This is a genomic window from Phaeodactylibacter luteus (assembly GCF_007993045.1).
Lineage (GTDB): Bacteria > Bacteroidota > Bacteroidia > Chitinophagales > Saprospiraceae > Phaeodactylibacter > Phaeodactylibacter luteus.
In genome coordinates, this window is record NZ_VOOR01000006.1 from 1 (window position 1) to 57,671 (window position 57,671).

At 54.5% G+C, this 57,671-nt stretch carries 42 protein-coding genes; 21 read left to right on the forward strand and 21 right to left on the reverse strand.

The features are described from left to right. Window positions 1-29: 29 nt before the first annotated feature. Window positions 30-10,445 carry a DUF7507 domain-containing protein gene (locus FRY97_RS03950; RefSeq protein WP_211356804.1) on the forward strand — a complete coding sequence of 3,472 codons (10,416 nt, stop codon included), beginning with the start codon at window positions 30-32 and terminating at the stop codon, window positions 10,443-10,445. A 733-nt stretch (window positions 10,446-11,178) separates the two neighbouring features. Beyond that, window positions 11,179-14,136, forward strand: a complete 2,958-nt coding sequence (locus FRY97_RS03955) for an aminotransferase class III-fold pyridoxal phosphate-dependent enzyme (protein WP_147166135.1) — start codon at window positions 11,179-11,181, stop codon at window positions 14,134-14,136. Between the two features lie 54 nt (window positions 14,137-14,190). On the opposite strand, the gene paaC is transcribed toward FRY97_RS03955, so the two are convergent. The 3 genes from paaC to paaA all read right to left on the reverse strand — a co-directional run bounded on the left by paaC (window position 14,191) and on the right by paaA (window position 16,659). Continuing rightward, complete coding sequence (gene paaC, locus FRY97_RS03960; RefSeq protein ID WP_147166136.1) at window positions 14,191-14,952, reverse strand: 1,2-phenylacetyl-CoA epoxidase subunit PaaC; 762 nt, start codon at window positions 14,950-14,952, stop codon at window positions 14,191-14,193. Between the two features lie 66 nt (window positions 14,953-15,018). Continuing rightward, on the reverse strand, window positions 15,019-15,309 hold the full coding sequence (gene paaB, locus FRY97_RS03965; protein WP_147166137.1) for a 1,2-phenylacetyl-CoA epoxidase subunit PaaB: 291 nt from the start codon (window positions 15,307-15,309) through the stop codon (window positions 15,019-15,021). A 378-nt stretch (window positions 15,310-15,687) separates the two neighbouring features. Further along, window positions 15,688-16,659, reverse strand: coding sequence for a 1,2-phenylacetyl-CoA epoxidase subunit PaaA (gene paaA / locus FRY97_RS03970; RefSeq protein WP_147166138.1), 972 nt, complete (start codon window positions 16,657-16,659; stop codon window positions 15,688-15,690). 242 nt (window positions 16,660-16,901) lie between these two features. Here paaA and FRY97_RS03975 point away from each other — a divergent pair, with 242 nt between their 5' ends. Beyond that, window positions 16,902-19,382: a TonB-dependent receptor domain-containing protein gene (locus FRY97_RS03975; RefSeq protein WP_147166139.1), complete on the forward strand. Its 2,481-nt coding sequence runs from the start codon at window positions 16,902-16,904 to the stop codon at window positions 19,380-19,382. A 115-nt stretch (window positions 19,383-19,497) separates the two neighbouring features. Here FRY97_RS03975 and FRY97_RS03980 read toward each other — a convergent pair whose 3' ends face one another. The 3 genes from FRY97_RS03980 to porN all read right to left on the reverse strand — a co-directional run bounded on the left by FRY97_RS03980 (window position 19,498) and on the right by porN (window position 21,889). Next, window positions 19,498-20,013 carry a gamma carbonic anhydrase family protein gene (locus FRY97_RS03980; protein ID WP_147166140.1) on the reverse strand — a complete coding sequence of 172 codons (516 nt, stop codon included), beginning with the start codon at window positions 20,011-20,013 and terminating at the stop codon, window positions 19,498-19,500. Window positions 20,014-20,049: 36 nt separating this feature from the next. After that, complete coding sequence (locus FRY97_RS03985) at window positions 20,050-20,979, reverse strand: calcium/sodium antiporter (protein ID WP_147166141.1); 930 nt, start codon at window positions 20,977-20,979, stop codon at window positions 20,050-20,052. A 97-nt stretch (window positions 20,980-21,076) separates the two neighbouring features. Continuing rightward, the gene (gene porN, locus FRY97_RS03990; protein WP_147166142.1) at window positions 21,077-21,889 is read right to left on the reverse strand and encodes a type IX secretion system ring subunit PorN/GldN; all 813 of its coding nucleotides are present in this window, start codon (window positions 21,887-21,889) and stop codon (window positions 21,077-21,079) included. Between the two features lie 275 nt (window positions 21,890-22,164). Here porN and FRY97_RS03995 point away from each other — a divergent pair, with 275 nt between their 5' ends. Next, window positions 22,165-22,584, forward strand: a complete 420-nt coding sequence (locus tag FRY97_RS03995) for a VOC family protein (protein WP_147166143.1) — start codon at window positions 22,165-22,167, stop codon at window positions 22,582-22,584. Between the two features lie 452 nt (window positions 22,585-23,036). Here the strand turns inward: FRY97_RS03995 and FRY97_RS04000 are convergent, their stop codons facing one another. From FRY97_RS04000 to FRY97_RS04025, 6 genes are all read right to left on the reverse strand, one after another. Further along, the gene (locus FRY97_RS04000; RefSeq protein WP_147166144.1) at window positions 23,037-23,381 is read right to left on the reverse strand and encodes a hypothetical protein; all 345 of its coding nucleotides are present in this window, start codon (window positions 23,379-23,381) and stop codon (window positions 23,037-23,039) included. 104 nt (window positions 23,382-23,485) lie between these two features. Beyond that, window positions 23,486-23,680, reverse strand: coding sequence for a hypothetical protein (locus FRY97_RS04005; RefSeq protein WP_147166145.1), 195 nt, complete (start codon window positions 23,678-23,680; stop codon window positions 23,486-23,488). An 85-nt stretch (window positions 23,681-23,765) separates the two neighbouring features. Further along, window positions 23,766-25,001 carry an MFS transporter gene (locus FRY97_RS04010; RefSeq protein ID WP_147166146.1) on the reverse strand — a complete coding sequence of 412 codons (1,236 nt, stop codon included), beginning with the start codon at window positions 24,999-25,001 and terminating at the stop codon, window positions 23,766-23,768. A gap of 406 nt (window positions 25,002-25,407) precedes the next feature. Next, a complete protein-coding gene (locus tag FRY97_RS04015) occupies window positions 25,408-25,617 on the reverse strand; it encodes a hypothetical protein (RefSeq protein WP_147166147.1) in 210 nt (69 codons plus the stop codon). 105 nt (window positions 25,618-25,722) lie between these two features. Beyond that, window positions 25,723-26,019, reverse strand: coding sequence for a rhodanese-like domain-containing protein (locus FRY97_RS04020; RefSeq protein WP_147166148.1), 297 nt, complete (start codon window positions 26,017-26,019; stop codon window positions 25,723-25,725). 297 nt (window positions 26,020-26,316) lie between these two features. Beyond that, window positions 26,317-27,228 (reverse strand): TraB/GumN family protein, encoded by a 912-nt coding sequence (locus FRY97_RS04025; RefSeq protein WP_246141545.1) that lies wholly within the window; start codon window positions 27,226-27,228, stop codon window positions 26,317-26,319. A gap of 281 nt (window positions 27,229-27,509) precedes the next feature. Here FRY97_RS04025 and tatC point away from each other — a divergent pair, with 281 nt between their 5' ends. The 3 genes from tatC to FRY97_RS04040 all read left to right on the forward strand — a co-directional run bounded on the left by tatC (window position 27,510) and on the right by FRY97_RS04040 (window position 30,029). Continuing rightward, entirely contained in the window at window positions 27,510-28,349 is an 840-nt protein-coding gene (gene tatC, locus FRY97_RS04030) for a twin-arginine translocase subunit TatC (protein WP_147166149.1), read from the forward strand. Then, a complete protein-coding gene (locus FRY97_RS04035; protein ID WP_147166150.1) occupies window positions 28,349-28,795 on the forward strand; it encodes a hypothetical protein in 447 nt (148 codons plus the stop codon). Before tatC ends, FRY97_RS04035 begins: the two co-directional genes overlap by 1 nt. A 292-nt stretch (window positions 28,796-29,087) precedes the next feature. After that, on the forward strand, window positions 29,088-30,029 hold the full coding sequence (locus tag FRY97_RS04040; protein WP_147166151.1) for an L-threonylcarbamoyladenylate synthase: 942 nt from the start codon (window positions 29,088-29,090) through the stop codon (window positions 30,027-30,029). Here the strand turns inward: FRY97_RS04040 and FRY97_RS04045 are convergent. Then, window positions 30,004-30,417, reverse strand: a complete 414-nt coding sequence (locus FRY97_RS04045) for an STAS/SEC14 domain-containing protein (protein WP_147166152.1) — start codon at window positions 30,415-30,417, stop codon at window positions 30,004-30,006. The two genes, FRY97_RS04040 and FRY97_RS04045, sit on opposite strands and share 26 nt — an antisense overlap. Window positions 30,418-30,507: 90 nt before the next feature. Further along, the gene (locus FRY97_RS04050) at window positions 30,508-31,239 is read right to left on the reverse strand and encodes a hypothetical protein (protein ID WP_147166153.1); all 732 of its coding nucleotides are present in this window, start codon (window positions 31,237-31,239) and stop codon (window positions 30,508-30,510) included. 556 nt (window positions 31,240-31,795) lie between these two features. Here FRY97_RS04050 and FRY97_RS04055 point away from each other — a divergent pair. The 4 genes from FRY97_RS04055 (at window position 31,796) to FRY97_RS04070 (ending at window position 36,487) form a co-directional block, all read left to right on the forward strand. Further along, window positions 31,796-32,134, forward strand: a complete 339-nt coding sequence (locus FRY97_RS04055) for a YegP family protein (protein ID WP_147166154.1) — start codon at window positions 31,796-31,798, stop codon at window positions 32,132-32,134. A gap of 68 nt (window positions 32,135-32,202) precedes the next feature. Beyond that, window positions 32,203-32,937 carry a sulfotransferase-like domain-containing protein gene (locus tag FRY97_RS04060; protein WP_147166155.1) on the forward strand — a complete coding sequence of 245 codons (735 nt, stop codon included), beginning with the start codon at window positions 32,203-32,205 and terminating at the stop codon, window positions 32,935-32,937. 702 nt (window positions 32,938-33,639) lie between these two features. Further along, entirely contained in the window at window positions 33,640-35,580 is a 1,941-nt protein-coding gene (locus FRY97_RS04065; RefSeq protein ID WP_147166156.1) for an ATP-binding protein, read from the forward strand. Window positions 35,581-35,587: 7 nt separating this feature from the next. Next, window positions 35,588-36,487 (forward strand): aminotransferase class IV, encoded by a 900-nt coding sequence (locus tag FRY97_RS04070; RefSeq protein ID WP_147166157.1) that lies wholly within the window; start codon window positions 35,588-35,590, stop codon window positions 36,485-36,487. 44 nt (window positions 36,488-36,531) lie between these two features. Here the strand turns inward: FRY97_RS04070 and FRY97_RS04075 are convergent, their stop codons facing one another. Further along, window positions 36,532-37,221: a hypothetical protein gene (locus tag FRY97_RS04075; protein WP_147166158.1), complete on the reverse strand. Its 690-nt coding sequence runs from the start codon at window positions 37,219-37,221 to the stop codon at window positions 36,532-36,534. Window positions 37,222-37,570: 349 nt separating this feature from the next. After that, window positions 37,571-38,260 (reverse strand): tetratricopeptide repeat protein, encoded by a 690-nt coding sequence (locus tag FRY97_RS04080; protein WP_147166159.1) that lies wholly within the window; start codon window positions 38,258-38,260, stop codon window positions 37,571-37,573. Window positions 38,261-38,396: 136 nt separating this feature from the next. Between FRY97_RS04080 and FRY97_RS04085 the strand changes: the two genes are divergently transcribed. Beyond that, entirely contained in the window at window positions 38,397-38,903 is a 507-nt protein-coding gene (locus FRY97_RS04085) for an FKBP-type peptidyl-prolyl cis-trans isomerase (RefSeq protein WP_147166160.1), read from the forward strand. A 101-nt stretch (window positions 38,904-39,004) separates the two neighbouring features. On the opposite strand, the gene FRY97_RS04090 is transcribed toward FRY97_RS04085, so the two are convergent. Beyond that, window positions 39,005-41,779 (reverse strand): 2-oxoglutarate dehydrogenase E1 component, encoded by a 2,775-nt coding sequence (locus FRY97_RS04090; protein WP_147166161.1) that lies wholly within the window; start codon window positions 41,777-41,779, stop codon window positions 39,005-39,007. A 204-nt stretch (window positions 41,780-41,983) separates the two neighbouring features. Continuing rightward, the gene (locus FRY97_RS04095; protein WP_147166162.1) at window positions 41,984-42,706 is read right to left on the reverse strand and encodes a hypothetical protein; all 723 of its coding nucleotides are present in this window, start codon (window positions 42,704-42,706) and stop codon (window positions 41,984-41,986) included. A 248-nt stretch (window positions 42,707-42,954) separates the two neighbouring features. Here FRY97_RS04095 and rpsT point away from each other — a divergent pair, with 248 nt between their 5' ends. From rpsT to FRY97_RS04130, 7 genes are all read left to right on the forward strand, one after another. Then, complete coding sequence (gene rpsT / locus FRY97_RS04100; RefSeq protein WP_147166163.1) at window positions 42,955-43,206, forward strand: 30S ribosomal protein S20; 252 nt, start codon at window positions 42,955-42,957, stop codon at window positions 43,204-43,206. Window positions 43,207-43,393: 187 nt separating this feature from the next. Further along, complete coding sequence (gene purH / locus FRY97_RS04105; protein WP_147166164.1) at window positions 43,394-44,923, forward strand: bifunctional phosphoribosylaminoimidazolecarboxamide formyltransferase/IMP cyclohydrolase; 1,530 nt, start codon at window positions 43,394-43,396, stop codon at window positions 44,921-44,923. A 7-nt stretch (window positions 44,924-44,930) separates the two neighbouring features. After that, window positions 44,931-45,671, forward strand: a complete 741-nt coding sequence (locus FRY97_RS04110) for a type III pantothenate kinase (RefSeq protein WP_147166165.1) — start codon at window positions 44,931-44,933, stop codon at window positions 45,669-45,671. Continuing rightward, a complete protein-coding gene (locus tag FRY97_RS04115) occupies window positions 45,652-47,013 on the forward strand; it encodes a hypothetical protein (protein ID WP_147166166.1) in 1,362 nt (453 codons plus the stop codon). The genes FRY97_RS04110 and FRY97_RS04115 overlap by 20 nt, the downstream gene beginning before the upstream one ends. A gap of 3 nt (window positions 47,014-47,016) precedes the next feature. Beyond that, window positions 47,017-48,429 carry a hypothetical protein gene (locus FRY97_RS04120; RefSeq protein WP_147166167.1) on the forward strand — a complete coding sequence of 471 codons (1,413 nt, stop codon included), beginning with the start codon at window positions 47,017-47,019 and terminating at the stop codon, window positions 48,427-48,429. A gap of 555 nt (window positions 48,430-48,984) precedes the next feature. Next, window positions 48,985-50,055, forward strand: coding sequence for a 1,2-phenylacetyl-CoA epoxidase subunit PaaE (paaE, locus tag FRY97_RS04125; RefSeq protein WP_147166168.1), 1,071 nt, complete (start codon window positions 48,985-48,987; stop codon window positions 50,053-50,055). Window positions 50,056-50,069: 14 nt separating this feature from the next. Continuing rightward, a complete protein-coding gene (locus FRY97_RS04130; protein ID WP_147166169.1) occupies window positions 50,070-50,651 on the forward strand; it encodes a TetR/AcrR family transcriptional regulator in 582 nt (193 codons plus the stop codon). Here FRY97_RS04130 and FRY97_RS04135 read toward each other — a convergent pair. The 3 genes from FRY97_RS04135 to FRY97_RS04145 all read right to left on the reverse strand — a co-directional run bounded on the left by FRY97_RS04135 (window position 50,648) and on the right by FRY97_RS04145 (window position 55,229). Then, window positions 50,648-52,078 carry a transglutaminase-like domain-containing protein gene (locus FRY97_RS04135; RefSeq protein ID WP_147166170.1) on the reverse strand — a complete coding sequence of 477 codons (1,431 nt, stop codon included), beginning with the start codon at window positions 52,076-52,078 and terminating at the stop codon, window positions 50,648-50,650. The genes FRY97_RS04130 and FRY97_RS04135 overlap by 4 nt on opposite strands. A gap of 13 nt (window positions 52,079-52,091) precedes the next feature. Further along, window positions 52,092-53,282 (reverse strand): C40 family peptidase, encoded by a 1,191-nt coding sequence (locus tag FRY97_RS04140; protein ID WP_147166171.1) that lies wholly within the window; start codon window positions 53,280-53,282, stop codon window positions 52,092-52,094. Between the two features lie 300 nt (window positions 53,283-53,582). Beyond that, entirely contained in the window at window positions 53,583-55,229 is a 1,647-nt protein-coding gene (locus FRY97_RS04145) for a caspase family protein (protein WP_147166172.1), read from the reverse strand. Between the two features lie 690 nt (window positions 55,230-55,919). Between FRY97_RS04145 and FRY97_RS04150 the strand changes: the two genes are divergently transcribed. Both FRY97_RS04150 and FRY97_RS04155 read left to right on the forward strand, forming a co-directional pair. After that, a complete protein-coding gene (locus FRY97_RS04150; protein WP_147166173.1) occupies window positions 55,920-56,450 on the forward strand; it encodes a DUF4920 domain-containing protein in 531 nt (176 codons plus the stop codon). A 281-nt stretch (window positions 56,451-56,731) separates the two neighbouring features. Continuing rightward, window positions 56,732-57,325 carry an HD domain-containing protein gene (locus tag FRY97_RS04155; RefSeq protein ID WP_147166174.1) on the forward strand — a complete coding sequence of 198 codons (594 nt, stop codon included), beginning with the start codon at window positions 56,732-56,734 and terminating at the stop codon, window positions 57,323-57,325. Window positions 57,326-57,671: the final 346 nt, after the last annotated feature.

The window sequence follows — 57,671 nt, forward strand, 5'->3', positions numbered from 1 at the left end:
AAGAAGCCGTAGACACAGACGATGAGACGGTGACTGCGGATCAGGAGCCCGCCCTCGCTTTATCGAAGACAGCTGCGCCACAGACATACACCGCGGTTGGGGATGAAATTGTCTATACCCTGGTCGTCACCAATATAGGCAATGTTACATTAGCCCCTGTAGTGGTGACAGACCCGCTCACAGGTTTGAGCGAGTCCTTTCCTACCTTACTTCCGGGCAGTTCAGAGACCATTTATACCTCATACTTTATCCAATCAGAGGACATCCAATCAGGCGAAGTGTTGAATACTGCTTCTGTAGCGGGGACTCCGCCCAATGATGGCCCTGAAGTAACCGATGAAGATGAAGAGGTAGTTACGTTGTTATATGCAGACCTGTCTTTGATAAAGGAGGTGTCTGATGTCAATCCGAACGTTGGCGACGTAGTGACCTTTACGATTACCCTTCAAAACAGTGGCCCTGATACGGCTACAGGAGTTGAAGTACGGGATGACGTGCCAGAAGGCTATAGCAACATCAGTGCTATTTCTGGAGGAGGTACGGTTGTTGGCAACACAATTACTTGGATTGTGCCCTCCATCGGGGCAGGAGCATTTCAATCCTTTACCTTCGATGCAGCCGTTGAGCCCAGTGAAGCAGCTGCTGACTATATCAACAACGCAGAAGTATCAGCCGCGGATCAGTACGATCCTGATTCCTCTCCAGGGAACGATGACGGAGACCAGAGCGAGGATGACGAAGATCGGGCCATCGTTGAGCCTATCTTTATTGATTTGTCGGTTGAAAAGTCAGTAAGCGACGCTACTCCAGATGTGATGACTACCGTTGTCTATACCGTTTCTCTTACAAACGCAGGGCCAGGTGTTGCAACGGAAGTTGCCCTTGAAGACATTATACCTTCAGGCATAGCCGATATTACTGGCATCTCTGGCGGAGGTGTGCTCAATGGCACCGTTGTCCGTTGGGAAAACTTAACCCTTGCAGCGGGTGAAACGCAAACCTTTAGCTACGAGGCAACAGTACTGCCCACGGGCAACTATACAAACACTGTACAGGTGGCCGAAGCTAAGGAGTACGACATAGACTCTACGCCCGGCAATGATGACGGAGACCAGAGTGAGGATGACGAAGACCGGGCAGTGCTCAGCCCAGAGGCCATTATCGATCTTGAGCTGGATAAAAACATCAACAACCAATTTCCGCTTGTCGGCGAAGTGGTGGCCTTCACTATTGACTTGTCCAACCAAGGCCCAAGTGTGGCAACCGGAGTGGCCGTCACGGATAAGCTCCCGAATGGCTACCTGTTCACAGAAGCCCAGCCCTCACAGGGCACTTACAATCCCAGCAACGGCAGGTGGAATGTAGGCACGCTGCCAGCAAATGGAACGGCTACGCTCACGTTGTATGCAGAGGTACGTATGACAGGGGATTATACCAACTTGGCTGAAGTAACTGCTGCCAATGAGCAAGATATTGATTCGGCCCCAGGCAATGGAGTGGATACGGATGGGGACGGACAGGTACAGAATGACCCTGGGGATGAGGACGATGGCGACGGTGTAATCGTTTCCCCCGAACGCCTGATCGACCTCGAACTGGTCAAAACGGTAAATGATGCGACCCCTGTTGCTGGCCAGACTGTAACCTTTGAAATCGCAGTTGCCAATGAAGGCCCGTTCATTGCGACCGGGGTGGAAGTGACCGATCTGCTCCCAAGCGGGTTCACCTTTGTACAGGCCTATCCTTTCAGCTACAACCCCACAACCGGGGTGTGGCCTGTAGGCAGCCTTGGGGCAGGCAGCAGCCGGAGCCTCTTTATTGACGCCATCGTTAATCCGGAGGGGGATTACCGCAATGTCGCCTTTGTATCTGCGGCTGATCAGCGTGATATGGATTCCGTGCCCGGCAATGGGGCAGACTCCAACGATAACGGCATGTTCCCATCTGAAGATGAGCATGACGAAGACGATGGGGACGATGTACAGATCATTATAGAACAGCTTATCGACCTAGAGCTTGAGAAGTCCGTAGCGCCAGCCAGCGCATTCACTGGGGATACGGTGTCCTTTACCATCACCCTTGTCAACCAAGGCCCAAGCCATGCCACAGGCGTGGAAGTAGCCGATCAGCTCCCCAGCGGTTTTGCTTTTCTCTCAGCGGCTCCCGGATATGATGCTGAGTCAGGTATTTGGATGGTTGGCAACCTACAGGCAGGTGAGAGCACAGAGCTGGTTATACAGGCCATAGTAAATGCTGCAGGCTCCTATCTCAACCTAGCGGAGGTGGCCGCTGCGAATGAGCCCGATATCGATTCTACGCCAGGCAATGGCGTCGATACCGATGGCGATGGCGATTTTACAGATGATAGCGGAGATGAGGATGATGGCGATGGTGCAGAACTGAACGTGCCCTGCGATATTTCAGCCTTGACCACCGATGTGCGCTGCGATGATAATGGAACCCCCGCTGATAGCTCGGATGATACCTACACATTCACCCTTACGGTAATGAACGAGGGGGGCGGCAGCGAGGGTTGGACTGCCGTATGGCAGGGGCAACAGCTTTCAGGTACTTATGGGGTGCCACAGGTGTTTGGCCCTTACAATATCGAGCAGACCGGCAACGTCACCTTCTTCGCCCGCGACAGCGATGACCCGAGCTGCCTTGCGCCAGCCGGAGCAATAGCACCTGCTACCTGCTCTCAGGATTGTGCAGTGACGCTTACTTCTGTAGAGACCTTCTGCGACGGCAACGGTACACCGGGCGACCCAACCGATGATGTCTTCTACTTCAACCTCGCGGCAGATGCTTTCAATGCAGGTGTCGGCTACCGGTTGTTTGTAGCGGGAGAACAGGTGCACAACTATGCAGTATTTGGCGGCCAGCCAGCACAGAACGTTGGCCCATTCCCGATCATTGGAGGAGCAATAGAGGTGACGATCTCTGCTGATGAAGTGACAGGGTGCGAGTTAGCCACGATGGTGGACCCTCCTGCAGCCTGCTCATTCGACTGTAGCATCACACCTCAGGTCGTCAATATCCGTTGCATGGACAATGGCACGCCCGCAGACGCTGCTGATGATCGGTTCTTTGCTGACCTGCTCATCACGGCAAACAACTCTGGCAGCAATGGCTGGGATGCCAGCAACGGCGAAACGGGATTCTATGGCGAGCTCATGACCACTCCGCTGTACCCCATCGCAGGAGGGCCGGTAAGCTTGTCGTTTACAGATAGTGAGAATGCAGCTTGTACAGCGGCTATTGCCCTCACTCCGCCGGCTACCTGCTCTGAACAGTGCCTGATTACTTCGGCTGAGGCCTCCAATGTCGTTTGTGATGATAATGGCACGCCAGCCAATCCAGCAGACGACACTTTTACCTTCCAGATCACGGTGGAGGGTGTAAACACTGCTGGCAGCTGGACCGCAGCAGGAGGGCAAAGCGGCTTTTATGGGCAGCCCGCTAGCTTTGGCCCATACGCAATTGCAGACTATCCGCAAGTGACTGTGCTCATTACCGATGGAGAGGACCTCTCCTGCACTCAAGCAGTGGAGGTGACGGCACCATCAGCCTGCTCGGATGCCTGTACAATTGATCTTATGGTCGCTCAGGAGCCATACTGCAGTGATAACGGCACCCCATCCGATCCTACTGACGATGTGTACTATATTGATGTGCTCATTTCTGGAAGCAACCTGGGCAACGGATGGTCCGCTATCGGCGATACGCAAGGCAATACGATTGGCTTGTACAATCAGGTAAGCACTTTTGGCCCTTACCTGCCAGGCCAGGAGATCAGCCTTGGTTTTACAGACAACAGCGCTCCGGCCTGCTCTGCTGTCTTGTCAAGGGCTATGCCGGCAGGGACTTGCTCGGACGTGTGCAACATCACCATCACCAATGTGAATACCCCTTGCCTGGACAACGGTACACCATTTGATGGTTCAGACGATCAGTACTTCGTTACCATGTATATTTCGGGCTCCAATACCAGCGGCAGTTGGAATGGGCCAGATGGACGGACAGGCCCTTACAACGACCCAGAATATTTTGGGCCATATCCCATTTCCGCAGGCATGCGTACCATCTCTATTGCCGATGCCGGCGATTCAGGCTGTAGCGCTACAGTTACGGTCATGCCGCCCCCACCTTGCGTGGACTGCAAGATTACTCCTGAGCTTATCGGCATGATTTGTGATGATAATGGCACCCCATCCGATCCTGCAGACGATCAGTATTATGCTGAGGTGACCGCAACGGGAGAAGGCAGTGCAGCAAGCACCTGGCGGTGGCGAATGGTGCCCGGCGGCACCTATCAGGCGCTTGCGCCTTATGGCGAAACAGCATGGGTAGGCCCATTCCCTATTGCTGGCGGCAACAAGACCGTCCGCATCAGCGATGGAGGGGACAACGGCTGTACTGCTGATCTGCTGTTAATAGCGCCAGCGCCTTGCGCCGTGCAGCCTTGTAGCCTTGCCGCTACGGTAGCCGGAGTAGTTTGTGAGGATAATGGTACGCCTACAGACCCTACAGACGACACCTTCAGTTTTGACTTCAATGTGGAGGCAGCCCATACAGATTTGACGGACTGGACGGCAATCATCAATGGGGAGCTAGTAAATGGCAGCCTAGGCACGACTGCACTGAGCGGCTTTGCTGTGGGAGAAGACCTCCTGATTACAGCGATCAACTTAGCCGGTGCGCCAGACTGCCAGGCTGAGCCTATTGTGGTAGAAGCTCCAGGCGCTTGCTCTGATGACTGCGCCATCGCTGCAACTGCTACAGCTCCGCAGTGCGATGACAACGGTACCCCATTTGACCCATCAGATGATACTTACCGATTTGTACTGACGGTGGCGGCAGTGAATAATGCAGCCACCGGATGGACAGCGGTGATCAATGGGCAAACCTATACGGAGCCTTACGGTAGCCTGTTGATTACGGGGGTCCCTGCTGCACAAAACTTGCTTATCCAGGGGCTGCACGCTATTGGAGACCCTAGCTGCCAAGCTGCTCCTATCGAGATAGCGGCGACCGGGGTATGCGCTGAGGACGCCCCATGCAATCTGCAGGCTACAGTTGTGGACGGCACTATCCTCTGCGACGACAACGGCACCCCCGGCAATCCTGCTGACGATAGCTTTACCTTCGGTCTTTTGGTAGAGAACAGCGGAGCAGGCACTTCCTGGATGGCTAATAATGGCACTACAGGGGCCTACGGGCAAGTAGCCACTTTTGGCCCCTTCCCCGCAGCAGATGCAGGCGGAACCCTGAGCTTTACAGTGGAAGATGCCGATCAGGAAAGCTGCGGGGTCTCCTTTGAGGTAGCGGTGCCCAATTGCACGAACGACTGCAACCTCGATGCCAATATACTGAACATGGCATGCGATGATCAGGGCACTGCAGATCCGCTAGATGATACTTATGCTTTCGACCTGGTCATCCATGGTTCGCATGTAGGTGAAACCTGGACAGCAGAAAATGGCACGGCAGGCACTTTTGGAGACACCATTAGTTTCGGGCCTTACCTCATTGCTGAGGGTAACGTTACCTTCAACGTAACGCCAGACGCTAATGACAACTGTGTCTTGACCGTTTTGGTAACGGCTCCTCATCCCTGCTCGGTGGCCCCTTGTGGCATATCGGCACAAGCCCTTGATGTAGCTTGCAACAACGCTGGGACACCAGAAAGCCCTGCTGACGATACCTTTACATTCTCAGTATTGATAGATGGGGACGATGTTGGTGCCAACTGGATCGCGTACAATGCAGCAGGACTGCCAGTGCAGTTTGGTTTGTTTGGGGTGCCAGCCCCGATCAATGCCAGTTACCTCATTGCAGAGGGGGATGCTTTAATTACCATACGCGACCTGTCCAATCCCGATTGCGAATTTTTACTCGAAGTGCCTGCGCCAGCTCCTTGTTCAGTAGCTCCATGCGAGATCTTGGCCCAGGCGGCTGCCAGTGCTTGCGATGACAACGGTACTCCTGCCGACCCTTCTGATGATACTTTTACCTTTACTTTGAGGGTGACAGGAGGCGGCGACTCATTTGTGTCTGAGCTGGAAGGGGTAGCCGGAGCATACGACACGACATATACCTTTGGGCCTTATCCCGTAGGGCAAGACCTTGCCTTCAGCATAGCAGATGCAGCACAGGATACCTGCACTGCCACGGTGGTGGTAGAGGCACCAAACGCTTGTTCTAATGTGGAGCAGCCCTGTGATATAGCTTCAGTCTCTGCCTTCAATATCAATTGTGATGACCAAGGCACAGCAGATGCTTCCGACGACCTGTTCACTTTCCAGCTGCTCGTGCTGTCCAACGGGGCTCCCGGGGGCACTGCAGGCTGGGCGCTCGACTTGGGCGGGCAGGCCATAACCGGGGCCTTTAACGAGCCATCAGTTGTCATTGAAGTGCCGGCCACTATTACAGGCGAAGGGGGCACGCTCTCTATACAAGTCTACGACGCCAATAGTACAGACTGTTTCCAAGCGCTCACCTTTTCCCTGCCTATTGCGCTACAGCTCGAATGCCCTGAAGATACCGATCAGGCCAGCCGGCTGCAAACGGTGCAGTACTTGGACGGTGTGCTGGAAGACAGCAGCCCTCAGCTGCATGCTTTATGCGAGCAGGTTGGAGGCGCAGCTGTAGGCAGCTTTATGGATACGGCTTCCTTTACCGTGGAGCAGGGTGGGGCATACACCTTTGTATTGTTCAGCGCCCTGCCTCAGGAAGATGGCTATGGTATGCTCTATGAAGGGCCTTATCAGCCACTCATGCCATGCAACAACTTAATAGACACTACCGCTGCATTGGAAGACGACTGGGCGCCTGTGCCACTTGGCGGCCTGGCTACCTGGCCAACTGCAGGTCTGGAGCCAGTACGCGCACTTACGGCACAGTTGAGCCCCAATGAGGTATACACCCTTCTGTCCACCACTATGCAGGCCGGTGCTCAGGGAGCTTATCGCTGGGTGGTATTCACCCAAGACGGAGGCTCGCTGCAATCAACTGTTCAGCCTGGTTGGCGTACAGACACTGCGACGGTAGCATACGGCCTTTTCTGTACTGATGTAGGCCACTTGCTGGGCAACTCCGTCAGCAGGGCTTATACCGGCGATGTTGAGCTTGAAGATTTCTGTGGCGTGGACAGCCTCTTCTTCAACGACCAGCTACTGGCAGATGGAGATTGCAGCGCTCAGGTCATCAACAGGACCTTTACGGTAATGGATATCCGGGGCAATACCTCTTCCTGTGCCCAAGAGATCACGGTGAAACAGCCGGAAGTGGGAGATGTACAGATGCCACGCCTATTCTCAAGGTACGATTGTGCAGACGAGTGGCTGGCTGATGCCAATGGCCACCCTCACCCACAGGCTAGCGGTTATCCTTATGTACAAGCTGCCTTTGGGGTACACACATTAGAGGAGCCCTATTGCAACCTGTCCGCAGTTTATACAGATGGCCCTGAGGTGGCTGAGTGTGCTGGCACTTACGCTTTCGAGCGTACCTGGTCCATCATGGACAGTTGCGAGCCAGATGGTGTGCGCACTTTCGTGCAAACCATTAAAGTAGGCGACTTCTCCGCGCCTGTAGTGAATTGTGCAACGGCTACGCACTACTGCCCAGTTTTGGAAGACGATATTATGCTCTTCCCCACAGACCCTTTCGACTGTTCTGCCACTATTGAGGTGCCGATGCCAGAAGTGGAAGATGCCTGCTCTGATACCTGGACGGTACTGACGGAAGTCTTGAGCGTACAGCCCGATGGGCAGGGCAATATGAACCTGGTGGCCTTGGATACACTGTTTTCCGGAGACTTGCGCCTGATCACTGGGCTGGAAATAGGGGAGTACAAGTTCCGTTATACCGTGACCGACGACTGTGGCAACACCACAGAGCAGCTTTGCCACTTCCGCGTAGCGGATCAGTCAGAACCGGTAGCCATCTGTACCAATGGGCTGAATGTATCTGTTGGTGGGTTTGGGCTGGCACGCCTTTATACTCAGCACATCGATGCAGGAAGCTACGACAATTGCGGGGTAGACAGCATCCGAGTGCGCAGGGTTTATGAACGTGACGAAGCAGATTGCTCAGGCCTGCCGGAGCCTGTCTATGGGCAGTGGGGCAGCTACGTTGAGTTCAGCTGCTGTGATGCTGGCACCTATGTGACGGTAGAGCTCAGGGTGGCCGATATACACGGCAACGTCAATATGTGCTGGACCGATATCTTGGTAGAAGACAAGACCCTTCCTACTTGTTACGGGCTGGAAGACGTAGCTGCTGATTGTAGCGATCTGCCAGCTGCGTTCGATCCTTACGACCTGCATCAGCTGGACAGCTTGTTCGGTACCGCCCATGTGATAGACAACTGTTCAGCGGAGACCGTTGAACTGGAGCCAATGGTTGCGCTCACATCATGTGGGGCAGGTACAATCACCCGCCGTTTCATTGCCATCGACCGAGTGGGCAATATCTCGGCAGATACCTTCCTGCAAGTGGTCACCTTAGGCGGGGCAGGCGGCTTTGATGTACGCTTCCCTGCTGATGTCAGGGTGGCCCCGGGGGGCTATCAGTCAGGCGATCTGCCGGTAGCAGGCCTTTGGGTCAATGGCTGCGATTCAGTCGGCATCACCTTCACAGATACCCTTGTGGCTGGGGGTGCGGCTGCTTGCGCCCGTATCCTGCGGACCTACGAGGTGACCAATTGGTGCACTTTTGACGGCACGGGAGCAGATACGCTGAGCCGTGACCCCGCTTGTCTTGGATTGCCAGGGCAAGCCCCAGTATGGCTGCTTAGCCGCCCAGGTGGCCTCTACGTGGACGCCGACAGCCTGGCGCTCAACAGCTTCCCTGAGGCCGGGGTGAGGGATACCCTGTGCAATGGGCAGACCAACCCGGAAGGTTATTGGCAGAAGGTGCCCAACACTGGGCGTTGGTACTACACCCAAGTCATCTATCTGGAAGACGGCAGCTTTGAGCCCTATGCCATCGTTTTCCCCAAAGACAGCCTGGTGTACAGTGCCGATCTTAGCGCTGACAGTGTACGGCTTTACGCCTCTTTATGTGATTCTGTGACGGTTAGCCACCGCGACAGCTTGGTGTACCACGGTGGGTATGCCTGCTATCAGGTATGGCGCACCTGGGAGGTGACCAACTGGGACGAATACGATGGCCTTTCAGGAGCAGTTGTCGTGGGCCGGAATGAAGGCTGTGATAGCCTGCCAGGCCTCGCGGAAGTCTGGGCCCACCGTCAGTTGGATACGGCCTACATCGATGCGGACAGCCTTTTTGCCAATGCTTTCCCGCTAGAAGGGGCAAAAGATACCCTTTGCGGCGGAGAGGGCAACCCGCAAGGCTATTGGAGAGGTGAGGCCTCAACCGGTCGCTGGCAATACACACAGGTGCTCTTTGTGCAGGATACAGCGGCCCCCGTCATCACCTTTACGGCTCCTGATGCATTCTGCAGCTTTGACGCCAACAGTTGCGCGGGGCAAGCCGAACTGGCCTTCACGGTGACAGACAGCAGTACGGTGGGGCAGTGGATGTCGCCAGAAGTGTCAGCCTTCTTGGATGAAGGCGCAGATGGCCTGCTCGATGGGGCAGTAACGCTGACCGGCGCTTACCCGAATTACAGGGTACAAGGCACTTTCCCAGCGGGCAGCCATGCCATTTATGTCGAGGCTGTCCGGGGGTGTGGAGAAATGGCTGCTGCCTGGATCCCATTCGAGATAGCAGACTGCTACGTTGCAGCGCCCCCATGCTACGATGCACTGGCCATTGAGCTGATACCGTTGGCCCCGGGTACTGATATAGATGGCGATGGGCAGGCAGATGCTGCCTACGCTGAGGTAACCATGGATTACCTCATGGAGGCCATGGATACCATTGCAGACTGTAATGGCCCGATCGCTCTTGGCATGAACCGTAGTGGAGAGGAGCCGGCGGCGGGCAACAGCTTGGAAAAGCTGATCCTTACTTGTCACGATGGCGAAAGTGTGGAAGTAGAGCTGTGGTCTTGGGATCAGGCGCAGAACCCTTATGCTCTACAGCCCGACGGCACCGTTGGCGGGCGCAACTACGACCGCTGCGTGACTACCATCCACATTCAGTCTGTGGCCGGGCTCTGTAGCCCTGCTCCGGTGCGCCCGGGTAATGAAGCAGGGCCTGTGCTTCCGGAAGGGCTTATGCTGGGGCAGAACACCCCTAACCCTTTCATGCAAGCTACGGCCATCCCATTCTACCTGCCAAAAGCAGGGGAAGCCCGGTTGACCGTGCGCGATATGCAAGGCAGGGTGGTCTTTAGCAAGGCTGGTTATTTCGAAGCCGGGGCACAGCAATGGGAATTGAGCCGGGAGGCGTTGCCGTCGACAGGGGTATTGGCTTACACCTTGCAGTTTGGCAGCGAGCGCCTTACGCGCCAGCTGATTATTTTGGAGTAAGTGTGAAACAGCCCGGGGGAGTCAACATTCATAAATCCTCCGGGTTCTATAGGCAACATGAAATCAGCAGAAGGCCCTGTGCCATCTGTCCAAGAATTGTGCATATTTGTTTTGTTGTGGGGGAGCCTGCCGCGTTTGGCAAGGCTCTCCTTTTTGTATACAGCTGTACTGCTGCTCCCCTTGTTTAAACCGTTATTTTGTAGTTATATGGCTTTCGCCAAAAAAGGATAGAGGGGCAAGGCTCCCCCTAGGTCAGGCATGAGCCAACATGTGGCGGGCTGGAGCTTCAGTAGGCTTGATGTGCAGGGGGGGGCTTTAATTATAAAATTCGGCCTAGCGCTGCGCAGGGGTTTAAGCCCGATAGGGCCGAGCGAGCAGCGAGCCCCGGAGCATAGCGGCACCTGCTGTTGGGCCATCCTTGCGGCAGGGGCAGGCCCCATCCCGTGAAGCAGGCTGGGCAAGCCAAAGAAAAGCCCATCTGGGTTGGCATTTGGGCAAAGGTGGGGCGTAGCCGTACTTTAAGCGCGTGTTGGGACTTTTGTAATCGGAAAAGAACTAAACTTGGGGTGTCAAGGATTTATGGCTTGAGGCACTAATTTTCGGCTAGAAGGCCAAAATCTCAACATCTCTAAGCGGGCCGTGCACTTCGGCTATTAGGGGCAATCTGGGCATATCGCCGCATTTCTTGATGATAGCGTCTATTGATTTTTTACTTTTGAGAAAAAGCCGTTCCATGCCCTATCCTAGCCAGCCATCTGCCTGCACCACAGAGCGGGCGGCACAAATCGTATCCACTTATTTCGGGAAGACAGCATCTTTGTGCCACCTTGCAGGAGAGTTTGACGCCACTTTTTCCCTTAAGGCAGCGGGAGCGCATTTGGGGGTGTTGAAAGTCAGCCAGTCATCGCAAGAGGCCTTAGGCTTTCAGGTGGAGCTGTTGCAATGGCTTAGCCGTCAGCCCTTGCCGTTCTCTCTTCCTCAGGCAGTGCCTGGCGAAAATGGTGCCTATTTGCAACAACTGAAAGAAGGAGGGGCGGCGTATCTGCTCACCTGGGTAGAGGGGCTGCCTTATGCTGAGGCGGGCTTAAAGGAGGGCCGGCTATTGCGGAGCCTGGGCCGGAGCAGCGGTCAGCTTGCCAAGGCCTTACAAGGGTTTGAACACCCTGGAGCGGAGCGGTACCTGAAGTGGGATATGCAGCACGCCACTTGGGTGAAGCCGCATTTGGAAGGAGCCGCGGAGCAACAGCTGTACCAATACTTTGAGTCGCATACCCTCCCCTTGTTCCCTCACCTCCGCCAAAGCGTAGCTTACTTGGATGCCAATGAGCACAACATCATGGTGCAGCCTGTTAGGGATGAAGTAGGGGTACATTGGAGCGTGTGCGGGTTCATTGATTTTGGGGATGCCGTTAAAACCTTTACTGTCAACGATCTGGCGGTAGCTCTGGCCTATGCGGTCATGGGGCAGTCAGCCCCGCTGTCTGCTGCACGAGAAGTGGTGAAAGCGTTTCACGAAGCCTTCCCCCTTACGGAAAAAGAAGTGGCGGCTTTGCCTGGGCTTATGGTTGCCCGCCTGCTCATCAGCCGGGCCGTGGCACGGGAGAACCTGGCCGAGCGCCCGGGGGAGGCTTACCTCCAAGTCAGCCAATCGGGTGCGGAAGCGGCTATAGCCCACTTGGCCCAACAACCGATGGCGCTTTGGCATTACGCATTCCGGGAAGCATGCGGTTGGGAGCCTTGCCCGCAAGCCCAGCCTTTCCGCAAATGGCTGGAGGGGGCCAAGCACAACCTTCGCCCGGTCTGCAGCCTGCCGGCCGATTGGGCCGCCCTCGATCTGAGCGTCGGCAGCACCCGCCTAGGCAATAATGCCAACTTTATGGCGCAGCAGGGGTTTGAGCACATCATTTCCCAAATGTTATCGGATGCGCAAACGGAATTTGGGCTGGGGGGGTACGGGGAGCCCCGCCCATTTTATACCACCGATGCTTACGAAGTAGAGGGCTTGGATGGCCCCCGCTGGCGGACGGTGCACCTGGGGCTCGACATTTGGGGCCCTGAGGCTACTCCCGTCTATGCGCCCCTCGATGGTACTGTGCACAGCTATGCCGATAATGCTGCAGACCGTGATTATGGCCCCACTATCATCCTGAGGCACGAGCCCATGCCTGGCCTCGTTTTCTTCACCCTTTATGGGCATCTTTCCAGGTCGTCGTTGAAAGGGCTGTACCCGGGCATGGCAGTCCGCGCAGGGCAGCAGATCGCGACCTTTGGGCCATGGGCGGAAAATGGGGGCTGGCCGCCCCATCTGCATTTCCAGATCATGCTGGACCTTTTGGGCAAATCTGGCGATTTTCCAGGCGTAGGTTTCCCGGAAGAATGGGGCATCTACCGCAGTATCTGCCCGAGCCCTGAGCCCTTGGCCGGGCTCGAAGAAGGCAGTACGCAGGCCGATACAGGGCAATGGGCTACACCGGTCATTTTGGAAAAACGCCGTTCTTTCACAGGCCCCAACCTGAGCACCGCTTACCGAGCGCCCCTGCACATAGTCAGGGGCTTTGGGCACTACCTCTACGATGAGACGGGGCGGCGCTACCTGGATACCGTCAATAATGTACCTCATGTAGGGCATCAGCACCCTGAAGTCGTCGCGGCGGTACAGCGGCAGGCCGGCATCTTGAATACCAATACCCGGTATTTGCATACGGGCTTGGTGCGCTATGCAGAAAAGCTGGCCGCCAAGCTTCCGCAGGGGCTGGAAGTGGCTTACCTCACTACCTCTGGCAGTGAAGCGAACGAGCTGGCCCTTCGCATGGCCCGTACCATCACCGGGCGCCGGGATGTATGGGCCATGGATCATGCTTACCATGGCCATACACAAGCATGTATAGACATCAGCGCCTATAAATTCAAAGGCAAGGGAGGGGGCGGGCAGCCACTGAGCACGTTTTTGCTAGCGGCTTTCAGTGAGGGCGTGGTGCAGGAGCTGAGCCGTTTAAAGCACGTATCTGCCCCCGCTGCTTTTATCAGCGAAAGCATTTTGAGCTGTGGAGGGCAGCTGGTGCCGCCCCCGGGGTACTTTCAAACGGTTTTTGAGGCGGTCCGGGCTGCAGGGGGGCTTTGCATCATGGATGAAGTACAAACGGGCTTTGGCCGTGTCGGCGAAGCTTTTTGGGGGTTTGAACTGCAGGGCGTAGTGCCTGATATCGTTGTATTGGGCAAGCCTATCGCCAACGGCTTCCCGATGGGGGCAGTCGTATGCACCCGGGAAGTAGCAGAGGCGTTCAACAATGGTATGGAGTTTTTTAGCACTTTTGGCGGCAATCCAGTAGCGTGCGCTGCCGCAGAAGCTGTCCTAAAGGTAATAGAAGAGGAGGGGCTGCAGGAAAATGCCCGGAAGATAGGGATGGTTTTGCGTAAGCGGCTAGAAGAGATACAACAAAAGGTGCCCTTCATCAGCGATGTGCGGGGGCATGGGCTGTTCCTTGGGGTGGAGCTGAGCCGGGGCGGGCAGCCGGCCCCGGAGGCTGGGAGCTATGCCATCAATGAAATGAGAAGGCTGGGCGTACTGATGAGCACAGACGGGCCCGCTCACAACGTCTTGAAAATCAAACCGCCCCTCTCTTTTGACGAGGCAGCGGCAGACCGCCTTTGTACCTATTTAGAAAAGGTGCTCTGTGCTTATCCGTACTAGAGCATGTAGCGCAACTGCCGAAAACGGCTTGGCTGTTCAGCAGCGTTTAGTGGGCTACCATTCCATATTAGGGTAGGCGCGCTGAACAAACTGCAGCTCCGCAAGGATGTAGCCTAAGTATTCGGTATGCATGCGGCCATCCTTGCCGCCAGACTGCATATAGCTGGGCTTGGGGCGGTTGAGGGTAGCCTCTTGCAGCACGGCGTTGAGGCGCTCATCGAAAGCAGTATGTACCTGTTCCAATGCCGGCGCTATTCCAGCTTCTGCCATCATCAGGTCTACTTCATCTGCGGTGGTCAGCTCGCCGGTATAGATAATGAGCTCGTCTACCGCATCTTGCATTTTCTTATGGCTCTCGGGGGTGCCGTCTCCGAGCCTGATGACCCACTCAGAACTATAGCGGAGGTGATAAGTGATTTCCTTTAGGGATTTTTCGGCAATGGCTTTGAGGTGCTCGTCCTTGCTTCGGGCCAAGCCCTGGTACAGCGGGAAGTTGAAAGCATCAAAGAAGAACTGCCGGACGATAGTATGGGCAAAATTTTCATTAGGCTGTTCCACAAGCAGGAGGTTGCGGAATTGCATCACATCGCGAGTGTAAGCCAACTGATCTTCTGTCCTGCCCTCGCCTTCTATTTGTGCAGCATATTGCAGCAGGCTTCGGGCTTGCCCTACCTGATCGAGCGCGATATTGGTCATAGCAATATCCTGCTCGAGGACAGGGCCGTGCCCGCACCATTCGGAAAGGCGGTGCCCAAGGATGAGCGCGTTGTCCCCTAAGCGGAGCAGGTATTCAAATGTGGCTTCTTTGGTAGTCATGGCGGTTGGTTGGTATGAAGGGCTGAGGAAACCGGGCAGGCCTTGGCCTGCCCGGTTGTGGTTTTCCTACATGTGCTTGATGTCGTCAGGCACATCATAAAAAGTTGGGTGGCGGTACACCTTGTCGTCTGCCGGATCGAACAACGATTCGCTTTGGTTAGGGCTTGAGGCAGTGATGTGCCCGGATTCCACCACCCATATACTCACGCCTTCGTTGCGGCGGGTGTATACATCTCGGGCATTCTCTATGGCCATTTCTGCGTCAGCAGCATGTAGGCTGCCCACATGCTTATGGCTCAGGCCATTTTTGCTGCGGATAAAGACTTCCCAGAGGGGCCAGTTTTTTTTAGTACTCATGGTTGATCAAAGATTGAGCTTGGGCCTAGTGCCTCAAGCCATAAATCCTTGACACCCCAAGTTTCGTTATTTTCCGTCTACTCTTCGTTAAAGAACCGCTCCTTTAGCTCGGGCTAAAGTCGCGAACCTTCGCCTTGATTAGCCGGAAAATAACTTCAACTTAAGTATCAGAGATTTATGACTTAAGGCACTAGTGGTTTGTCAAGGCTAAAACTAGGGGTTACCTGCGGCGGCTTTTGAGGCTACTCTTCGTTGGACAACCCCTTACGTAGCGCTGCTGTGCGCGGGAACATCCGCCTTGATTAGCCTCAAAATTCGCTCCCACTCAACCCATAAATTAACACTTGACAGACCACTAGCCCCAGGCTGAGTGTTTGCTTAAGCAACCTGCGTTTTTGCGGCAGCAGCTTCTTTGCGCTTTCTGCGCTTTTCGGCATAAGCCAAGGCTGCATCCCTTACCCAAGCCCCTTCTTCATGGGCTTTGCGGCGAGCTTTCAGCCGCTGCCGGTTGCAAGGCCCTTCGCCCTTGACTACCTGCCAGAATTCGTCCCAGTTGATTTCCCCGAACTCATAATGGCCGGTCTCTTCATTGAGGCGCAGGCTGGGGTCGGGTACGGTGAGGCCCAAAAATTCGGCTTGGGGCACGGTGATGTCCACAAAGCGCTGCCTGAGCTCATCGTTGGTGAAGCGCTTGATTTTCCAAGCCATAGACTGTGCGGTGTGCTTGGAGTCGGCATCATTGGGCCCGAACATCATCAGGGATGGCCACCACCAGCGGTTGAGCGCATCTTGCGCCATTTGCTTTTGGGTAGCTGTGCCGCGTGCCAGGGTGAGCATGATCTCGTACCCTTGCCGCTGATGGAAGCTCTCCTCCTTACATACCCGCACCATAGCACGTGCGTAAGGGCCGTAAGAGCACCGGCAGAGCGGCACTTGGTTCATGATGGCAGCGCCGTCTACCAGCCAGCCTATTGCGCCTATGTCTGCCCATGTCAGGGTGGGGTAGTTGAAAATGCTGCTGTATTTGGCTTTCCCGGTAATCAGTTCTTCGAGCAGTTCGTCGCGCTCAGCGCCTAAGGTCTCGGCAGCGCTGTAGAGGTAGAGCCCGTGCCCGGCTTCATCCTGCACTTTAGCGAGCAGGGCGACTTTACGGCGTAGCGAAGGTGCACGGGTAATCCAATTGCCCTCCGGCAGCATGCCTACAATCTCAGAATGGGCGTGCTGGGAAATTTGCCGGATGAGGGTTTTGCGGTAAGCCTCCGGCATCCAGTCTTTAGGCTCGATGCGCTCCTCCGCGTCAATGCGGGCTTGGAATTGGTCTTCAATGGTGTGGTTAGTTGGCTGGTCCATGTCGTCAGCAGGTAGTTGAGTCAGAGACGGCAATATAGCCTTGCAAGCACAAATATAAATGCCTACAGGGATAAAAACGAACATTTGTTCGTTTTTGTTCACTGCCCAACCATTGGCCACAAAATGCAGCAGCCTGCCCCTGAATAGGGCGCTTGGCTAAACCTTTTCTGCATCTTTGCTTTTGGTTAACCTGGGATATCTCGCCCCAAGCCATTTTTCTATACCAGAAGACAAAGGATGATATGAAAAAACGAATGATCACGCTGCTCTTCAGCCTTACAGCCATCGCACTTTGGGCCCAGCCCCCGGGCGTCCGCGGGCGGGGCGCAGCTCAAGGCCCTTCGATCAAAGGCAAAATCACGGGCACGGTTATCGATTCGGTGGCTCAGGCTCCAGTAGAGTTTGCCACCCTGGTCCTCAAGTCCGCAGCCGATGGCAAACAAGTGAACGGCGGCATTACAGATGATAAAGGCGAGTTTAAGCTGCAGGATGTGCCCAATGGCACTTATGAGATTCATTTGTCTTTTATAGGCTATACCGCTAAGGTGGTCAAAGGGGTGGTGCTGACCCCCGAAAAGCCGGACCGGGACGTTGGGGTGATATACTTACAGCCAGACAACATCACCCTAAGTGAGGTGGAAGTTACGAGCGAGCGGGCTTTGGTGGAGAACAAAATTGACAAAATCGTTTTCAACGCTGACCAAGATTTAACGACCATAGGGGGCGATGCCTCGGATGTTTTGCGCAAAGCGCCCCTGCTGTCGGTGGATATCGATGGCAACGTCTCTCTGCGGGGCTCTCAGAATGTACAGATCTTGGTCAATGGCAGGCCTTCTTCTCTGTTTGCACAAAACCCAGGGGAAGCGCTGAAGTCCATCCCGGCCGATCAGATCAAAAGCGTAGAAGTGATCACTACGCCTTCTGCCCGGTACGATGGGGAAGGCACTGCGGGCATCATCAACATCATCACCAAGAAAAAATCGGTCCAGGGTTTTACGGGGTCGGTGTTCACCAGCATTGGCACCCGGATCAACCGGGGCAGTGCAAGCCTGAGCGTATCGAGCGGGCGCTTTGGGCTCAATGCTACCGCAAGCGGCTGGGGCTCCTGGCCTAGGGACGGCTATTCGGAGTTTCTCCGGGAGGATTTTTCCGGGGATACCGTGCGCACCCTGGTCCAGAATGGCGACTCTGAAAGCCAGACTTTCGGCCCGCGGGGCTCGGTCGGGGCTTTTTACGACATCAACGCTTACAACAGCCTCAATACCTCCCTGACTTTCGGGGGCTTCGGCAGCATCAACGAGAGCGTGACCAATGCAGCCTTTACTGCCCCGATGGCAGGCATCGATCAGGCCTATAGCCGCCTAAACAGCGGGGAGAGCCTGCGGGCCAGTTTTGACTGGAACACGGACTACCGCAAGACGTTCAAAACCGAAGGGCAGGAGCTGATTTTTGCTTTCCAGTGGAGCGGCGCTCAGGGCAATCAGGACAACTTGGTACAGCAGGTTGGCAACAACGAATCCCTTGCTGTAGACGAGCGCAATGCGAACGACAGCTACAACAATGAGTACACCTTGCAGGCAGACTATGTGCACCCTTTCAATGACCGGGTAAAGATGGAAACCGGCCTGAAAGGCGTACTGCGCCGTATCGATAGCGATTCGCGTTATGAGGTGTACAATGCTAATGACGATGCCTACTTGCGCGATGCGAGCCGGTCCAATATTTTCCTCTACGATCAGGATGTGTACGCAGGCTATCTTTCATTCAACGTCAAGCTCGGGGAAAAGTATGGGCTCGTTGCAGGGGCAAGGTACGAGTACACCGACATCCGGGGCGATTTTGAGGACGAGGCGGCTGATGCCTTCACCAACGACTATGCGAATATCCTGCCTAGTATCATCCTCAGCCGGAAGCTCAAGAACTTTTCTACGGTCAAGGCCAGCTATGCGCGCCGCATTCAGCGCCCGAGCTTGTTTTTTGTCAATCCATTTGTCAACCTCAATGACCCCTTCAGCGTCACCACCGGCAACCCTTTGCTTTCTCCCGAGCTGACCGATCAGTATGAGGTCAACTACAGCACATTTGTAAAAGGGCTGTCTTTTAATGCTTCCGTCTTCTACCGAAAAACTGCGGATGTGATACAGCAGTTCCAGCAGGAGGTAGATGCAGAAGGTGTGTCGCGGACGACCTACCTCAACGTGGGCGAAAATCAGTCTATTGGTTTCAACCTCTTCACCTCTGCTACCATTGCCAAGCGGCTCACCCTCAGAGGAGGCGTGAACGTGTTCACTTTCGATACGGAAAGCGTCATCAACGGGCAGCGACTGAGCAATGAGGCAGTCCTGTTCAATGGCAACATCAATGGGTCGTTCGACTTTGGGAAGGGCTATAAAATGGAGGCATTCGGTTTTTACCGGGCACCCCGGCAGACCGTGCAGGGCAAGATTGCTTCCTTTTCCCTTTTCAGCATGAGCTTCCAGAAGGAGTTCAGCAAGCGGTTCAGCCTGGGCATCAATATGACAGAGCCTTTTATCAAGTTCAAGGAGTTCCCCAATGAGATCAGCGGGCCAGACTTTTACCAGCGCAGCACAAGCGCCGTGCTTTTCCGCTCGTTTGGGCTCAATATCAATTACCGTTTTGGCAAGCTTGATTTCCGGCAGCAGCGCCGGGGCAGCAAAATCCGGAATGACGATTTGAAAGACGGGGGCGGGGCAGAGTTTTAAGCTTGGCTTTCGCCAAAAAAGCAGTAGCGCCAATGCAGATCCTAATCTGCATTGGCGCTGCTTTTAGCGCCCGCCATGCGGGCAAAGTAGCCAAAGGTGCTGGCCCCAGCAGTGTTTATCCTTTAAACCAGCTGCTGTACATGATGTAGTTGTTGGCAATGCGGCCTACAGAATCTGCGAATGCCTCGGCACTGAGCGGTTTGACTTTTCGGGCGGGCACCCCCGCGTAGATATAGCCCGATTCCAAACGGCTGTTCTCCAGTACGACGGCCCCGGCAGCGATCAGTACGTTCTCTTCCACCACGGCGTGGTCCATTACGATGGCCCCCATCCCAATCAGGACGTTGTCGTGGACGGTGCACCCATGTACGATAGCGCGGTGCCCGATGGAGACATTATTGCCGATGGTAGTGGGCGCTCGTTCGTAAGTACAATGTATAATGGCGCCATCCTGCACATTCACCTTGTCTCCCATCCGGATTTGGTGCACATCGCCGCGGATAACGGCCTGAAACCATACGCTGCACTGATCCCCCATTTGTACATCCCCTACTACAGTGGCATTCTCAGCCAGATAACAATCATTGCCAAACTTAGGGGAGGTGCCTTTTACTGCTTTGATCAAAGCCATGACGAGATGATTTTGGTTGGGCTGCTAAGATAGTGTTTACAGTGCAGTGGAGAGCAGGTCTACGAAAAAGAAAGCGTAGAACATGAGCAGGACAACGCCTTCCCAGCGCGTTATTTTTTTATTGTTGGACATGATGCCGAAGAGCACGGTCATGGCTATCATAAGCGGGAGGTAGACGTCATTGATGTTGGCAGGAATGGTAAGCTCTCCAAAGAATGAAGGGATGCTCATTACGATGTAGGTGTTGAATATATTGGAGCCGAGCACATTGCCCACAGCGATGGAAGCTTTGCCGCGCCGGGCTGCGTTGAGGCTCACGATGACTTCCGGCAGGGAGGTGCCCAAGGCTACCGCAGACAAGGCGATGATCTCGGGGTTGATGCCGGCCATGGCTGAGAGTTGGCGGATAGCGAAAATGGTGTAGTCTGCCCCGAGGTATACCAGTACCCCGCCGAGCAGCAGCATAGCATAAACCTTCCAGTTGATGGTGGGCCGGTCCAATGCTTCTTCAGCATCTTCGCCTTTAAAGGAATAAGCCAGGAAAACTACAATCCCGACCAGAAACAGCAAGCTTTCAAATATGGAAAAGTGAAAATCCCGCAGCGTGAACCAAAGCAGGAAGGCAGAGCCCCACAAGAATGGCATATCTACATGCCAGATATTGTACTCCATCTCTATCCTGTTGACAACGAGTGCGGCCAGGCCCAGCACAAGGGCAATATTGGTGATATTGGAGCCTACTACGTTGCCAACAACAATTTCGGACTCCCCGCCTATAACGGAGGCAATAGAGGTGGCCAGCTCGGGCAGGGATGTGCCAAAGGCTACAATGGTCACCCCAATGATGAAAGGGGAAACCCCGAGGGAAAGGCCGATCTGCTCTGCAGCATCGATAAACCAATCGGAGGCTTTTAGAAGGACGGTAAGGCTTAAAATGAACAGCCCGGTGTATAGTGCTATATCCATATCCTGCTTTTACGGCGCGGGGAGGGGGCGCCATACAAGCTGCCCCTCCCGCTGAAGTGCCGCAAAAGTAAGGTATTCGCTCTGCCTTGGCAAGGCTTTAGTGTTGCCAGTGGCCGATTTCGCGGTTGAAGAGGTTCTCTTCTGCCTGCTCGGCTTTGAGCAGCAGCTCCCGGCCAGTATACAGGGCTTCAAGCCGGGCATCCTGTATATTGGAAACTTTGATCACGTGGCTGGCAAACTTGCGCATCTCAAAAAGGTCGGCCCAGCTCATAGGGCTGTGGTAGGTGCCATCTTGCGGCATGGGCATGCGGTGCAGTATTTGCCGGGCTTCAGGGAAGTAAACCCAGAAGAGCGGCTGTTCAAACCTTACATGGCCTTGCTCGTCCCGGTCTTCTACAATAGGGGCTATGCCCAGTATGCGCACCTGAAGGGAAGAGGAGCGGCTGTCGAAATACCATTGCTCCTTGAGCCGGTAGCGCACTACCGAGGCGGGGTCGAAGTCGTCTTGGACAACCTGATAAACCTCCCGCCCAAGGTCGAAATCGTAAACCGGGATGGTGTCTTCGCGGTAGAGGAGCTGTTGGAGCTCTTCGGCCTCCATAAGCACAGCAAAGGACTCAGATGCCGGGCTGAAAGCCCGAAGCTCGCCTGCTTCAATGGCTTCTAAAAGGATGGAAACGAGCGGAGCTTCGGGGTAACGGAATGGCAGATTGATTTTTTCTCGTGTATCAATGGTGCGCCATACGCGCTGCTCCCAAAGGATATCCGCCTCCCGGACGGGAGGGTAGGGGAGCTGCCGTTCTTCTGCCTGTAGGCGGCGTGACGTGATGTCGTCCAACGGCATTTGCTCGGGCTGGGCATAAGCCTGCAGGGTGGCCAGCGGCCACAGCAATAACAACCAATACTTCATTTCCCTTCATTTTGGAGGAAACCCAACCATAGGGGCGGGCATGGCACGGGCAGGGGCCGGCTGTGGCAATGCCGCCCTTTGGGAGAAGGCTTCCTGGTTTATGGATGGTTTTGCCTGCTTAATGCAGCAGGGCCCGAAGGTTACAGGGGCAGGCGGAAATGGGCAGGGCAGGAGGCTGTTTTAAGGCTGTTAAATTCATTAGGGGCAGCGGGCGGGCTTTGATTTTTCGTTACTTTACAGACATTATTTTTTTTAACTAGAAAGATATAGCGCGTATGCAGCCGCCATTCCACTTAGCGTTCCCCGTGAGCGACCTGGCTGAGACCCGGCAGTTTTATGAAGGCTTGTTGGGGTGTAGCATAGGGCGTACTTCAGAACGCTGGATTGATTTCAACTTTTTTGGGCACCAATTGTCAGCCCACCTGACTGATGAGCCGGCATCGGAGCCTATGGCCAACCCCGTGGATGGCAAGTCGGTTCCGGTAAGGCATTTTGGGGCTATTCTGGACATGCCCACCTGGGAAGCGCTGGCCGGAAAGCTGAAAGCGGCAAAGGTGGAATTTGTGATCGAGCCTTACATCCGTTTCAAAGGTGAGCCCGGAGAGCAGGCTACGATGTTTTTCCTCGATCCATCCGGTAATGCACTGGAGTTCAAAGCTTTTGCCGATAAAGCTAAAATTTTTGCTACAGCCTGAAAAACAGGTTGGCCCCAGCTACCCGCACAACCAAAGAGCCCAATGCCCCATTCGGCGGATTATAGCAGTCTGTCTCAGCTCAGCCGAGGTGCTGCAGCCCGGCATCGGTTATTTTAGAGATGCTATGTTAACATCCAAGCAGTTCTTTGAAAAAATTGCAGATTAGCACTACCGAAGGAGGTCATTCTTTCGAGAGTGATCATCCAGTGTAGGCAGGCATGGTGTCCTGCCTACCCCTCTTGCCCAACAGCCAGGGTTTTATAGTACGCTGGGTCGTAAGGCGTGTTGGGGCTTTAGTAATCGGTCTATCCCGCTAGACAGCGGGACACTTTTTTGTTTATACTTTGCCCCGAAAATCCTTCCCGCTTTTGTGTATCAAAAGCGGGACTTGGCTAAACTCCGGTTTTCGGGTCTCGTTTAATCAAAAAATGGCTTGAGGCACTAATTTTCGACTAGAAGGACAAAATCCCAACACGCTCTCTTAAGGAATAGCCAATTAGCCGAAGCAGGGCCTTCCCTACCGGCCACCATTCAATGTGCCATTGCCCACTTTCTGTTTTCGCAACGAGCAGGCGCCCCTCCAAATGGACTTGCAGGGGGTTGGACAAATAGGGGGCATATTGCTTGAGGGCATATAGGCGCCTGCCTCCGGCAGTTTTCAACAGGTAGTGCAGTGTAGGCAGGTTGGGGAAAGCGATGATGAGGGGGGAGCGCTCTTGCCCTCCTTCGAGAGAGATGGCTCCCTGAGGGCAGGAACAGGACAGATTGGCGGCTGCCTGAAGCGTAGTAGTGGGCATAATGAGAAGACTTGGCAAAGGAGGGCAGCCAAACGCTGCCCTGCTTTGGGATGATGAAGGCCAGCCCCGTTAAAAAGAGGCCGGCAGGCGTCATGATTGGCCAATTATGATTTTTCCTTGGTCGTCACGCGTAGGGTGCCATTCATTTTCCATTTGGCATGCGCTGCATCCGCTGCCGTGCTGCTGGGCACATGCAGCTCAAAATCGTCAAAATGATAGCTGATTTCCGCATCGCGGCCTGTCAGTTGTTCAAAAAGGCCAATGGCCAGCTCGGGCCAGTTTTTTGTGTCCTTGCTCATGATCAAGCTTAAATTTAGTTTTCTAATGCATTGGTTCTGAATGCCATCGGCATCAGCTGTTCAATATCAGAACGGCATAAGGGGCTCAATGTTTACCCACAGGCCTTTGGTTTTCGCGGCGGTAGACCAGCTGAAAGCCGAGCGCAGCCAGTACGGTAATGCCCGCAATGACATACCAGAGGGCAGGAAAACCCCATATCCCCGCCATTTGCAGCCCAATATTGGGTGCCAGGATGTGCGAGAGGGAGTAGGTCGTTGAAAAGAGGGACATGTACGCGCCCCGGTTGTGGCGCCCCGCGAAGCCTATGGCCCTTGTCGACAGAAAAGGCAGGCTGAACATTTCCCCGAAAGTCAGCAGCAGCATGCTCGCCAGAGCGATGCCAGGCCAGGGGCCGAAGGCATTGAACAATAAAAATGCGGCCCCGATCAAAAGGGTGCCGAAACTGATGATCTTTAATGCGGGCACCCGCTTTTCCAAAATGAAGATCAATGGCATTTCCAACAACCCGATGGTAAGCCCGTTCAGCGCGAGCAAAGCGCCAATCTGGCCTTCATTGAGGAATACCTCCTGCTTGAGGAATACCGGGAAGGCAGAAAATAGCTGCATGAATGCCAGCCCGTTGAGCAGGGTCAGGAACAAGAACAGCAGATAGGGCTTATCGTGGTATACGCTCCGGGGAAGCGCTTTTACTGCGCCTTCCTCTGTTCCGCCCTCCTCCTCTTCTTCTGCAAAGCGGGGGGGCAGAGCAAAGCGGAAAATAATGGCTGCTGCTATGCACGTCAGCCCGTCTGCCCAAAACAAAAAGTGATAGCCGTAATGAATGGCCAGGAAGCCCCCCAAAGCAGGCCCAACGGCCCAGCCCAGGTTGATGGCCATGCGCAGCAGGGCAATTGCCCGGGTACGGTTTTCTGCCCGGCTGTAGGCAGCGATAGCTGTAAAATTTGCAGGCCGGAAGGCATCAGCAATGGTGGTGCTGACAAAGACGGCCAGGCACATAGCGTAAAAAGAGGTGAACAGGCTCAGGGCAATGAAGGAGAAACCGCTCAGCAGCAGCGCCCAAAACTGTACCTGATAGAACCCCACCCGGTCAGAGAGCTTCCCCCCAATCAGTGAGCCTGCTACGGAGCCTGCCCCAAAACTGCTCATGACCCATCCGGTCTGTGCCAGGCTAAAGCCCAGCTGCTGGGTCAGGTAAACCGAAAGGAAGGGGATCACCATCGTGCCGGCACGGTTGATGAGCATGACGCCAGAAAGGAGCCATATCTCTCGGGAAAGGCCGCTGAAGGATTCGCGGTACAGGCCGAAGGCTTTACTGAACATGGTATTCTGATTTTGTAGGCCAAAAGCAAGTCTAGAGAATACCGCATCCTGCAGGAAATAGTTCCTGCCTGTAGGTAAAAGGGAAATAAGCCCTCAAAGGGCGCACCTGATTGTCGTTTTTTGGGCTTGCCCCCTCCGCAAGGATAGGGGCCTGCCCCTGCCTGAGGGCAGGTGCCGCTATGCTGCGGGGCTCGCTGTCCGCTCGGCCTTATCAGGCCTGCCGCCCCTTCGCAGCGCTAGGCCGATGCCTGGCTAAAGCCCGGAAAGCATAGCTTAGTTTTCGCCCCCTCAAAAAGGGTAGCGCTGTAGCAAAATCGGGGGAAAACCATTGTGGGCTTGCAGGGCCATCTATGCCCTGTGCTGTGAGGGCGCTCGGCGCAGCTTTGACGGAAAAGCCCCGCTCGGGCTAGTCCCGGTCTTCGTACCATTTGTCGTCAGACAAGGTGTGGGGGCTCTCATCGTCGGCGCGCAAAATGACGTAGGCTTGCAAGATGAGCAGGGCTGGCACAAAGAGCACCCCCAGGCCGATGACCCACTTGGCAGGATAAAGGAACATCAGCAGGAGGGCGAGGGAGAGGGCGATGAAAATCCACGCAGTGACCGGCTTGTAGTGCATGTTCAGCTTGTTGTGCCCCTGCGCTGCAGGGGTGGTGAAAGGGGATATGGCTTAGCGCCTCAAAGCGCGCAGATACGGTCCCCTTGCAGGCAATAGGAAAAGGCGTTAGGCTGCGGCTTCTATTTCGTCCAGCTCTTGGGCGGCATCCCGCCAGCTGCCCCCATTGTACACTTCCTCAAAACCGAGGGCTTTGAGCGAGAGCGCTACCAGCCCGGAGCGGTAGCCTTCTTCGCAGAACAAAATCCAAGGGCGGGGCAGCTCCTGTAGTTCATCGAGGTAGTAGAGGTGGATATCCCAAGGGATGTTTACCGCCCCGGGGATGTGGTTTAGGTCGTATTCTTCGCGGTTGCGGACGTCAACTAGGGTGCCGTGCTGTAGGTTTTGGATATCTCGTAGCCACATGACTTTTGTTTTTGAGTGGGAAAAAAGGGCTTTCGCCCAGCCTCCTTCAAATTAGCCATGATAAACGGCTGATGCTCTGCTAAATGTCATGCCTTCCCGGTGATTTTTGGCAACAGGCCTGGGAAGCGGTGCTGCGGCAGGCACTTGGCCATTGCTGCGCATACGGTGCCCAGCTGTGCCGGCCTAGCGATGAGGAGGGGTGGCAAGCCCGGCAGGGCCGAGCGGATAGCGAGCCCCGGATCGTAGCGCCCCGTGCCGTCAGGCCGGGGAGGCCCCCCCCCCAGTTTTGTACCGGCATTACTTGACCGGCTCTACTTGGTAGCCTGCTTCGCGCAAAAGTGCAATGACACCTTCTTCGCCCCCGAGGTGGCCTGCGCCTACTGCGAAGAAGGTAGGCTGCACCTTCATCATCTCCGCCATGACCGGTATCCAATTCCGGTTGCGCTGCACGAGCAGCAGGTCTTCATATCCGGCAATGCCGCCTTCTTCGTCCATCATATCCTGCATGGCATAGATATCCTGCTCTTTGTACATTTTCACCATTTCGGCAAACTGATCGCCCCCAACGCCGCCTCCGGCATCAATAGACTCCATGAGCATCTTAGCCTGTACGGAGTAGGGGATGCTGTCGAACATGCTCATCTGGTATTCCGCTGTTTCCAGCCCGCCAATTGTCATTTCGCGTTCTTGGGCCATTTTCATGAACTCCATTTCATAGGAGACGACCTCGGAGGAGGCGTTGGGGTCCATGCTCATGGCCTCATCTCCCCCCATGACAGAGAGGAACATCGGCTTGATCCGGTTGACGAACATCATAGGCAGGCCAATGGTAGCGAAGTGATCGCTCACGCGGGCATATTCCTCTTGGGTGAGCAAGTCTTCCAGAGTGGTATCGCCTACCATGAAGGCCTTCATCAGCAGGGGCATCAGCTTGGAGAAGTCGGTCATGTCCTCCATATTGATTTCAAAGGTGACGTGGCCCACCTGGCCGAAGGCCTCCTGAGTGGCCTCCGTCAGGAAGAAGTCATCTTTGCCGATCATGTGGATAGTGCCGTAGAGGTAGGAGGGCTGCTGTAGCCCTTGGCCGGAAATTTCCCAGAGCAGGGCTTTTTCTTCTGGAGCAGGAGCGTAGGCGGCGCTCCCGGGCTGGGCCCAGGCGCTAATGCTGGAGAAAGCTAGAGCAAGCAGGATAGCAAAATACTTCATCATAAATCAGGAAAGGTTTGTACGCCCGCCTTGGCTGTTAGGCCGGTGCAGGGCATAAGTGGTAAAGTTGAGCCAAAAAGCTGTTGCGGCAGGGACGAATGGCAGTATTCAAGGAAGAAACAATTTTTTTCCGAAGGGGTTGTGGGAAGGGGGTAATTTAGGAAAGCCTTATCATTTGGCGGATTCGCTTTTTCACATCTTTACGACTCCCTTTTTTGTTACCTTTGCAGCCTACCGGCACTTGGAAGGTGCTGGTTTTATCACGATTTAAGCGACCAAGGTTTATGCCACTCGACCAAATAGATGTAGACCGCCTCGGGCCAGAACCGCAGGAACAGGAGATGACGTTTCTGGAGCATTTGGAAGAGCTCCGCTGGCACATCATCCGTTCCCTGATAGCTGTTGTTGGGCTGGGCATTGTGCTTTTCCTTTTTCAGGGCTGGCTGTTCGACACCGTCATTTTTGGCCCGACCAAGGCCGACTTCTTCTCCTACCGTTTCATCTGCAACTTGTCCAACAGTATGGGCTTGGGGGATGTCATGTGCTTTACGCCGCCAGATTTCCCCAAGATCGCTACGGGCTTTGGCGAGCCCTTTATCATGGCCATCAAGGTCTGTTTTGTAATGGGGCTGATCATTGCTTTCCCCTACGTGCTGTGGGAGTTTTGGACTTTCATCAAGCCGGGGCTTTACGCCAAGGAGCGGCGGGCTGCCCGCGGCATGGTAGGGATTTGCTCCGGGCTGTTTATCATGGGCGTGCTCTTTGGCTACTACATCATTTCTCCTTTCGCGGTCAACTTTCTTGCCGGGTACGAGATACCGGGCGTGCAGAATACGCCTACGATGTCTTCCTTCATCAATTACATGATCATGTTCACTGCCCCGGCCGGGCTGATTTTTGAGCTGCCTATCATTGTTTACTTCCTCTCCAAAGTTGGGCTTGTGACTCCGGAAGGCATGAAAAAATACCGTCGGCACTCCATCATTGGCGTACTGGTATTAGCGGCTATGATCACCCCACCGGATGTGGTCACACAGTTTCTGATCGGCATCCCGCTTTACGTGCTGTACGAAGTCAGTATCCTGGTTTCTGCCCGTGTCAACCGTGAAAACGAAGAATTCTAATGCAACGACTGTCCAGCAACAGCACCCTGATGCTCAAATTTTTCATCCCCGTGTTCTGGATTGTGTTCTTCGGGGCATTGACCATTGCAGCGCTAGCCTATCAGTATGAATATGTGGGCAACACCCCGTCCATTTATTTCAAGGGGGGCATGGCCTTCGCTTATGTGACCGGGGTCTTGCTTTTCGCATTCACGCTGCTGCGCCTCAAACGGGTCGAAGCTGACGAGGCGTTCCTTTATGTGACCAATTACTTCAAGACGGCCCGCTACCCCTTCCATGCCATAAAGGAGATCCGGCAGAGCAGCTTCCTCTTTTTATCCATTGCGCGCATACAGTTTGTGGAGAAAGGGATATTCGGGCAGTCCTGCTTTTTTGTGGCTTCGCGTAAGCTGATGCAGGAGTACCTGGAGCAGCACCCGGATGTGCAGGAGAAGGTAGCCGCCTAGTGCCTCAAGCCATAAACCCTTGACACTCCAAGTTTCGTTCTTTTCCGCCTGCTCTTCGTTAAAGAACCGCTCCTTTAGCTCGGGCTAAAGCCGCGGACCTTCGCCTTGATTAGCCGGAAAATAACTTCAACTTAAGGCACTAGTATTTTGCCAAGCTTGGAAAAGCTGGCTTAGCCCTGGCCGGGCGCGGCTGCATCAGTCCTCCTCATACCATCCCTGTGTATTGGCGTGCAGCCTTTTGTAATCTGATAGAGACTTGCGAACTTTGCCCTTCTATACCATTTTTTGATTCATGATAGGGAAAGACATTCAGTACGCTTGCCGCCTGCTCAAAGCGGGCCAGCTTGTTGCCATGCCTACCGAAACCGTTTATGGGCTTGCCGGCAACGCGCTCAACCCTCGGGCTGTGGCCGCTATTTTTGCCGTAAAAAACCGGCCCAGCTTTGACCCGCTCATCATCCACCTTCCCGATTTCCCTTCTTTTGCGCCTTATATTGCTACTGTGCGCCCTGAGCTCGAAGCCCTGGCCCGGGCTTTTTTGCCAGGGCCCCTTACCCTGTTGCTTGAAAAGTCATCGCTTGTCCCTGATTTGGTCACAGCCGGCTCGCCAAGGGTTGCGATCCGGGTGCCGGCCCACCCTGTTGCTCGGGAACTGCTCGGGCAGCTGGATTTCCCGCTTGCAGCACCGAGTGCGAACCCTTTTGGCTACATCAGCCCAACTACGGCCCGGCATGTCGCGGACCAGTTAGGGGCGAAAATCCCATATATCCTGGATGGCGGCCCGTGTACGGTGGGCGTGGAAAGCACCATACTCGGTTTTGAATCTGGCCGGCCTGTAATTTACCGAAAAGGCGGGCTGGCTATAGAAACGATAGAAAAAGTAGTAGGTGAAGTTGCGGTCAAGCCTTACTCCAGCTCCAACCCACAAGCGCCAGGTATGCTGAAAAGCCACTATGCCCCCTCGGTGCCGTTCTTTCTGGCTGCTGCTCTGCACCGTTACCCAGCAGGCGCGGTCCTTATCAGGTTCCGGGAGTACAAGCCGGGCTGGCCCGAAGCACAGCAGCATTTATTGTCCCCTTCCGGCGATTATGAAGAGGCTGCCCGGCGGCTGTTTGCCCTTATGCGCGAGCTAGATGGGAGCGGCGCTCCGGCTATTGTGGCCGAGCTGCTCCCGGAAGAAGGGCTGGGCCGGGCGGTGAATGACCGGCTCAGACGGGCGGCTGCCCAGGGTTGAGCCCAGGCAGTTGTGCTGCCGCCCAAGAAAGGGCCTCTGCTTCTGTGCCCGTCACCACATAGGGCACTGGCTGGCTTTGAATGGCAAAGATGCCTTTCAGCGCGATGCGCAAAAGTGGCTGCTGGATAAGATAGGCCGTGCCCTTGCAATAGGCTTTCATCAGCTGAGCGTGGCTGTTTAGCCATTCGGCTTGTTGGCGCTGATACCGCAGGCTTGGAAAAGCAGCCTGCCGGGCATCAAAAAGGTAGACAAACGGCGATGCTCTAAGGTATGGCTGCTCTAGGCTGCTCAGGTAATCAGAGAAGTTGCCCTCATCGGCAGGGGCCCCGGTGAAGGTGACGCGGGCGAGTGGGAATGCAGAAAAATCGAAAGTGGCGTAGGCAGGCATAAAGGATGATTTTTGGGAAGGGCAGCAGCATACTGCGCTTCATAGCCATTTAAAATGCCAGCCCGGGCCCATTGTTCAGGGCTGTTGCCGTTATTCCAGCCCATGGAATTCTTTAAGTGAAATTTGGAGGGTCAGCCCCAGTTGAAAGGACAGAGTGGAAGTAGGGGAGATGCGCGGCTCAAATGCCTCCGCTGAGAACTCGAGCGGGTCTGGCGCGTCGGGGTCTCGTGCCCAATAGCGGGCACTGCCCCCATAGAGGTATACGCAGCGGAAGTCGAGCAGAAGGTCAGGGGCAGCACTCAGCCGTACCTGTACGCCTGCTCCGGCGCCTACGCTCAGGGTGTTGTCGCTGATTTCGGTATACCGTTCAATGACTTCCACCTCGTCTTCATCAAACTCTTGAGAAAAGACGGTCCTAGCGTATAGCCACTTGCCCCCTAGCAGCCCATCGGCATAAGGCTGCAGGAAAAAACCGGTAAAGGGCTTGAAGCGGGCCAGAACGTGCGCCTGAAGCAGGTGAGTGGATGTCCGTTCCCGGAAATCTTCCGCAAACCCATTCTGTGTGGTGGTAAATTTGATGCTTTCGGTCTCGAACCGCCCCCCTGCTGCTTCCAGCCCAAAAAACAGGGGCTTGCCGCGCTTGCCTTGGAAAATAAACGCCCCACCTCCGCCTACCGAAACGCCATCCTGTACCCGGGAGAAGCCTTCCACCGGAACGTTGATCAGCAGGTTGCCGCTGAATTGGAGGTAGTACGGGATGTCGCTCTGTGCATAGCAAGCCAGAGGGAGGAGGGAAAATAGGGTGATTAAGAGCCGGGCCATACTTCGTGCATTGGGTGGTGGTGTAAAGGGCTCCGCCCGGGCGAGGCTGCCCGGAAGAGCTCGATCGATCTACTGTTTAACAAGAAAAACATAAGGAGGGTTAAGTAGCTGGGGCTTTTAGATAGGGTGCGCAAAGATCCAAGCAGGCTGCTAATGGTGGAATTTGGCAACAGCTGCTCCTAAAGTGGTGCCACCGCAAGCCTGAAATTGCCACAGGCTGCACGGTATTTCTAATTTTGTGCGGAATAAGGCACCAAACTTTTGGAAAATAATCAAATAGAGATAATTTAAAGGGCCGCATGGGAAGTGACTTCAGCCATAGCGGCCGTCCTTAACAAAACCATCTTTTTTAAGGGCCTGTTTGGATTTTGGCCTTCTAGGCGAGAATGTGCAGTTTTTTGGTTAGGCAAGGCACGAAAACCGGAGTTTAGCCTGAGATAAATGAGGATTTTCGAAGCGAAGCATAAGCGGAAAAGTGTACCGCTGCCTAGCGGGATAGCCCGATTGCTGAGGTCTAAACAGTCTCTAAACATCAAAAAAACCAAAACAGACCGCTATGAAATTTGAAATCTTCAAAAGCGAGAATAACGAGAAGTATTACTTCCGCCTGAAGGCGCGCAATGGACAGGTCATCCTTTCCAGCCAAGGCTATGCCAATAAAGCCGGCTGCAAGAACGGCGTAGAAAGTGTACAGAAAAATGCCAGCAACGACGACCACTTTGAGCGCAAAGAGGCCGCTAATGGCAAATTCCACTTCAACCTCTTGGCAGGCAACAAGCAAGTCATTGGCAGCAGCCAGATGTATGCTTCCAAGTCGGGAATGGAAAAGGGCATCGAATCCGTAAAAACCAATGCGCCGGAAGCTACTATAGAAGACTTGACCGTAGCAGAATAAGACGGTATCAAGAGCTACTTCAATGGTCAAGCCCGGCTCAGGCCGGGCTTTTATATGCTTACTTTTCTATGACGATGCCCGTAAAGCGCATTAACGCTTGGTCTAGCCCACGCAACATCAGCACCGCCCTTATGTACTCCTTTGCACAGCGCAAAGATACCCGAGTGTACGATGAGCCGCTGTATGCGCATTACCTTCATCATACGCCCTCAGAGGCCGAACACCCCGGGGCAGCGGAAGTGCTGGAGAGCCAGCCCATTGACGCGGTGCAGGTGGTGCGGGAGACCATCTTAGGCCCTTGTGCCCGCCCGGTGGCTTTCTTTAAGCAGATGACCCACCACCTGATTGAATTGGATACTGCTTTCCTCCGGCAGACCGACAACATCCTGCTCATACGTGACCCCCGCGCCATCATCGCTTCTTATTCCAAAGTTATCCCCAATCCTACCTTGGCAGACATTGGGGTGGCGCAGCAGCTGAGCCTGTACGAAGAGCTGCAAGCTGCGGGCACCCTCCGTGCAGTAGTGGATGCCAGGCAGCTGTTGCTGGGGCCAAGAGCTGTCCTTTCCCAGCTTTGTGAAGCCTTGGGGCTGCCTTTTGATGAAGCCATGCTGGGCTGGCCGCCCGGTGCCCGCCCTGAGGACGGGGTCTGGGCCAAGTATTGGTACGCATCCGTACATCGGTCTACTGGTTTCATGCCTTATGAAGAAAAGCCTTACGTGCTGTCGCCGGCTCAGGAAGCCTTGGCCAAGGAGTGTATGCCTTATTACGAGGTACTGAGCAGGGTGGCATTGACACCGTAAATGACAGGCTTGATGGGCTGGGGGGATTGCGAGATTAAAAAGGCTTTTTCTTGCCACGCTATGCCTATTTTCAGTCACTTAGCTTTGGTTCCCCCAAAGCCGGTGCGTGACCGAAAATAGCTCATTTTTTCACTCCACTAGCCCGGCACATCAAGTCAAGTGGATTGAGCCGTAAATTTTTGACAAATAAAGGTCACGCACCAGAAAAGGGTTAATCGTGGAAATGCTATCAAGTAATTCGGTCTAGTCGCACTAGTGGGAAGGGCGTTGCCTGATGGTGCAAACTAAAATTTCGCAGGCGTTTATGCTTTTGGGGCTATAGCCTGGCATCGGCCTAGCGCTGCGAAGGGGTGGCCGAAGGCCAGACCCGACGCCTGTAGGGCGAGGGGCCGAGCGGACAGCGAGCCCCGTAGCATAGCGGCACCTGCCTGCTGGCAGGGGCAGGCCCCCATCCTTGCGGAGGGGGCAGGCCCAAAAACGACAATCTGGTTTGCGCCTCTGCGCGATGGGACAAGCCTACCTGATCAAGGTAAGGAGTGGGGGCATTAGGGGCGAGCTGGATCACAGCGGCCAGACAGTTCTTTTTGTCAAAACTGATTGGGGCGGTATAGCTTCAGCCCAGCCGAGCGTTTGTTCCTGCTCTGGCTGTTGTATATTAGCCTTTGGCTTTGGGGGCTTTCCAGGGCCTACATAAAAAGAGCTATGCTCAAAATATCCAGGTGCCTCTTCATTCATGCTGGGGGCAGAAACAGCTACAAGCTTCTAGCCTGCTATGGCTTGCTCCTGATAGGAGCATTGTCGGTTAGGCCCGTTTGTGCCCAAGAAGAGGAAGCCTTGCAGGACTCTCTCGAGCAGGCAGAGACTGCGCTCGAGCGGGCGTATTGGCTCAAGGAGAAGGCTTGGTACTATAAGGCTGCCCGCCCGGCCCGTGCGCACGAACTGGCCGGAGAGTCGTTGGCGCTGGCCAGGCAGTTGTCCAATTCTAAAGCCATTGCTGATGCCCTGCATACTGATGGGATGGTCTATTGGTACGAGGGCAAGGTGCCTCAAGCTTCAGAAGCCTTTTTTGCCGCCCTTAAAATCCGGGAGGCCATCAATGATAGTGTCGGCTTGGCAAGGTCTTATAATAACATAGGCAATGTATACCTCTGGCAGGGCGATGCGCCAAGGGCGCAGTCTTTCTACGAGCAGGCATTGGAAATCCGGCAGCGCATGGGCAACGAGACGGAGGTGGCCTATTCGCTGGTCAGCTTGGCAGAAGCCCGCGAGCAGCAGGAAGACCTCTCAGGTGCCATCTGGTATACAGGAGAAGCCCTAGACCGGGCGGTCTTGCAGCGAGATTCCAGCACAATGGCTTTTTGCTATGACTACCTCGGGCGTTTCCTCAGTCAGAAAGGGGATTTTGCCAAGGCAAGGGAATACCTCAATCAGGCGATCAGCATCAATAGCCGGGCAAAATCTTCGAACAAGCTTATCGACAACTGGCTTGCGCTGGCCCGTATAGATCAAAAGATGGGCAGCCACGGAGCAGCGATCGCTTGGCAAAAGCAGGCCCTAAAGCTGAGCAGGGAGACCGGCGCACTGGGCTTGGCCGCTCAGTCGCTTGAGGCGCTGGGCCAAAGCTACGCTGAGCTAGGGGTTTATGATAGCGCTTACCACTACAGCTTGGCTTACAATCAGGCTTATATTGAGCTGGTTAATGTAGAGAATGAACGGATTTTGCTGGACGTTCAGGAGCAGTACAATTCCCAGCAGCAAGAAGCCGCCTTGCTGGCCGTGCAGCGGAGGGAGGCCAGGAGGCTGGCCGGTGTGCTGATCATTGCGCTTGTCCTTTTCCTTGGGGTGGCGGTGCTGGCTTTTGTACAGTACCGCAGGCAGCGCAAAGCCAACCATCTGCTGGAGGAAAAAGCAAGGGAGATTGCCAGGATCAACCAAGAAGTTGCGGACCAGAACAAAGACCTGAAGGAGTCTAATTTTGCTCTCGAGCAGTTTGCTTACGTCGCTTCGCACGATCTGCGTGAGCCCCTGCGCACCATAGGCTCTTTCACCTCCCTGCTGGCCCGCCGCTTCCCGGAAGGGCTGGACAGTCAGAGCCAAGAGTTTATACAGTATATCTTGGGCGGCACTGAGCACATGAGCCGCCTGCTCGATGGGCTGATGGATTATGCCCGCCTGAGCAATATACAAGTGTTGAAGCGCAGTGAGATAGATATGAATGAGCTGCTTGCCCGGGTAAAAGCTTCCTTACAAGCGGATATACAGGAAAAAAATGCAGCGGTTGTCATAGACAGCTTGCCTGTGTTTGCAGGGCATGAGGTAATGCTTGCCCAGCTCTTCCAAAACCTTATCTCCAATGGCCTCAAGTTCAATGATAAGGAGCAGCCGGCGGTCCGCGTGACAGGCTGCCTGGAGGGCGGGCAGGCTATTTTTACGGTGCAGGACAATGGCATCGGCATCGATGAGGCTTACTTCAACAAGATCTTCCATATTTTCCAGCGCCTAGACAAGCGCAACTACTCCGGCACTGGGCTGGGGCTGGCTATTTGCCAGCGAATAGTTGCCCGCCACCGGGGGCATATCTCTGTTTCGTCAAGCCTTGGGAACGGCACTGCTTTTACGATAGCCCTTCCCATCCAAACATAAAAATCTTATGCTACAAAAGTACGACAAGCGCAATGATGACATCCTAATCTATATCGATGGCCAGCTCTTGCCGAGGGCTGAGGCCAAAGTATCTGTATTTGACAGTGTAGTACAGGGTGGAGATGCCGTTTGGGAAGGCATCAGGGTGTATAACGGCCGTATTTTCAGCTTGGAAGAGCATCTGAGCCGGCTGCAGGATTCAGCTCACGCTATGGCGTTTCAAGGCATACCTTCTTCTGAAGAAGTGAAAGCCGCACTGTTCAAAACCTTGCAGGCCAATGGGATGAAGGATGACACACACATCCGGCTTACCCTTACCCGGGGGCTGAAGATCACCTCAGGGATGGACCCTCGCCTGAATCAGTTTGGCCCTACGCTTATCATTGTGCCAGAGTGGAAGCCTCCGGTTTATCCGCCGGAAATCACCCTGGTGACCTCTTCTGTGCGCCGCAATTCTCCTATGTCGCTCGATTCTAAGATACACCACAACAACCTGATCAATAACATCCTGGCCAAAATTGAAGCAAACCACGCTGGGGCCGATGCAGGGCTTATGCTGGACAAGGACGGTTTTGTCTCGGAAGCCAACGGTGTCAATGTCTTTTGTATCCGCAAGGGGAAAGTGTATACGCCACATGCAGATAGCTGCCTGCCCGGCATCACCCGGCAGCACGTCATCCATCTGTGCCAGCAGGCGGGCATCCCCATATTGGAGAAGAATCTTTCCCTTACAGAGTTTTACACTGCCGATGAGGTGTTCACGACTGGCACAATGGGGGAGCTAACGAAAGTAGTAGAGATAGACGGGCGGCAGATTATGAACCGCTCCGGGGCCCAAGTCTTGAGCCAGGTGCAGGCTTTATTCCGGGAGATGACGGAAACCATGGGCGAGCCCTTGCCTTTCTGACGGGCATTCAGGAGCCCCTGGCCAGGGGCTCCTGAATGCGAAGCTTATTGCTTCTTTTTTATGCTATTGACCTTCTCCTTAGCGAGCTGTACCTGCTGCTCTTGTTTGCTGACTTCCGCTTTTTTGCCGGCAACGGCCTGGGCAGCGGCCTGGGCGGCCTTCTTGGCCTCAGCAAGCTCCGCTTCGAGGTCAGCAACGTTCTCTTTCGCTTTTTCTTCTTCTTTCTTGAGGTCGGAAAGGCCCTTTTCGAGCTCCTTGAGCAAATCCTCCTGATTGTCGAGCACCTCTTCAGCGTATTCGTACATCACCTTATTGCGGAAGCCCTCCAGCCAGGCATAAGCGCCGGGCATCCGGTCGGGGTGGCGCTCGGAGGAAAGGTATGCACCGCCAAGGTTGAACCAAACGGTCACGACAGCCCCCATCGCCTCCCCTTTGGGGCTTATGGTAGCGTAAATGTCGATGGTGTTGTTGCTGATGGTTTCAATTCTGGCGTTATCAGTCAGGTACTCGCCGGTCTCTTTGTTCAGCTTTGGTTTCTTGGCCTTGAAGCCCTTTTGGTAATCAGCCCAAAGGTCGGCGATATCCTCTGCCTGCCCAATGCGGAAATCGAGCAGAAAGCTGGGCTCGGCCCCTTGGCTCATCGGGCGGGGCTCCTCGCTAAAAGCGGTTTGGGCAAAAAGGGCGGGGCTGAGCCCCCAAAGGATGAAAAGCATGGCAAAAGCGTTCGTGTTCATATGTATGGTGTTTGTTGGGTAAGACGTAAGCTGGAAGTAAAGTAACGGCCTCGCTCTGAGCGCGGGCCTTTGTTTTGGGGCGCCAACCGGATTGTTGCTTTTTTGAGGCCTGCCCAGCCTGCTTTGCGAGATGGGGCCTGCCCTCTCCGCAAGGATAGGGGCCTGCCCCTGCCCGATGGCAGGTGCCGCTATGCTCCGGGGCTCGCTGTCCGCTCGGCCCTATCGGGCCTGCCGCCCCTGCGCAGCGCTAGGCCAATGCCAGGCTATAGCCCGAAAAAACATGAGCGCCTGCGACATATTGGTTTGCGCCTCTGCTTTGTCCACTCGGTAAAGAAAAGCCTTGCCGGGCTTATTTGTTCATAATTTGTTCGCAATGCCGCTTTAGAAAGCGGGCTTCCGCAAACCGCTCCTCCACTATGGAATCGTCCTGGTCCAGTTCGTCCAGCCAGCGTTCAGCCCCAGCGATGAGGTGGAGGGCCGTCCCTACATTATCGCCCCCGGCTCTGATCTCTACGCCAGCGAGCTGTAGGGCTACGGTAGCTGCCTCCAGGCAAATGAACCCTTCCCCCTGCCCAATGTAGAGTTGCAGCAGGGTGAGCGCACTTCTGAAGTGGCTCCGGGCCAAGGCGGTATCCCCCCGGTCAAAGTAGAGCTCCCCAAGGTGTTTGGCCACCTTTGCAGGGAAAAGCCCAGCCTCTTTTTCAGGGAGCTGCTTCAAGATGGCCAGGGCGGCTTCATGGCATTCCACGGCCTGTTCCTCTTCCCCTAGGTCTTGATAGGCCAGCCCTTGTGCCTCCCGGAGCTGTGCGAGCAAGAGCAGCTGCCCGCTTTCCTGAGCCTGCTCAATGCCGGCCTGGTAGGCTTTGATGGCTGCTTCGGGCCTTCCGCTTTCTTCTTCTGTTTTGCCCAAGTCGTACCAAAGCTCTGCCGCAGGCGATCGTAAAGCAGCCTGAAGGACTTCCCGGGCTTTCACAAACTGGAAACTCTGGCGCAGTGCGTATGCCTGACGCCGGGCAGCATCTAATTCTTGTGGTTCCATAGTCGCATTGGTTTGCAGCCCGAAGATACGATTACCCCAACATTTTCAAGGGTATAGCGAAGAATAGCCTTATTCATTCGCCCTGCCCTTGCAAAATCCTTACCTTGCGCCGATTATCAAAGAAAACGATGTACCTATGAAAATCGATAAGCATACAGTGGTCACGCTGCACTATAAATTGCAGGAAAAAGACGCTGATGGAGATATGGTGGAGCAAACCTTTGGCAGCGACCCGCTTGTGTTCCTTTACGGTGCAGGGTCCATGATCCCCAAGTTTGAAGCCGAGCTGTCTGGGAAAAAAGCAGGAGACGGCTTTGCTTTTGGGATTGAAAGCGCTGAAGCTTACGGTGAGTACGACCCCGAGGCGATCGCCCCCATCCCCAAAGAAGCTTTTGTCGTAGATGGTGAGCTCGCAGAGGATATCCTGCAGGTCGGCCGCGTCATCCCTATGCGCGACCCCGACGGCAATCAGCTGATTGGGACCATATTGGAGATTGGTGACACTGAGGTGCAAATGAACTTCAACCATCCAATGGCTGGGGTCGATTTGTACTTCACTGGCCAGATAGAGGAAGTGCGCGCAGCGACTGCCGAAGAGATCGAGCATGGCCATGTGCATGGCCCCGGCGGGGTGTCCCACTAAGCTTGCAAGCGACTAGATGAGCCTACCGCGGCCCAAAAAGAAAGCCGCTGCCTGACAACGTTCAGGCAGCGGCTTTTACGTGGTGCTAGCTAGCGCTTAGCCTATGCTTCCCCAAAAGCAAGTTTCACAATGCGCTCCTGCTGCTGATCGTGCACAGCTTTGAAGCCGGTAGCCGTAGATGCGCTCGACTTGCGTGCGATATGCTTCAGCTCCACATCGATGTCGATCTCTTTGTTGATAAAGATGGAGTTGATATACTGCCATGCCCCCATATTAGAAGGCTCTTCCTGTACCCAGAAAGCTTCCGCATTAGGGTAGCGCTCGAAGACGGCCTTCAGCTGTTTGGCCGGCAGTGGATAGAGCTGTTCCATGCGCACAATAGCCACATCGTCGCGCTTGTCGTCCTGCTTTTTCTGCAGCAGGTCATAGTAGATTTTGCCGCTGCACAGCAGCAGGCGCTTCACTTTCTTCCCGCTGCGCGGCCCCACTTCAGGGTCGTCCAGCACTTCCTGGAACCTATTGCCCGTTTCGAACTCCGCAATGTCTGAGACGCAAAGCGGGTGGCGGAGCAGAGATTTGGGTGACATGACCACCAGTGGTTTCCGGAAAGGCCGGGCCAGCTGACGGCGCAGCAGGTGGAAGAAGTTGGCGGGCTTGGTCACATTCGCTACCGTAATGTTGAATTCGGCGCAAGCCTGAAGGAAGCGCTCCAGGCGGGCGCTTGAGTGCTCAGGCCCCTGCCCTTCATACCCGTGCGGCAGCAGCATCACCAGGCCGCTCATGCGCTGCCACTTGCTCTCTGCAGCAGTGATGTACTGATCGACAATCGTCTGTGCACCGTTGTAGAAATCGCCGAACTGTGCTTCCCACAAGATGAGGCTGTCCGGAGAAGCCAAAGAGTAGCCATACTCAAAGCCCAGCACCGCAAATTCAGATAGCAGGGAGTTGAAAATACGGAACTTGCCTTGATTGTCGCTTATGCCATCCAGCCGGTTCAACGGCTCGAAAGTTTTGCCATCGTGCACTACAGCATGCCTGTGGGAAAAAGTGCCCCGCCGGACATCCTGCCCGCTCATGCGCACGTCTTTGCCTTCAGCCAGAATAGTGCCATAAGCCAGCAGTTCGCCCATTGCCCAGTCCAGCTGATTGTCCTCTAGCAGTTTGCGCTTGCCCTTGAGCAGGCGGTTGACTTTGCTCAGGGGCGTAAACCCTTCCGGGAAATTCATCAGGTGGCTGATCAGCTCATCGATCAGTTTGCGGTCTACCCCAGTTTCCGGAGACTCCTCAAAGTCCTTAGGGTCAGAGGTTTTCGTCAGCTCCCGCCAGGCCTGTTCCGGCTCTTGATACTCGTAGGGCAAGGGGTGCTCCCTAACCTCATCCAGCCGGTCTTGTAGCAGCTTCCAGAAAGAGTCTTCCATCTCTTCGGCCAGCTTCTGATCTACATCGCCCCGCTGTATCAGTTTTTGGTTGTAGACTTCGCGGGGGTCGGGGTGGTTGTTGATGATCTTGTACATCTCCGGCTGCGTGAACTTGGGGTCGTCGCCCTCGTTGTGGCCATGCCGGCGGTAGCACACCATATCAATGAACACATCATTGTTGAACTTTTGGCGGTACTCAATGGCAAACTGCGTGGCGAAAAGCACCGCCTCGGGGTCGTCTCCATTGACATGGAAAACGGGGGCTTGCACTACATTTGCGACACCAGTACTGTAGGTAGAAGACCGGGCGTCGTCGAAGTCTGTAGTAAAGCCAACCTGATTGTTGATGACAAAGTGGATGGTCCCGCCGGTATAGTAGCCAGCCAGCTTGCTCATCTGAACGGTCTCATAGGTGACCCCCTGCCCAGCAAGGGCCGCATCTCCGTGGATAAGGATGGGGAGGACCGAATCGTAGTCACTGTTATAAAGGATATCCGCTTTGGCGCGTGCAAAGCCCTCTACAACGGGGTTTACCGACTCGAGGTGGGAAGGGTTGGGCACCAGTTTGAGGTGCACTGTATTGCCGGAAGGCGTTTCTACCTGAGAGGAGAAGCCCAAGTGGTATTTCACATCCCCGTCCCCAAAGCTAAGGTCGGGCACAGCTGTGCCTTCAAATTCATTGAAAATCTGTGCATAGGTCTTGCCCATGACGTTGGCCAGGACGTTCAGACGCCCCCGGTGTGCCATGCCCACCAAAAACTCCTTGACGCCCAGCTCTGCCCCCTTGTTGATCAGGCCATCGAGCGCGACGATGGTATTTTCGCCCCCTTCCAGGGAAAAGCGCTTTTGCCCAATGTATTTGGTATGCAGGAAACGCTCGAACACGACTGCCCCGTTGAGCTTGTCGAGGATGCGCTTTTTGGTGTCGTTGTCAAAACCATAAGCGTTTTCGGCAGAGTTGGCCATGCTTTCAATGCGTGTCCTTATCCACCGGCGCTTGTCACGGTCTTGAATGTGGTGGTACTCATAGCCGATATTGCCGCAGTAAGCTTTGCGCATACGGTCGATAATCGCCGAAAGCGTGGCTTTGCCCAGCCCTACTTCCTGCCCTGCTTCAAAGGAGGTGTTCAGGTCGGCATCCGAAAGGCCGAAGTCGTCGAGGTTGAGGTTGGGCATGCGGTCGCGGCGCTGCCGGATAGGGTTGGTAGTAGACAGCAGATGGCCCCGGTTGCGGAAAGCTTTGATCAGGGACAAGACCTTGAACTCCTTGTCCAAGGCTTCAGCCGGAACCGTAGTGCCCGCCTCGCTCTGCCCATTGGTGCTGCTTGATGCAAAGTCAAATCCCCGGAAAAAAGCTCGCCAGGTTTCTTCGACCTGCGCGGGGTCTTGCAGGTATTTTTCGTACATCGAGTCGATGTAAGAAGGGTGAGCATTGGCTATGAAAGAAAAGTCGTTCATTGGCTGTAAAGATTACAGTAAATATTTGTGGTATAATGTGGCTTCCGGCACCCGCCCAAGCCTGGAAAATCATGCTTATCCCATTCAATCCTGTAGGGGCTGAATAAATTAGGGCCAAGTAAAGCCCCCTTGGACACAAATGCAAGCTTCGCGCAAGATATTTGACTATTGACCAGCTTTTTGGAGCCGGCGGCCAGCGTATTGTCAATAGGCTGTGCCAAACAGTACCCCCCGTGCGCCGCATTCGGCCTGAGCCACCCCGCCTACACCAAAGGTGACTTCAAGATAGAACCCTAGGCGGAAGGGGAAGGTTTCTGCGTAGTTCTCATAATTGCTGTAGTAGGCCGGGTAGTTGGCTGCCTGCCCTTCCTCCGACATCAGGTCGGTAAAGGCATATTCTGCCCGGAGCCCGGTTTTGACGGTGAGCACCCGGTTGGCTGTCACAAACCCTCCTACCCCAAAACAGCCTGAAAAGTAGCGGTCGGCATAAGCGCCTTTGGCATCTTCCCAGTTGGTGCCATAAGACTGCTGGGCTGCAAAAATGCCGGTGCTTTTGCCGCCGATTTCCGCAAACGCACCGTTGGGGCGTATATAGCGGTAGAGCAGGTACATATCGAGGCTTTCCCACTCCATATTTATGGTGCGGTTGCCGGCAGCATCGCCCCGGTAGGTCATGCTATGGCTGTAGTTGGCCCGCAGCAGCTCAAAGCTTAGGCCATGGCGCTCGCCTATGCTCAGGTTGGCCGCCCCTCCAAGGGAGGTCGCAAAGCCCAGAGAGCTGTCGTGGTTGGCGTCCCCATTGATATTGGCGTTGGCCAGCCCGGTCATGCCCATCATCGCCTTAGGGCCAATTTCCAGCCATACCTGGGCAGAAAGTACAGAGGCGAAGAGCAGCAGGGCTGCTGATAGCCCAATCGTTTTTCTCATAGTAGTTTGTATTTACGTGCCTGGCCGTGGCGCTTGCTGAAGAAAGCCCAGCCGGAAAATGGTTTGCTTGGTGAAGATATTGAATTGCACGCTTTCCGTAGGGCAGGGGCTAGCCTTTTATCCGCCCAGCCCCATCAGTCTTTGCCTTTGTAATTAAAAAGAGCGCCAGGCTTTTGCAATTCGAAAAGAAACCTTAAATTTGCGTCTCTTTTAAAATAAGTAGCATTTAAGAAAACTCAAGATACAAAATGGCGAATCACAAGTCATCCAAGAAGCGTATCCGTCAGGAGGCTAAGCGCCGCCTGCACAACCGCTATTACAAAAAGACCACCCGTACCTCTATCCGCACCCTGCGCGAGATGGAAGACAAAGCAGAGGCTGAAAAATTCCTCCCAAAGGTTATCAGCATGGTTGACCGCCTGGCCCGCCGTGGCACTTGGCACGACAACAAAGCTTCCAACCTGAAGAGCAAGCTGATGCGCCACGTCAACGGCCTGTAATCAGCCCGGACGCTTTCGCCATTTAGCTGCGAGAGCAGCGAAAAGTGTATTCTTGGACCACCCAAGGGTACACTTTTTTGTGTTGGCCCCTGCCCCTCGTAAATCCTGCTATTTCAGCCGGCTGCCAACCTTTGTCAAGTGCGGTTCAATAACTACCTTTGCACCTCCTTTTCATACAACCACAGCCATGGCAAGCAAAAAGATTGAATCCGCACTCATTTCTGTTTTTCATAAAGAGGGCCTCGAGCCAATTGTCGCTGAGCTGAAGCGGCTCGGCGTAACGATTTACTCCACAGGTGGCACACAAGGCTTTATCGAAAGCTTGGGGGCAGAGGTGACGGCTGTTGAAGACCTTACTTCCTACCCTTCCATTTTGGATGGCCGGGTGAAGACCCTCCACCCCAAAGTGTTTGGCGGCATACTGGCGCGCCGGGAGGAAAGCCACCTTTCACAGCTCGGGCAATATGAAATACCGGCAATCGATTTGGTAATCGTCGATTTGTACCCCTTTGAGCAGACCGTAGCCGCCACCGATGACGAGGCTGCCATCATTGAAAAAATTGATATTGGCGGCATCTCTCTCATCCGGGCAGCTGCAAAAAATTATAAGGATGTGGCCGTCGTCCCTTCTCAATCAGCCTATGCTGCCCTGCTCCGCCTTCTGAAGGATCAGGATGGCGTGACCACTCTTGCGGACCGGCAGGCCCTGGCTAGGGAAGCGTTTATGGTATCTTCCCACTACGATACTGCTATATTCAACTACTTCAACCGGGAAGAGGAGCCGGGGGCTGCTTTCAAGCACTCTATTGGGCAGGCCACTGCTCTGCGCTACGGCGAAAACCCTCATCAGGCGGGCGTGTTCTACGGCAACCTGGAAGATATGTTCGACATTATTGGCGGCAAAGCTTTGTCATACAATAACCTGGTCGATATCGATGCGGCAGTGGGCTTGGTGCGCGAGTTCAAAGGCGATGCGCCTACCTTCGCCATCCTCAAGCATACCAACTCTTGCGGTGTTGCGACCCGCCCCACCATCTTGGAAGCATGGAAAGCAGCCCTGGCAGCAGACAACGTTTCCGCTTTCGGCGGCATACTGATGGCGAATGCCACAATAGACCGGGCTACCGCAGAGGAGATCGACAACATCTTCTACGAAGTCCTTATTGCCCCGGGCTTTGATGAAGACGCCCTGGAGCTGCTCACGCAAAAGAAAAAGCGGATCCTGCTGCGCATCAAGGATTATGCCGCACAGCCACGCAGCTTCAAGAGCCTGCTCAATGGTGTGATCGAGCAGGATACAGACCTTAAAATAGAGGCAGCCGGGGAGCTTACTGTAGTGACCCAAAAGCAGCCTACACCCCAAGAGGTGGCCGATCTGCTCTTCGCCAACAAGTGCGCTAAGCACCTCAAGTCGAACACCATTGTGCTGGCCCGGGGGCAGCAGCTCCTCAGTATGGGGTGCGGGCAGACGTCTCGGGTAGATGCACTGAAGCAGGCGATAGAGAAAGCAAAGGCTTTCGGGTTCAGCCTGGAGGGCGCGGTCATGGCCTCTGATGCTTTTTTCCCTTTTCCGGATTGTGTCGAGATAGCCGATACCGCTGGCATCACTGCCGTCATACAACCTGGCGGCTCTATCCGCGACAAGGACAGCGTGGCTTACTGCGATGCTCATGGCATGGCTATGGTGACTACAGGCATCCGCCACTTCAAACACTAGGAGGCGGTTGAACTTGGCCATCGACATCGGAAACTCGCGCATCAAGGCGGCGCTGTTCAAAGGCAGTAGCCTGTTGTGGTCTGAAGCTTGGGCTTCAGCCGATGCCCCTGACTTTTTTAACCTTGCAACCAACCATAGGGCTGAAAATATCATCTTATCATCGGTGGCAAAAGCTTTGCCCCCGGAAGAGAGGGCGCGCCTTAGGAGGCGATTCCGCTTCATCGAGCTTAGCCCTGAAACCAACTTGCCCATTGCCAATCAGTATGAAACACCCACAACTTTGGGGAAAGACCGCATCGCAGCTGTTGTCGGTGCAGCAGCACTTTTCCCTGGGCAGCCCTGTATCGTGGCCGATGCAGGGACTTGCATGACCTTGGACTTGGTACACCCTGATAAAGGCTACCTTGGCGGCAATATTGCCCCCGGCATCCGTATGCGCCTTCAGGCCATGCACCATTTTACCGCAAGGCTGCCACAACTGAACGATGCTGAAACAGGACATGACAGCTGGTATGGGCAATCTACCGCTGATGCCATGAAAAACGGTGCAGGCTGGGGGGCCGTGTTCGAGTTGCAGGGCTTCCGCCAAAAAGCAGAAGCATGGCTCGGGCCTTGTCAGGTCATCGCAACAGGAGGAGATGCCTCCTTTTTGGCTGAAAAGCTGAAAAGCCAGATATTCGTGAATCCAAATTTAGTCTTATTAGGGCTGAATAAAATATTATCCTATAATGTCGAGCTTTCGGAGTAGATTTTTCGCAGTGGCGGTTGTCTTGAGCACAGCCTGGGCGGTTTCCGCTCAAACTACCACGCTCAATCCTAAAATCAACTCTCCATATTCCCGTTTCGGGCTCGGAGATTTCAACAACCTTTACTTCCCTGTTCAGGCAGGGCAGGGGGGGCTGAGCGCGGCTTACCATGACCCTTTCCACGCCAATGTCCTCAACCCGGCCTCCCTCTCTCAGCTGAAAGCGACCGCATTCGATGTCGGCCTGAACGCCCGCTTCGGAGAGCTTGCAACGGATGACGCCAAGCAGAGCCTGTGGAGCGGCAACCTTACCCATCTATCCTTGGCCTTCCCATTGGTCAATCCCATCAATAAGGTCTTGGACCGTAGGGAAGCGCCCTTTGGCCTGGGCATGGCTTTTACGCTGCAGCCTTATTCTACAGTAGGCTACAATGTGGAAACCACGCAGCAGGTAGATGGCGCAGGGCAGAGCACCAATTTCCTGATCGGTGCAGGTGAAACATACCGCCTCTCTTGGGGCAATGGCGTCAAGTACGGCCCGGTCTCAGCTGGCGTCACCCTGGGCTACAACTGGGGCACAATAACCAATACCCGCCTGGTAGAGTTCGATAGCCTCGACCTCGCCTACACCACGCAGTTCGAAGATCAGCTGACCATCAATGGCTTGTTCTGGCGCTTCGGGGCGCAGTATACCTATGAGTTCAAAAAAATCAATAGCAAGGGCGAAGAGGAGCCTTCGGGCAAACGGTTGATCCTGGGCGTCCACGGCAGTAGCGGCAATGACTTCAATACGGATGCAAGCCGCTTTGGCGAGCGCTATAACTTGAACTTTGGAGCCCCTTTTGTGATTGATACCTTGTTCAATGAAAGCGGCGTAGCTGGCACCGGGCGCCTCCCGGCTGAGTTTGCGGTAGGGCTGAGCTATCAGGAGGTCAACAAATGGCGCTTGGGTGTTGAGCTGGGTATGCAGCAGTGGAGCAATTACGAAAACGAAGGGCAGTCTGCCCAAAACCTGGCAGATACCTGGGAGGTGCGGGCAGGGGCAGAGTTCATCCCCGACTACCTTTCCTACAACAGCTACCTGGCACGGGTGAGGTACCGTGTGGGCATGTTCTACGGGCAAGACCCCCGGCAATTCTCGGGCGATCAGCTTTTGGATTATGGCCTTACCCTTGGGCTGGGCTTTCCCATTATCCTGCCCCGGCAGCGCACCTCTTTTGTCAACTTCGCCGTTGAGGCCGGCCGCTTTGGCGTGGCAGAGGGCCTTAGGGAAACCTACATCAATATGACTCTTGGATTTACTTTAAATGATAACACTTGGTTCTTCAAACGAAAATTTAATTAAACTATGAAAGAGTTACGTTTTTCATTGGTTGCATTCGCGCTTGCCGCTCTTTTTGGGCAAACTGCTGCCTTGGCGCAATGCGATACCTGGACCGGAAAGCCTTTTGAAGAGGAGGCGACTAATGCGCACGTACTTTACCGTGGGATCGTAAACGGTAAAACGGTGGCAGACCTGGAACAGCTGAGCGCGGAAGAGTTCAATATTGCCTACGAAAACTGGAAGAAAGCTTACGAAATGGCTCCTGCTGCCGATGGGCAGCGCCCTTCTCATTATTCTGATGGGCGAGACCTCCTGAAGGTCCTTTACAACAAGTCTTCTGATGCTGAGGAGAAAAAACAGCTCGGCGAGCAGATTATGAACCTTTACGCTCAGGAGATCGAGTGCTACAAAAACGAAGCCTTCTTGCTGGGCCGCAAGGGGTACGATATGTTTTATATGCCGGAGTACGGTTATCGGCAGGCTACTTACGATGCGCTCAAAGCCGCCCTCGATAAAGGCGGGAAGGACGCAGAGTATATCCTGCTCGAGCCTATGGCACAGGTGCTGGTTTATTTCTTCAAAACCAATAAGGTAGGGCAGGAAGAAGCTCAGCAGATATACACCAAGCTGGAGGAAGTCGCTGAACACAATATCGCCAACAACAGCTCTTACGGTGAATACTACGAAGCAGCCAAGGCTCGTATGGACAGCCACTTCAAGGAAATTGAAGATCAGGTGTTCGATTGTGGCTACTTCCGCAAAAAGCTGATGCCGCAGTACGAAGAGAACCCTAACGACCTCGAGGTCGTAAAATACGTATATGTGAAGCTCCGTCAGCAAGGCTGTGATACGACCGAGACCTTCATGATCGACCTGCGTACCAACTACGAGCAGATGGCCAAAATTATCAATGACTCTCTGGAGCTGGTCCGCCGGGAGCGCAACCCTTGCTACGATGCCACTCAGCTGCAGAAGGAGGGCGACTACGATTTAGCGCTTTCCCGCTATCAGGAATGTCTGGATGCTGACTCCGAAATGGACGACGAGGGCCGCGCTCAGATTTACTACAGCATTGCCTCTATTCAGCTTTACCGTAAAAATAACGCCGGCGCTGCCCTTTCTGCAGCACGGAAAGCAGCTAGCTTGCGCTCCGGCTGGGGGCGCCCTTACCTGCTCATTGGCGATAGCTATGCCAAGCTGGGCCGCAATTGCGACGACTGGACCTCGCGCCTGGCTATCTTGGCGGCAATGGAGAAATACCGCTACGCAAAATCGGTGGACGGTGATGTGGCAGAAGATGCGGACAAGCGCCTTGGGCAATATTACGATGCTATGCCTGCCCGTCAGGACGGCTTTATGCGCGGCGTGAAGGAAGGGCAGAGCGTATCTGTCGGATGTGGCATCGGAGAGTCGGTGACCGTCCGATTCAAGGACTAAATGCCTTTGTTTTCCTTCTGAAAGGAGGCAACTTTTGAAGCACCCTGCATGGCTATAACCGTGCAGGGTGCTTTTGTATGTCAGGCTCCCGCAATCAGCGCTCGGAGGTTTATAACTTGGAGATTGGCAAGCCGGCAGACCTTTGGGCGCGGCTTGTGCCGGCTTCCGCTCTTAGGGTGCTAGCGTTGATGCATCGGGGCCCCTTGAAGGGTGAAATGGGCGCTTTCCTGCCTGCGCTACGCCTTGAAAACCAGGATGTAGTTGTGAACAGTCCATTTTTCCACTGCATAGGCCCGGCAGAGCACTACCAAAAAGGCCAGGGCAAAAGCCCTGGCCATCTAAAATCGCTTAGTATGAAAATAGTACAAGCTGTATTCATTTGCTTGGCAGGCTAATTTAGAAAAGCAGGCTTGCAACCAAAGCCCAAGAAAGTGAAAAAGTCAGGTTTCTGAATAACAGGATTAGCCGGAGTCCTTACCGCAAGCCGTACCGTTATTTTCTGTATATTTGCAAACGAACGTTCATTCGTTTTGTTACCATGGTAAACTGCACTGTATGCCTAAGTTCCACAACCTTAAAGTGAAAGATGTGCGCAGGGAAACGGAAGAATGTGTTTCCGTTGCCTTCGATCTGCCGCCGGGCCTGCGCGAGGCTTATGAGTACCTGCCGGGGCAGTACCTTACCCTTAAGGCAGAGATCGGTGGGGAAGAGGTCAGGCGCTCCTATTCCATCTGCAGCAGCCCTTCGGACGGAGAGCTGCGGGTAGCTGTCAAAAAAGTGCCCGGAGGGCGCTTTTCTACCTTTGCCAATGAGCAGTTGAAACACGGGGATACCCTAGAGGTGATGACCCCGATGGGGCGCTTCCACAATCAGCCCAACCCGGCCAATGCTAAACAATATGTAGCTTTTGCAGCGGGCAGCGGCATCACACCGGTCAGGGCCATCCTAAAGGCTGTACTGGAAGAAGAGCCCAGAAGCACCTTCACGCTTTTTTACGGGAACCGCGGGGTAGATAGCATCATCTTCCGGGAAGACATCGAAGGGCTCAAGAACGAGTACATGGGGCGCCTTCGTATTTTCCATGTGCTGAGCCGGGAAAAGCTAGGCAGCCCACTGTTCACAGGCCGCATCACCGGTGAAAAAGCAGGGTTGCTGTGCGACAAACTCATCGACCTCAGCCAAGTAGACGAATTCTTCCTCTGCGGCCCACAAGCGATGACAGATGCCATCACTGAGGTATTGAAAAGCAAAGGGGTAGACCGGAAAAAAATCCACTTTGAGCTGTTCACAACGGGCAAAGCCCAGCTGCCGCCACAGCCAAAGGTGCAGGAAAAACAGGCGGATGTAGAGGCTAAGGTCACAATTGTGCTGGATGGCAATGCCATGGAGTTCCCATTATCTTCCAACGCAGAGAACATACTCGATGGAGCGCTGAAAGCTGGGGCCGACTTGCCCTACGCTTGCAAGGGTGGGGTGTGCAGCACGTGCAGGGCCAAAGTTACGGCAGGCGAGGTATACATGGATGTCAACTACGCCCTCGAGCCGGAAGAGGTGGAAGCTGGATATGTGCTGACCTGCCAAGCCCACCCTAAAACCGATGAAGTGACGGTTGATTTTGACGCCTGATAATTTACAGCCTTATGCCACAGATCCGAAAACCGGAAAAGAAAGAACAGATCAAAGAAGCTGCAGCCCGTTTGTTCCGTGACAAAGGGTACTCTGCTACTTCTATGCGAGATCTGGCAGAAGCCGTCAGCTTGAAGGCATCGAGCCTGTACAACCACATCTCTTCTAAAGAGGAAATCCTTCGGGAAATCTGCTTCGAAAATGCGCACCGTTTCCGTTCAGGCATGGAAGAGGTAGAGCAGGCCCAAAGCACTGCAATGGCCAAGGTAGAAGCGCTGTTGCGCTTGCATGTGCGCACTGCTATGGAAGACGCTACTTCCGTCACTGCGTTCAATGATGAATGGCGCCACCTCAATGAGCCTTTCCTGTCAGAGTTCAAATCCCTGCGAAGGGATTATGAACAGCGCTTCCGCCTCATTTTGCTGGCAGGCATGGAGGAAGGGGAGTTTCGGCAAATGGACCCCAACATCGCTTTATACACCCTCTTTTCTTCCGTCCGGTGGGTCTACGACTGGTTTCAGCCCGGGAGGCCGTTGACTGCTGCAAATGTTGAAGATGAGCTGACAGCTTTCATACTGCAAGCCCTCCGCCCTTAAGGCTCCGGGTGAGTGACTTCCATATTATACCACCATTGGTTGAAGTAGAGGTTGCCGCCCTTCCATTCCACTTCCCCACGTTGGAAGTCTACCGTTTCGCTTCTTGGGTAAACCTTCGCAGGGAAGAACGGCCCTGAAAAATCATCATTGACGATAAAGCGGTAGGCGTCTGCTCCCCCAAAAAAGAAGCGGGAGGCAAAAGGCGAGCCCGGTATGTCCTGTATGTTGAAATCAGGATCTACAGGCACCCATCCAATCCCTTCAAAGTAAAGCTCAGCCCAGTCGTGCAGGTTTTTGTGCCCAGGATAGAGGAACCATCCGCTCTGCCACTTGGCAGGTATGCCTGCGTAGCGGCATAGGGTGATGAAAAGCAGTGCTTTCATGCCACAGTCGCCCCGCCGGTTTTCCAGGCAGTAAGCGGGGATGTTGGGCATGGTGGAATATTCCAGGGCACTCGCCCAAGGTATATTTTGCCCTATCCACTGATAAATCAGCCACGCCTTGAGCACCGGCTCTTCTGCGCCCCCAATAATGTCATCTGCCAGGGCTTTTATTTCTGGGGTAAACCGGATGTGCTGCTCCCGCTCTGCGGTGAACTCCCGAAAAAGGCGGGAGGTGGTGTCATAAGGTTCCGCTTTGAGGCTGAGCAGGTCATGCCATTCATCGTATGCGGTATACGTGAGCCGGTAAGAAAAAACAGTGGGCTCCCCAGCTTTGGCAGCCTTCTCCATATAAATGGAACTGTGGGGGTAGCCCATGGGCGAAAGGACATAGTGAGGCTCGCTGACTTTGTGCAGCTTGACCGAGCCCAGCCTGCTGCGGGAGGTACGGGGGTAAGGGAGCCATGCACGCACCACTTCTCCATCTGGCACGGCATCGGGCTTTACGGTCAGGGTATAGGCTACTTTGATTTCCTTTGGGCGTACCGTGGCGGTAGCGCGAGCCTGTACGGCTTCTACCGCCCCCGGCAGGTAGCTGCTCAGAAAGTGGTCCAGCCCTTTGTCCCCGGGGCCGTCTATGGCCAGTTTTCTCGCTTTGGCCAGGGAGTCTACCCGCAGGAGGTTCCAAACGGCATTACGGAAGTAGCGTTTTTCCCCCTCGATAATCCGCATTTCCAATACGCCGCTTTCTTCCCACTGCTGCAGTTGTTCAGCACTAAGCTCCGGGAAATAAGGCTGCAGGGTTTTCCGTACATAGGCTTCGTCCCGGTTGAAGTCCAGTTTGATGCGGTCGAGCAGGGCAGACTGCAGCTCAAGCGCTACAGCGGCCAGGGGCTCAGGGTGGGCTTGGGCAATATAGCTGGCGATCTGCTGTTGGGCCTGGCCAAAATGGCCGGTACGTATGGCTTCGTCGATTTCTGGCAGCCCGGTTTGGGCCAATAGGGCAAAGGGGAAGGCAAAAAGGTGAAAAAGAATCAGGTAGCGCATAAATCTGGGGGAGTTAATAGCTGGACAATTGGGAAACGGGCAGCACGCCGTGCTCTGCAGGGGCTGAGGTCAGCATCCGTTTGGCACGGACAAAACTGCTCAGGCGGTACTCGTTAAAGGAGGGGGCTCCTCTTTTGAGGCTTTCCGTACGGACATGACCAGAAGCATGTATGATTTTGCCGTCGCCTTTATAAATGGCGACGTGGGTGATTTTTTCTGGCTGCTGGGCAGTGGCTTTACGGCCAAAAAATAGGAAATCCCCGGGCTGTAGGCTGGCAAAGGTGGTATCCGTCGGCACTTCGACCCCACTATTGACCTGTTGGGAAGCGTCTCGAGGTAGCATCAGCCCGTTGAGGAAAAATACGGTTTTGGTAAACCCGCTGCAGTCCACCCCTTTGCCAGAGGTGCCGCCCCAAAGGTAAGGGCGGCCAGTGAACCGCTCGGCTGTGGCCAGGATGTTTTCCGGAGTAGGGCTGCGGCTTTCTAGCCAGTCATCCCAGCCCATGCCTTGGTCGGCCAAGATATACCCCTCGCGCCCATCGGGCAGTCTGATGTGCAGATAGCCCCCCGCTCTTCCAAGTTGTTGCACAATATTGCCTGCTATCAGATCGGTGACGACCTGCTGACTGCCAGGGGCAGCGTAGGCAAACCCGAAATCGGGCAGGAATACGGCTTTTTCCCCCGACCGGAAGGCCTCAGCCTCCGATTCGCTCATCAGCTGAAAACCACCGCTGTCCAGCCAGCCAAGGTAGCCGTCGGGGGTCTGCACCAGGTACCAGCCGCCCTCTTTTTTGTAGACCCTCAGTGGGGTGCCCATCAGCGCCTGAGTAGACAGCTCCGCAGCATGTTTTGGGTTGGACCGGATGTTGGCAGCGGTCAGGGATACTACCCCGTGGGCCTTGCCTTCCAAGGCGGTTTCGGGCAGCAGGCTTATCTGCCCGGTATGCCCCATCTGTTGGAGCCCGCTGAGCAATGCTTCCCGGGCCTCTGGGAAGTTGGTCTCCCCTGTTACCTCCCAGCCCCCGCCTTCGGCCGGGGCGATGGTGGTGTTGAAGATGGCCACCCGCTTATCTGGGGCATAAACCAACCGCAGGCTGTCAACGAAAGCGGACAGCTCAGCAGGCGGGGCTTCTTCAGTGCCGGGTGCCTGGCACTGAGTGAAAATGAGAGGCAACAGGAGCAGTAAAGCTGTAGGTTTCCGCATATTTTTGATGGGAAGATAGGAGTTTTGTTTGGGAATCCTGTGCCATTGTCGAGGCCAGCTCAAAGAGGCGCGAGCCAGATTGTCGTTTTTTTTTGGGGGAGGATGGGCCTGCCCCTGCCAGCAGGCAGGTGCCGCTATGCTGCGGGGCTCGCTATCCGCTCGGCCCTATCGGGCTTGCCACCCCTCCGCAGCGCTAGTCCGATCACGCCCTATTGACGGATAAGGCCTGAACGCATGCGGCATTTCCCTTTAGGCCCTTGCCGTTTGGCTTAGGAATAGGCACCTCTGCTTCTACCGCTTCTAATCCTTACGGACCTCAGCAACGGGCATTTTTTGGTCATAGTGCCCAGTCAGGGTAGGCGTCTGCACATTGCCTGTGTACCGCCGTACTTGCTGGTGCACATAATCGAAAAGCTCTTGTATGGAGACAATGAGGTCGTGGTTGAGGTCTGCTTCCCCCTTTAGCCCGCGGATCAGGAAATGGCTGAAGATGCCAGAGCGCAGCCCCCCATCTTCTAGGGAATACTCTTCGCCTTTAGAGGACATAAGCAGTGCCAGGCCGCCTTTTGTGTTTTCGAAGGCTTGGTAAAGGCGGCTAAGGTCGCTGCCCGCAGCGCTGCGCCTAGCCAATAGGCTGCCCGAGTGGCAGGCATCCGCCAAAACGACTTTGTGCTTGGCTTTGCTGTTCTCCAAGAGGAATTTGATGTCCTCATGCCTTAGCTGATTGTGGTAGCCATCGTAGTCTACGGGCAGGAAAGAGCCCTGCAGCCCATGGCCAGAGAAGTAAAACAGGATGACATCGTTCTCGTCGGCCCGCATGAAAGTGGTGCGCATAGCTTCCTTGATGTTGCGGTAAGTAGCGTCCTCGTCGATGAGCAGCCGCACTTGATCGTCGGGCAGTGCGCCGCCCTGCGGGCTTTTCAGGAAAGCGTAGAGCTGGTAGGCATCATCATCAGTATACCTCAGTGCTGGCATGTAAGTATAGGAGGCTGCACCTACGACCACCGCCCAGATTTTCACCTGTGGGTCTCGCTCAACGGTGACCATCGGCTGATTGTCCAGCCCTCCTTCTACAAACAGCTTTTTGGCTGGCTTGCCAAAGTCCCATATCGCGCCTACGACCCGGCCGCTAGCATAGTACATTACCCCCCTGCCATGAGGCGTATGGGCTTTCCAGCTGCCCTCGTAGCGGCTCCCGCTATGGTAAAAGACGGTGCCTTGCCCTTCAGGCTGCCCTTGGAAAAAATCCCCAACGTAAAGGGAGCCATCTTGGTAGCGGAATTTGCCTTTGCCCGAAGCGCAGTCTATAGCATTGCAGTTGCGCAGGGCCGAGGTGTCCCCTTGATAGCCGTATTTGCTCCAATCGGCCAGGTATTGCCCATTGGCCCATTCCCCGGTGATCTCCTCCCCATCGGGGAAGGAAAGGTGCCCTCTGCCGTGCCGCTCGTTGTCTTTCCACTGCCCATCGTAGACAGAGCCGTCCGAATAGGCCATTTCTCCTATACCGTTGAATTGCCCGGCCATGAAGCCGCCTTCGTAACGGTCCCCGTTCGCAAAGTAGAACGAGCCTTTGCCAGATTGCTGCCCGTTGACCCACCTGCCCTCGTAGCGGTTGCCATTGGCGTAGGCCATAATGCCTTTGCCATGGAATTTATTGTCGATAAAGTCTCCAGTGTACTTGTCCCCGTTGGGGTAAGTGAGGATGCCACGGCCCTCCTTGTAGCCGTCTTTCCAGTCGCCTTGGTATTCACGCCCATCGGAAAAAAACAACGCCCCTTTGCCCTGAGGCTTCCCGTCCCGGAACTGCCCTTCATAGCGTGCGCCACTGGGATAGATGCAGGCCCCTTTGCCATCGATGCAGTTGCCGTCCAAGCAATTGATCTGCGCCTGGGACAGCCAGGGGGAAAGAAAAAAAACGCAAAGAATAGTAAATGCAGCCCTCCTCATGATTGCTTAATGTTTTTTGGTTCAAAAGGGAATGGATACCGCTCCCCGAAGGTTTAGGCCGCCCCAAACGATTGGGGAGCGGTGATTGCTAATGCGCTGCATGAGCGGCTGTCAGAAGGAAACGGTTTTTCCTGTAAAGCAGGCCGTAGCTGCAGAGCATATGAGGAGTAGGGGGTATGCCATATAGGGGGCAGAAGTTTACGTTAGGAAAAGCAGCGCGCTGGCTCGAATTACGCCATTCAAAACTGAATCCTGGGCTCCCGTATTGCAGCCCCACCTATCTTTTAATGAAATATTAGCAAATCATCAATATCAAGGCTTCGCTTGCATAATGCAGATGGGCGTGAGCCATCATGTCGCAGGCGTTTACCTTTTTGGGCTTTAGCCTGGCATTGGCCTAGCGCTGCGAAGGGGCGGCAGGCCTGATAAGGCCGAGCGGACAGCGAGCCCCGGAGCATAGCGGCACCTGCCGGCAGGCAGGGGCAGGCCCCTATCCTTGCGGAGGGGGCAGGCCTTCAAAAAAATGGCAATCTGGTTTGCGCCCGGGCAGATGGGCTACGCCTAAGCGTTCATGCCCTGCTTTTTGCGCTGCCTGCAGCCCCCCACTTTCATTTCCGTTGGGAAGCGCCTATCTTTGCAGTCTGCTCCGGGCAGGAAGCCGGGGCGGTTTCGCACTTAAAAAACACAAACATGTTGAAAAAAACATTCTTGGCAGGCTTCTGTGCTGCCGCGCTCTTTTCTTGCAGCAACGAGGCTGCGAACTCCGAAACAGCACAAACTGAGCCAGCTGCAACAGAGCAGGCCGCTGTCCCTACCTATGAATCCTTTGGGGAGGAAATTGATGCAGAAGGCACCATTTCTTACCAGGACCTACAGCTGAAAATGGCAGAAGCGGAGGCTGACTCCGTGGCCGTTAAATTCACTGGCGTTGTAGAGGAAGTATGCCAGGCCAAAGGCTGCTGGATGACTATTGCATCTGATGATGAAGGGCAAGAGCCCATCATGGTCCGTTTCAAGGATTACGGCTTCTTTATGCCTAAGGATATCGCGGGCAAGAAAGTCATTATGGAAGGTTTTGCCTTCACGGAGGAGACCCCCGTCGACGAGCTGCGCCACTATGCAGAAGATGCGGGCAAGTCGGCAGAAGAGATCGCGTCCATCACTGAGCCGAAACGGGAAACCAAGTTCTTGGCTAGCGGCGTGCTGCTTGTGAAGGAGTAAGCGCTGCCAGATCGATGCCCTGAACGCAAGCAAAGCACTACAGGCCAGCTTTACTGCTGGCTTGTAGTGTCAGATTTGCCGGTTGCATTGAAATAAATGGCGGTGCTCAGCCGTTACAGGGTTTCTATGGCTAAATGTCGTTGGTTATCAGTTATTTCTGTGCAGTCTAATGCTGCTGCCTTGATTCTTTGCGCTGAAACCACCATCTTATAAGCTATGATTAGGCGACAATGATAGGGTAGCCTGCGCGCCATACCTCTGACTGCCACTAAATCTCAAGTATGAACTTCCACGCGGCGAAAGCTTTCATCCTAGATAAATTAGAGACGGAACTCGATGGCCAGCTTTATTACCATGGCATACATCACACCCTCGATGTGCTGTATACAGTAGAAGAGCTGTGCTATTACGAAAAGGTGACCCCCTATGAGGAAATGCTACTGAAAACAGCTGCCCTCTTCCACGATTCTGGTTTTACCATCGATAGCAAAGAGCATGAACAGCTGGGCTGCAATATTGCCCGCGATCATTTGCCAAGGTATGGTTATAACGAAGAAGAGATCGAACAGATTTGTGGCATGATCATGGCGACCAAGGTGCCGCAAGCCCCTCAAAACTATCTGGAGGAAATTATGTGCGATGCCGATCTGGATTATCTCGGCCGCGATGATTTTTACGATATCGGCAATACTTTGTTCGAAGAGCTGAAAGCGGGCAAAGTATTGGCCTGCGAAGAGAAGTGGAACCGCATTCAGGTCAGTTTCCTCGAGAGCCATTCTTTTTTTACCCGCACCAACCTCAAACGCCGCGCGCCCAAAAAACAGCGCTACCTCAATGAGCTGAAAGATATAGTGGCTTCTTACGAAAAAAAATAACTGCGCAAAGCAGCGCCGGGGCACACCAAGCCGTTTACCCTATAGTTTGATGATATAGGCGTAAATTCTGTAAGCAGCCCCTAAATACACTCACTAGTTCGAAAGATAGGGGCTGCCTACTTTCTCCTCTCCCAATCGGCTTCTTTTCCTTCTCCCTTTTTCGGTATTGCGTATCTTTATAGCGGTTTAGTTATAAAGCCAAGGATTTATCCTAGTGCCTCAAGCCATAAATCCTTGCCACCCCAAGTTTCGTTCTTTTCCGCCTAACTCTTCGTTAAAGAACCGCTCCTTTAGCTCGGGCTAAAGTCGCGAACCTTCGCCTTGATTAGCCGGAAAATAACTTCAA

Excerpts from the sequence above, each read along its gene's own strand:
- FRY97_RS03985 (WP_147166141.1), bottom strand. The coding sequence starts at position 20,979 with ATGGATATAGCACTATACACCGGGCTGTTCATTTTAAGCCTTACCGTC.
- FRY97_RS04155 (WP_147166174.1), top strand. The coding sequence starts at position 56,732 with ATGAACTTCCACGCGGCGAAAGCTTTCATCCTAGATAAATTAGAGACG.
- porN (WP_147166142.1), bottom strand. The coding sequence starts at position 21,889 with ATGAAGTATTGGTTGTTATTGCTGTGGCCGCTGGCCACCCTGCAGGCT.
- paaC (WP_147166136.1), bottom strand. The coding sequence starts at position 14,952 with ATGACTACCAAAGAAGCCACATTTGAATACCTGCTCCGCTTAGGGGAC.
- FRY97_RS04140 (WP_147166171.1), bottom strand. The coding sequence starts at position 53,282 with ATGCGGAAACCTACAGCTTTACTGCTCCTGTTGCCTCTCATTTTCACT.
- FRY97_RS04060 (WP_147166155.1), top strand. The coding sequence starts at position 32,203 with ATGACGATGCCCGTAAAGCGCATTAACGCTTGGTCTAGCCCACGCAAC.
- FRY97_RS04085 (WP_147166160.1), top strand. The coding sequence starts at position 38,397 with ATGAAAATCGATAAGCATACAGTGGTCACGCTGCACTATAAATTGCAG.
- FRY97_RS04050 (WP_147166153.1), bottom strand. The coding sequence starts at position 31,239 with ATGGCCCGGCTCTTAATCACCCTATTTTCCCTCCTCCCTCTGGCTTGC.
- FRY97_RS04135 (WP_147166170.1), bottom strand. The coding sequence starts at position 52,078 with ATGCGCTACCTGATTCTTTTTCACCTTTTTGCCTTCCCCTTTGCCCTA.
- FRY97_RS04005 (WP_147166145.1), bottom strand. The coding sequence starts at position 23,680 with ATGAGCAAGGACACAAAAAACTGGCCCGAGCTGGCCATTGGCCTTTTT.
- FRY97_RS04095 (WP_147166162.1), bottom strand. The coding sequence starts at position 42,706 with ATGAGAAAAACGATTGGGCTATCAGCAGCCCTGCTGCTCTTCGCCTCT.
- tatC (WP_147166149.1), top strand. The coding sequence starts at position 27,510 with ATGCCACTCGACCAAATAGATGTAGACCGCCTCGGGCCAGAACCGCAG.
- FRY97_RS04045 (WP_147166152.1), bottom strand. The coding sequence starts at position 30,417 with ATGCCTGCCTACGCCACTTTCGATTTTTCTGCATTCCCACTCGCCCGC.
- FRY97_RS03955 (WP_147166135.1), top strand. The coding sequence starts at position 11,179 with ATGCCCTATCCTAGCCAGCCATCTGCCTGCACCACAGAGCGGGCGGCA.
- FRY97_RS04075 (WP_147166158.1), bottom strand. The coding sequence starts at position 37,221 with ATGAACACGAACGCTTTTGCCATGCTTTTCATCCTTTGGGGGCTCAGC.
- FRY97_RS04025 (WP_246141545.1), bottom strand. The coding sequence starts at position 27,228 with ATGATGAAGTATTTTGCTATCCTGCTTGCTCTAGCTTTCTCCAGCATT.
- FRY97_RS04055 (WP_147166154.1), top strand. The coding sequence starts at position 31,796 with ATGAAATTTGAAATCTTCAAAAGCGAGAATAACGAGAAGTATTACTTC.
- FRY97_RS04020 (WP_147166148.1), bottom strand. The coding sequence starts at position 26,019 with ATGTGGCTACGAGATATCCAAAACCTACAGCACGGCACCCTAGTTGAC.
- FRY97_RS04010 (WP_147166146.1), bottom strand. The coding sequence starts at position 25,001 with ATGTTCAGTAAAGCCTTCGGCCTGTACCGCGAATCCTTCAGCGGCCTT.
- FRY97_RS04080 (WP_147166159.1), bottom strand. The coding sequence starts at position 38,260 with ATGGAACCACAAGAATTAGATGCTGCCCGGCGTCAGGCATACGCACTG.
- FRY97_RS04115 (WP_147166166.1), top strand. The coding sequence starts at position 45,652 with ATGTCGAGCTTTCGGAGTAGATTTTTCGCAGTGGCGGTTGTCTTGAGC.
- FRY97_RS04090 (WP_147166161.1), bottom strand. The coding sequence starts at position 41,779 with ATGAACGACTTTTCTTTCATAGCCAATGCTCACCCTTCTTACATCGAC.
- FRY97_RS04035 (WP_147166150.1), top strand. The coding sequence starts at position 28,349 with ATGCAACGACTGTCCAGCAACAGCACCCTGATGCTCAAATTTTTCATC.
- FRY97_RS04130 (WP_147166169.1), top strand. The coding sequence starts at position 50,070 with ATGCCACAGATCCGAAAACCGGAAAAGAAAGAACAGATCAAAGAAGCT.
- FRY97_RS03975 (WP_147166139.1), top strand. The coding sequence starts at position 16,902 with ATGAAAAAACGAATGATCACGCTGCTCTTCAGCCTTACAGCCATCGCA.
- FRY97_RS04040 (WP_147166151.1), top strand. The coding sequence starts at position 29,088 with ATGATAGGGAAAGACATTCAGTACGCTTGCCGCCTGCTCAAAGCGGGC.
- paaE (WP_147166168.1), top strand. The coding sequence starts at position 48,985 with ATGCCTAAGTTCCACAACCTTAAAGTGAAAGATGTGCGCAGGGAAACG.
- FRY97_RS04000 (WP_147166144.1), bottom strand. The coding sequence starts at position 23,381 with ATGCCCACTACTACGCTTCAGGCAGCCGCCAATCTGTCCTGTTCCTGC.
- FRY97_RS04145 (WP_147166172.1), bottom strand. The coding sequence starts at position 55,229 with ATGAGGAGGGCTGCATTTACTATTCTTTGCGTTTTTTTTCTTTCCCCC.
- FRY97_RS04070 (WP_147166157.1), top strand. The coding sequence starts at position 35,588 with ATGCTACAAAAGTACGACAAGCGCAATGATGACATCCTAATCTATATC.
- FRY97_RS04120 (WP_147166167.1), top strand. The coding sequence starts at position 47,017 with ATGAAAGAGTTACGTTTTTCATTGGTTGCATTCGCGCTTGCCGCTCTT.
- purH (WP_147166164.1), top strand. The coding sequence starts at position 43,394 with ATGGCAAGCAAAAAGATTGAATCCGCACTCATTTCTGTTTTTCATAAA.
- FRY97_RS03980 (WP_147166140.1), bottom strand. The coding sequence starts at position 20,013 with ATGGCTTTGATCAAAGCAGTAAAAGGCACCTCCCCTAAGTTTGGCAAT.
- FRY97_RS04150 (WP_147166173.1), top strand. The coding sequence starts at position 55,920 with ATGTTGAAAAAAACATTCTTGGCAGGCTTCTGTGCTGCCGCGCTCTTT.
- FRY97_RS03995 (WP_147166143.1), top strand. The coding sequence starts at position 22,165 with ATGCAGCCGCCATTCCACTTAGCGTTCCCCGTGAGCGACCTGGCTGAG.
- paaB (WP_147166137.1), bottom strand. The coding sequence starts at position 15,309 with ATGAGTACTAAAAAAAACTGGCCCCTCTGGGAAGTCTTTATCCGCAGC.
- FRY97_RS04015 (WP_147166147.1), bottom strand. The coding sequence starts at position 25,617 with ATGCACTACAAGCCGGTCACTGCGTGGATTTTCATCGCCCTCTCCCTC.
- FRY97_RS04065 (WP_147166156.1), top strand. The coding sequence starts at position 33,640 with ATGCTCAAAATATCCAGGTGCCTCTTCATTCATGCTGGGGGCAGAAAC.
- paaA (WP_147166138.1), bottom strand. The coding sequence starts at position 16,659 with ATGGACCAGCCAACTAACCACACCATTGAAGACCAATTCCAAGCCCGC.
- rpsT (WP_147166163.1), top strand. The coding sequence starts at position 42,955 with ATGGCGAATCACAAGTCATCCAAGAAGCGTATCCGTCAGGAGGCTAAG.